At 67.6% G+C, this 57,671-nt stretch carries 44 protein-coding genes, 3 tRNA genes and 2 pseudogenes (2 of these 49 cut by a window edge); 15 read left to right on the top strand and 34 right to left on the bottom strand.

Annotated elements, in window-relative coordinates; all coding sequences use genetic code 11:
- From clpX to MUG78_RS12695, 5 genes are all read right to left on the bottom strand, one after another.
- Window positions 1–240: the 5' portion of an ATP-dependent Clp protease ATP-binding subunit ClpX gene (gene clpX / locus MUG78_RS12715; RefSeq protein ID WP_246995311.1), read on the bottom strand. 1,035 nt of this gene lie to the left of the window's left edge; only the first 240 of its 1,275 coding nucleotides appear in the window; its start codon is at window positions 238–240; its stop codon lies off the left edge, out of view.
- A gap of 186 nt (window positions 241–426) precedes the next feature.
- The gene (locus tag MUG78_RS12710) at window positions 427–1,107 is read right to left on the bottom strand and encodes an ATP-dependent Clp protease proteolytic subunit (RefSeq protein ID WP_246995310.1); all 681 of its coding nucleotides are present in this window, start codon (window positions 1,105–1,107) and stop codon (window positions 427–429) included.
- Between the two features lie 41 nt (window positions 1,108–1,148).
- Complete coding sequence (locus MUG78_RS12705) at window positions 1,149–1,727, bottom strand: ATP-dependent Clp protease proteolytic subunit (protein ID WP_246997017.1); 579 nt, start codon at window positions 1,725–1,727, stop codon at window positions 1,149–1,151.
- Between the two features lie 101 nt (window positions 1,728–1,828).
- Window positions 1,829–3,355, bottom strand: a complete 1,527-nt coding sequence (tig, locus tag MUG78_RS12700; RefSeq protein ID WP_246995308.1) for a trigger factor — start codon at window positions 3,353–3,355, stop codon at window positions 1,829–1,831.
- A 47-nt stretch (window positions 3,356–3,402) separates the two neighbouring features.
- Window positions 3,403–3,479 (bottom strand) — tRNA-Pro (locus MUG78_RS12695).
- A 154-nt stretch (window positions 3,480–3,633) separates the two neighbouring features.
- Between MUG78_RS12695 and MUG78_RS12690 the strand changes: the two genes are divergently transcribed.
- Both MUG78_RS12690 and MUG78_RS12685 read left to right on the top strand, forming a co-directional pair.
- A tRNA-Gly gene (locus MUG78_RS12690) sits at window positions 3,634–3,704 on the top strand.
- 292 nt (window positions 3,705–3,996) lie between these two features.
- Window positions 3,997–4,680: a L,D-transpeptidase gene (locus MUG78_RS12685; RefSeq protein ID WP_246995306.1), complete on the top strand. Its 684-nt coding sequence runs from the start codon at window positions 3,997–3,999 to the stop codon at window positions 4,678–4,680.
- Between the two features lie 89 nt (window positions 4,681–4,769).
- On the opposite strand, the gene MUG78_RS12680 is transcribed toward MUG78_RS12685, so the two are convergent.
- The 3 genes from MUG78_RS12680 to MUG78_RS12670 form a co-directional block, all read right to left on the bottom strand.
- Window positions 4,770–5,669 carry a PE-PPE domain-containing protein gene (locus tag MUG78_RS12680; protein ID WP_246995304.1) on the bottom strand — a complete coding sequence of 300 codons (900 nt, stop codon included), beginning with the start codon at window positions 5,667–5,669 and terminating at the stop codon, window positions 4,770–4,772.
- A gap of 78 nt (window positions 5,670–5,747) precedes the next feature.
- Window positions 5,748–6,563: an Fpg/Nei family DNA glycosylase gene (locus MUG78_RS12675; RefSeq protein ID WP_246995302.1), complete on the bottom strand. Its 816-nt coding sequence runs from the start codon at window positions 6,561–6,563 to the stop codon at window positions 5,748–5,750.
- Window positions 6,564–6,569: 6 nt separating this feature from the next.
- Window positions 6,570–7,040, bottom strand: a complete 471-nt coding sequence (locus MUG78_RS12670; RefSeq protein ID WP_246995300.1) for a ribose-5-phosphate isomerase — start codon at window positions 7,038–7,040, stop codon at window positions 6,570–6,572.
- A 20-nt stretch (window positions 7,041–7,060) separates the two neighbouring features.
- Here MUG78_RS12670 and MUG78_RS12665 point away from each other — a divergent pair, with 20 nt between their 5' ends.
- Window positions 7,061–8,074 carry a M48 family metallopeptidase gene (locus MUG78_RS12665; protein ID WP_246995298.1) on the top strand — a complete coding sequence of 338 codons (1,014 nt, stop codon included), beginning with the start codon at window positions 7,061–7,063 and terminating at the stop codon, window positions 8,072–8,074.
- Between the two features lie 17 nt (window positions 8,075–8,091).
- Here MUG78_RS12665 and MUG78_RS12660 read toward each other — a convergent pair whose 3' ends face one another.
- Entirely contained in the window at window positions 8,092–8,697 is a 606-nt protein-coding gene (locus tag MUG78_RS12660; RefSeq protein ID WP_246995297.1) for a DsbA family protein, read from the bottom strand.
- A 106-nt stretch (window positions 8,698–8,803) separates the two neighbouring features.
- Between MUG78_RS12660 and MUG78_RS12655 the strand changes: the two genes are divergently transcribed.
- Both MUG78_RS12655 and pepN read left to right on the top strand, forming a co-directional pair.
- Complete coding sequence (locus MUG78_RS12655; protein ID WP_246995296.1) at window positions 8,804–9,349, top strand: hypothetical protein; 546 nt, start codon at window positions 8,804–8,806, stop codon at window positions 9,347–9,349.
- A gap of 41 nt (window positions 9,350–9,390) precedes the next feature.
- Window positions 9,391–11,949, top strand: coding sequence for an aminopeptidase N (gene pepN / locus MUG78_RS12650; RefSeq protein ID WP_246995295.1), 2,559 nt, complete (start codon window positions 9,391–9,393; stop codon window positions 11,947–11,949).
- 68 nt (window positions 11,950–12,017) lie between these two features.
- Here the strand turns inward: pepN and MUG78_RS12645 are convergent, their stop codons facing one another.
- Together MUG78_RS12645 and ctaJ are read right to left on the bottom strand one after the other, a co-directional pair.
- Complete coding sequence (locus MUG78_RS12645; RefSeq protein WP_246995293.1) at window positions 12,018–12,518, bottom strand: DUF5130 family protein; 501 nt, start codon at window positions 12,516–12,518, stop codon at window positions 12,018–12,020.
- Entirely contained in the window at window positions 12,505–12,753 is a 249-nt protein-coding gene (gene ctaJ / locus MUG78_RS12640; protein ID WP_246995291.1) for an aa3-type cytochrome oxidase subunit CtaJ, read from the bottom strand. The genes MUG78_RS12645 and ctaJ overlap by 14 nt, the downstream gene beginning before the upstream one ends.
- A gap of 161 nt (window positions 12,754–12,914) precedes the next feature.
- Here ctaJ and MUG78_RS12635 point away from each other — a divergent pair, with 161 nt between their 5' ends.
- Together MUG78_RS12635 and MUG78_RS12630 are read left to right on the top strand one after the other, a co-directional pair.
- Window positions 12,915–13,307: a globin gene (locus MUG78_RS12635; protein WP_246995289.1), complete on the top strand. Its 393-nt coding sequence runs from the start codon at window positions 12,915–12,917 to the stop codon at window positions 13,305–13,307.
- A 40-nt stretch (window positions 13,308–13,347) separates the two neighbouring features.
- The gene (locus MUG78_RS12630) at window positions 13,348–14,991 is read left to right on the top strand and encodes a glycoside hydrolase family 13 protein (protein WP_246997015.1); all 1,644 of its coding nucleotides are present in this window, start codon (window positions 13,348–13,350) and stop codon (window positions 14,989–14,991) included.
- On the opposite strand, the gene MUG78_RS12625 is transcribed toward MUG78_RS12630, so the two are convergent.
- From MUG78_RS12625 to MUG78_RS12565, 13 genes and pseudogenes are all read right to left on the bottom strand, one after another.
- The gene (locus MUG78_RS12625; RefSeq protein WP_246995287.1) at window positions 14,992–15,693 is read right to left on the bottom strand and encodes a DUF8185 domain-containing protein; all 702 of its coding nucleotides are present in this window, start codon (window positions 15,691–15,693) and stop codon (window positions 14,992–14,994) included.
- Window positions 15,690–16,162, bottom strand: a pseudogene (locus MUG78_RS12620) (acyl-CoA thioesterase). Before MUG78_RS12620 ends, MUG78_RS12625 begins: the two are co-directional and overlap by 4 nt.
- Window positions 16,163–16,229: 67 nt before the next feature.
- Window positions 16,230–20,825, bottom strand: coding sequence for an NAD-glutamate dehydrogenase domain-containing protein (locus MUG78_RS12615; protein WP_246995285.1), 4,596 nt, complete (start codon window positions 20,823–20,825; stop codon window positions 16,230–16,232).
- 40 nt (window positions 20,826–20,865) lie between these two features.
- Window positions 20,866–21,870: an AraC family transcriptional regulator gene (locus tag MUG78_RS12610; protein WP_246995283.1), complete on the bottom strand. Its 1,005-nt coding sequence runs from the start codon at window positions 21,868–21,870 to the stop codon at window positions 20,866–20,868.
- Window positions 21,857–22,186, bottom strand: a complete 330-nt coding sequence (locus MUG78_RS12605; protein ID WP_246995281.1) for a helix-turn-helix domain-containing protein — start codon at window positions 22,184–22,186, stop codon at window positions 21,857–21,859. The genes MUG78_RS12610 and MUG78_RS12605 overlap by 14 nt, the downstream gene beginning before the upstream one ends.
- Window positions 22,183–22,611 carry a hypothetical protein gene (locus MUG78_RS12600; RefSeq protein ID WP_246995279.1) on the bottom strand — a complete coding sequence of 143 codons (429 nt, stop codon included), beginning with the start codon at window positions 22,609–22,611 and terminating at the stop codon, window positions 22,183–22,185. Before MUG78_RS12600 ends, MUG78_RS12605 begins: the two co-directional genes overlap by 4 nt.
- Complete coding sequence (locus MUG78_RS12595; RefSeq protein ID WP_246995277.1) at window positions 22,608–22,904, bottom strand: hypothetical protein; 297 nt, start codon at window positions 22,902–22,904, stop codon at window positions 22,608–22,610. The genes MUG78_RS12600 and MUG78_RS12595 overlap by 4 nt, the downstream gene beginning before the upstream one ends.
- A gap of 79 nt (window positions 22,905–22,983) precedes the next feature.
- Window positions 22,984–24,657: an energy-dependent translational throttle protein EttA gene (ettA, locus tag MUG78_RS12590; RefSeq protein WP_246995275.1), complete on the bottom strand. Its 1,674-nt coding sequence runs from the start codon at window positions 24,655–24,657 to the stop codon at window positions 22,984–22,986.
- A 171-nt stretch (window positions 24,658–24,828) separates the two neighbouring features.
- A protein-coding gene (locus tag MUG78_RS12585) for an IS3 family transposase (protein ID WP_110477080.1) occupies window positions 24,829–25,979 on the bottom strand; the annotation gives its coding sequence in 2 pieces (ribosomal slippage) (window positions 24,829–25,709 and window positions 25,709–25,979; 1,152 coding nt in all).
- Window positions 25,933–27,051: a hypothetical protein gene (locus MUG78_RS12580; protein WP_246995273.1), complete on the bottom strand. Its 1,119-nt coding sequence runs from the start codon at window positions 27,049–27,051 to the stop codon at window positions 25,933–25,935. Before MUG78_RS12580 ends, MUG78_RS12585 begins: the two co-directional genes overlap by 47 nt.
- A gap of 1,002 nt (window positions 27,052–28,053) precedes the next feature.
- Entirely contained in the window at window positions 28,054–30,567 is a 2,514-nt protein-coding gene (locus MUG78_RS12575; protein WP_246995271.1) for a DEAD/DEAH box helicase family protein, read from the bottom strand.
- The gene (locus MUG78_RS12570) at window positions 30,564–32,768 is read right to left on the bottom strand and encodes a site-specific DNA-methyltransferase (RefSeq protein WP_246995269.1); all 2,205 of its coding nucleotides are present in this window, start codon (window positions 32,766–32,768) and stop codon (window positions 30,564–30,566) included. Before MUG78_RS12570 ends, MUG78_RS12575 begins: the two co-directional genes overlap by 4 nt.
- Before the next feature lie 1,719 nt (window positions 32,769–34,487).
- The gene (locus MUG78_RS12565; RefSeq protein ID WP_246995267.1) at window positions 34,488–35,804 is read right to left on the bottom strand and encodes a tyrosine-type recombinase/integrase; all 1,317 of its coding nucleotides are present in this window, start codon (window positions 35,802–35,804) and stop codon (window positions 34,488–34,490) included.
- A gap of 380 nt (window positions 35,805–36,184) precedes the next feature.
- Between MUG78_RS12565 and MUG78_RS12560 the strand changes: the two genes are divergently transcribed.
- The gene (locus tag MUG78_RS12560; RefSeq protein ID WP_246995265.1) at window positions 36,185–36,574 is read left to right on the top strand and encodes a TIGR02611 family protein; all 390 of its coding nucleotides are present in this window, start codon (window positions 36,185–36,187) and stop codon (window positions 36,572–36,574) included.
- On the opposite strand, the gene MUG78_RS12555 is transcribed toward MUG78_RS12560, so the two are convergent.
- Both MUG78_RS12555 and MUG78_RS12550 read right to left on the bottom strand, forming a co-directional pair.
- Complete coding sequence (locus MUG78_RS12555) at window positions 36,571–36,987, bottom strand: single-stranded DNA-binding protein (RefSeq protein WP_246995263.1); 417 nt, start codon at window positions 36,985–36,987, stop codon at window positions 36,571–36,573. The two genes, MUG78_RS12560 and MUG78_RS12555, sit on opposite strands and share 4 nt — an antisense overlap.
- A gap of 109 nt (window positions 36,988–37,096) precedes the next feature.
- Window positions 37,097–39,259 (bottom strand): bifunctional copper resistance protein CopD/cytochrome c oxidase assembly protein, encoded by a 2,163-nt coding sequence (locus tag MUG78_RS12550; RefSeq protein WP_246995261.1) that lies wholly within the window; start codon window positions 39,257–39,259, stop codon window positions 37,097–37,099.
- A gap of 48 nt (window positions 39,260–39,307) precedes the next feature.
- Between MUG78_RS12550 and MUG78_RS12545 the strand changes: the two genes are divergently transcribed.
- Window positions 39,308–39,381 (top strand) — tRNA-Arg (locus MUG78_RS12545).
- Window positions 39,382–39,442: 61 nt separating this feature from the next.
- On the opposite strand, the gene MUG78_RS12540 is transcribed toward MUG78_RS12545, so the two are convergent.
- Both MUG78_RS12540 and MUG78_RS12535 read right to left on the bottom strand, forming a co-directional pair.
- Entirely contained in the window at window positions 39,443–40,276 is an 834-nt protein-coding gene (locus MUG78_RS12540) for a crotonase/enoyl-CoA hydratase family protein (protein ID WP_246995259.1), read from the bottom strand.
- Window positions 40,276–41,405 (bottom strand): annotated as a pseudogene (locus MUG78_RS12535) (thiolase family protein). The gene MUG78_RS12540 and the pseudogene MUG78_RS12535 overlap by 1 nt, the downstream one beginning before the upstream one ends.
- 146 nt (window positions 41,406–41,551) lie before the next feature.
- On the opposite strand from MUG78_RS12535, the gene MUG78_RS12530 reads away from it, so the two are divergent.
- The 5 genes from MUG78_RS12530 (at window position 41,552) to MUG78_RS12510 (ending at window position 50,997) form a co-directional block, all read left to right on the top strand.
- The gene (locus MUG78_RS12530) at window positions 41,552–45,352 is read left to right on the top strand and encodes a bifunctional nitrate reductase/sulfite reductase flavoprotein subunit alpha (RefSeq protein ID WP_246995257.1); all 3,801 of its coding nucleotides are present in this window, start codon (window positions 41,552–41,554) and stop codon (window positions 45,350–45,352) included.
- Window positions 45,353–45,537: 185 nt separating this feature from the next.
- Window positions 45,538–46,923, top strand: a complete 1,386-nt coding sequence (locus MUG78_RS12525; protein ID WP_246995255.1) for a molybdopterin-binding protein — start codon at window positions 45,538–45,540, stop codon at window positions 46,921–46,923.
- A 356-nt stretch (window positions 46,924–47,279) separates the two neighbouring features.
- Entirely contained in the window at window positions 47,280–49,820 is a 2,541-nt protein-coding gene (nirB, locus tag MUG78_RS12520) for a nitrite reductase large subunit NirB (protein WP_246995253.1), read from the top strand.
- Window positions 49,821–49,822: 2 nt separating this feature from the next.
- Window positions 49,823–50,278, top strand: coding sequence for a nitrite reductase small subunit NirD (nirD, locus tag MUG78_RS12515; protein WP_246995251.1), 456 nt, complete (start codon window positions 49,823–49,825; stop codon window positions 50,276–50,278).
- The gene (locus MUG78_RS12510) at window positions 50,275–50,997 is read left to right on the top strand and encodes a sirohydrochlorin chelatase (protein ID WP_246995249.1); all 723 of its coding nucleotides are present in this window, start codon (window positions 50,275–50,277) and stop codon (window positions 50,995–50,997) included. Before nirD ends, MUG78_RS12510 begins: the two co-directional genes overlap by 4 nt.
- Here MUG78_RS12510 and MUG78_RS12505 read toward each other — a convergent pair.
- The 6 genes from MUG78_RS12505 to moaA all read right to left on the bottom strand — a co-directional run bounded on the left by MUG78_RS12505 (window position 50,969) and on the right by moaA (window position 56,575).
- Complete coding sequence (locus tag MUG78_RS12505) at window positions 50,969–52,087, bottom strand: uroporphyrinogen-III synthase (protein ID WP_246995248.1); 1,119 nt, start codon at window positions 52,085–52,087, stop codon at window positions 50,969–50,971. The genes MUG78_RS12510 and MUG78_RS12505 overlap by 29 nt on opposite strands.
- On the bottom strand, window positions 52,084–53,454 hold the full coding sequence (locus MUG78_RS12500) for an MFS transporter (protein ID WP_246995246.1): 1,371 nt from the start codon (window positions 53,452–53,454) through the stop codon (window positions 52,084–52,086). The genes MUG78_RS12505 and MUG78_RS12500 overlap by 4 nt, the downstream gene beginning before the upstream one ends.
- A 156-nt stretch (window positions 53,455–53,610) precedes the next feature.
- Entirely contained in the window at window positions 53,611–54,441 is an 831-nt protein-coding gene (modB, locus tag MUG78_RS12495; protein WP_246995244.1) for a molybdate ABC transporter permease subunit, read from the bottom strand.
- Window positions 54,438–55,151, bottom strand: coding sequence for a molybdate ABC transporter substrate-binding protein (modA, locus tag MUG78_RS12490; RefSeq protein WP_246995242.1), 714 nt, complete (start codon window positions 55,149–55,151; stop codon window positions 54,438–54,440). Before modA ends, modB begins: the two co-directional genes overlap by 4 nt.
- A gap of 88 nt (window positions 55,152–55,239) precedes the next feature.
- Window positions 55,240–55,488, bottom strand: coding sequence for a MoaD/ThiS family protein (locus MUG78_RS12485; protein ID WP_246995240.1), 249 nt, complete (start codon window positions 55,486–55,488; stop codon window positions 55,240–55,242).
- Window positions 55,481–56,575: a GTP 3',8-cyclase MoaA gene (gene moaA / locus MUG78_RS12480; protein WP_372493215.1), complete on the bottom strand. Its 1,095-nt coding sequence runs from the start codon at window positions 56,573–56,575 to the stop codon at window positions 55,481–55,483. Before moaA ends, MUG78_RS12485 begins: the two co-directional genes overlap by 8 nt.
- Before the next feature lie 151 nt (window positions 56,576–56,726).
- Between moaA and MUG78_RS12475 the strand changes: the two genes are divergently transcribed.
- A protein-coding gene (locus MUG78_RS12475; RefSeq protein WP_246995237.1) for a molybdopterin molybdotransferase MoeA crosses the window boundary here: on the top strand, window positions 56,727–57,671 show its 5' portion. It continues 231 nt past the right edge of the window; the window shows 945 of its 1,176 coding nt (coding positions 1–945); it begins with the start codon at window positions 56,727–56,729; its stop codon lies off the right edge, out of view.

Below are 57,671 nucleotides of genomic sequence, written 5' to 3'. Positions count from 1 at the left end.
CGTGTCCTGCCCCACCACGTAGGTGTCGAGGAATTCGCGGATCTCGGCGGGCTTGGGCAGCTCGTCGAGCTTCACGTCGCTGGTCTCGGCGAGCTCCTCTTCGATGATCTCGTTGCAGAGATCGATGCACTCGTCGCAGATGTACACCCCGGGACCCGCGATGAGCTTCTTGACCTGCTTCTGACTCTTACCGCAGAACGAGCATTTCAGCAGGTCGCCGCCATCTCCGATACGTGCCATTGGGCCACCACCACTTCCTGATCGGCGCGTACCTCAACGGTACCTGCGCTGGTTACTCGTCTTACTGATTTGTGCGTGCCGCGCCCGCTCGATGACCTCCGAGCCTACGGGCTCGGGCACGCACTGCCGGGGCGAAATCGCCCGGCGTGTCGACACCCGAGCCCTTCGGCTCGCTGCGCCGCCGGACTAGGCCCGCGCGGACTTCTTGCGGTACTCGAAGACCTCGTCGACGATCCCGTATTCCTTGGCCTGCTCGGCGGTGAGGATGTTGTCGCGATCGGTGTCCCGACGGATCGTGGCCGGCTCCTGGCCGGTGTGCCGGGCCAGGATCTCGTCGAGCCGGTTGCGGATCCGCTCGATCTCGGCGGCCTGGATCTCGAGGTCAGAGACCTGGCCCTGGAACGCGCCGCCGGTGCGCGGCTGGTGGATCAGGATGGTGGCGTTGGGCAGCGCGGCGCGCTTGCCCGGGGTGCCGCCGGCCAGCAGGATCGCCGCGGCCGAGGCCGCCTCACCCAGGCACACGGTGACGATGTCGCAGTGCACGTACTGCATGGTGTCGTAGATCGCCAGCATGTCCGGCACGCTGCCGCCCGGCGAGTTGATGTACATGGTGATGTCGCGGTCGGGGTCCTGGCTCTCCAGGACCAGCAGCTGCGCCATCACGTCGTTGGCCACCGTCTGGTCGATCGGCGTGCCGACGAAGACGATGCGCTCTTCGAAGAGCTTGGCGTACGGGTCGTACTGGCGCTGGCCGTTCGGGGTGTTCTCGATGAACGACGGCAGGATGTAGCGCGCCTGGATCTGCTTGAGCGCGAGGGCCGAATCGGGAATGCCGGCGCGGACGTCGGCCGGAAGGTCGTTGTACATGGGTTCTCCGATGAGGTGGTGGGTCGGGCGGACGGCCGAGATCATGCGCCCGGGCGGGCGACGCTGGTGACCACGTGGTCGACGATGCCGTAGTCCTTGGCTTCGTCGGCGGTGAACCACTTGTCGCGATCGGCGTCGGCCTCGATCTTCTCCAGCGGCTGACCGGTGAACTGCGCGTTCAGCCGGTTCATCTCCTTCTTGGTGGCCGCGAACTGCTCGGCCTGAATGGCGATGTCAGCCGCCGTGCCGCCGATGCCCGCCGACGGCTGGTGCATCATGATGCGGGCGTGCGGCAGTGCGTGGCGCTTGCCCTTGGCGCCTGCGGCGAGCAGGAACTGGCCCATCGAAGCGGCCATGCCCATCGCGTAGGTGGCGACGTCACACGGCGCCAGCTGCATGGTGTCGAAGATCGCCATGCCCGCCGTGACGCTGCCGCCCGGCGAGTTGATGTACAGGCTGATGTCCCGTTCCGGGTCCTCCGCAGCGAGCAGCAGGATCTGCGCGCAGAGGCGGTTGGCGATGTCGTCGTCCACCTGGGTGCCCAGGAAGATGATGCGCTCACGCAGCAGGCGCTCGAAGACCGAGTCGGTCAGGTTCAGGCCGGCGACCCCCGAGCTCATAGCGGGCGGCGTGTACAGGTTGCTCACAGTAGAAAGTCCCATCTCCTCTTGGCGGCCATCACAGTCGAAGGCCCGAGCCCGGTTGAAAGCTGTCACCGAGATTAATCACTTCTGGGCCCCCAGTTGTTCCGCACACCCCGTCGATTCGCTGACAGCGGAACCGACCTGGGGCCGACGGACCCGCGACCTCCCGAGCGGGGACCCCGCGGATGCAGGCGGCCGGGACCGGAATGTCCGGTCCCGGCCGCGTGCGGCGTTCTTACGGGGTGTCGATCACGCCTCGGCGTCGTCGGCGTCCTCGTCGTCGCTCGCGTTACCGAAGAAGGTCTCGTGTCGATCACGTCGCCGTTGGTGTCGGTGACGGTCACGTCGCCGATCACACCGGCGAGCGCCTTGTTGCGGCGGACGTCGGCGTACAGCGCGCCGATCTGGTTGGCACCCTGCAGCTGCTGGATGAACTCCTGCGGCGGCATGCCGTAGCGCTGCGCCTGCAGCATGATCTGCTGGGTCAGCTCGTTCTGGTCCACCTCGGTCTCGGCGGCGTCGGCGATGGCGTCCAGCAGCAGCTGGGTGCGCACCGACTTCTCGGCCTCCACCTTCGACTCGGCGTCCCAGTCCTCGCGGGTCTTGCCCTGCGCCTCGAGGAAGCGGGCGACCTGCTCGTCGTCGTGACCGAGGGCGTGGATCAGCTGGTGCTGGGTGGCCTCGAGCTCGTCGTCGACGACCTTCTCCGGCAGCGGGAACTCGACCTCTTCGAGCAGCTGGTCGAGCACGGCGTCGCGGATGGCGCCGGCCTGCTCGTACTTCTTGGAGTCGGCCACCTGACGGCGGACGTCCTCGCGCAGCTCGTCGACGGTGTCGAACTCGCTGGCCATCTGGACGAAATCCTCGTCCAGCTCGGGCAGCTCGCGAACCTTGACCGACTGCACGGTCGCGGTGACCTCGGCCTCGGAGTCGGCGTGCTCGCCGGCGATCAGGGTGGTGGTGAAGGTGGCGGTCTCGCCGGCCTTCAGACCGGTGATGGCCTCGTCCAGGCCGTCGATCAGGTCGCCGTTGCCCAGCTCGTGTGAGAGGCCCTCGGTGCTGGCGTCGGGCACGTCTTCACCGTCGACGGTGGCCGACAGATCCAGCGTCAGGAAGTCGCCGGTCTCGGCGCCGCGCTCCACGGCGACCAGGGTGCCGAAGCGCGAACGCAGCGACTCGAGCTGCTCCTCGACGTCGGCGTCGCTGATCTCGATCGGATCCACCTGCACCGACAGTGCAGCGAACTCGGGGAGGGTGATCTCCGGACGCACGTCGACGACGGCGGTGAAGGTCAGGGGCTCGCCGTGGACCAGGTCGCCGAGTTCGATCTCGGGCTGGCTGATGGCGTTGGTCTCGGTCTCGGCCAGGGCCTGGCTGTACTTGGCCGGCAGGGCGTCGTTGACGACCTGCTCGAGGACGGCCTCGCGACCGACGCGGGCCTCGATGATCTTGGCCGGGGCCTTGCCCGGGCGGAAGCCGGGGATACGGATCTGCTGGGCCAGCGCCTGGTACGCCCGGTCGAAGTCGCCGGACAGCTCCTCGAACGGAACCTCGACATTCAGCTTGACTCGGGTCGGGCTCAGCTGCTCGACGGTGCTCTTCACGACGTTGGTGCTCCTTTTTGTTACCTGTGCTCGTCGGTGACTTCGATTGGTCGGGATGACAGGATTTGAACCTGCGACCCTCCGCTCCCAAAGCGGATGCGCTACCAAGCTGCGCCACATCCCGGCGGCCGCGACAGAGGTCGGCACGGCCAAACGCACATAGTACGTGGCGACCCGCCGCACCCCCACATGCGGGAGGTGTTTTGTCGATCCGGAACACCCTCGAGTAATGTTCCGGACGCAGGTCGCTTCGGATCGCTCCGAAACCGTCGTGCCACGCGGGTGTAGCTCAATGGTAGAGCCCTAGTCTTCCAAACTAGCTACGCGGGTTCGATTCCCGTCACCCGCTCGTTTCGGTCCGGCCGACCGGTGTTCGCACCGGTCGGCCCTTGCCTTTCCGGCTGGTTTCGGACCGTGCGCGGGCGGATCGTCGCCGTCTCGCACTAATCGTGACACAAGCCACCGCGACCGCCAATCGCCGCATCTGCGCTGCTCACCGGCCGGTTCGAACCGCGACGGCACCGCGAAACGGCACGCGGTCGGCCGGATCGACATGGCAGGATCGCAACGGTTGTGTAACGATGCTCTCTGTACGTCTCTCGGGGGGACGTCTTCCATGACATCGAACGAAAGTCTGACCATTGCTTAACGCCAAGACTTCGGGCCGACGTAACAGCCTGGCTGCCCGACTCGTCGCCGTCGCCGTGGGTGCGGCGGCCCTGTCGCTCGCAGTGCCCGCTGTCGCCGACGCGAATCCGGTCGACAAGGTCACCATCTTCCCGGGTGGCCCGACCGTCGAGATCCCGGAGATCCCGGGTCTGCCGACGCCGCCGGAGAAGACCACGCCGAAGCCGCAGTCCACCGAGCCCGCCGTTCCCGGCGTGCCCGCGATGCCGAACGTGAAGACCAAGACCGGTTACGTCGCACTCGCCGACGACGCCACCCACACCATCTACTGGTGGAAGGACGGCCGGTACATCAAGCAGATGCCGATCTCCATGGGCTCGGACCGCTTCCCCACCGACAACGGCGTGTACCACACGATGGAGAAGTACCGCGACATGTACATGGACAGCTCCACGTACGGTGTCCCGGTCGATTCCCCGGACGGCTACCGCACCTACGTCGAGTACGCCACCCGCATGTCCAACTCGGGCATCTTCATCCACGCCGCTCCGTGGTCGGTGAACCAGCAGGGCAACACCAACGTGAGCCACGGCTGCATCAACGTGAGCACCGAGAACGGTCGCTGGGTCTACGAGAACATCGAGACCGGCACCCCGATCGTGGTGCGCGGCACCGTCGGCGGCCAGTACAACGGCTGATCGACCCCGTGATCTAGACAACGCGGTGATCTGACAACGCGGCCCTCCCGGACTCGGGAAGGCCGCGTTGCGCATCGGGAGGCTCGTGGTTACGCCGCGGTGCCGGTGGGGTCGGGCGCGCCCAGCGTCACCTGCACCTGCAGCCAGTGCGCGAGGTTCTCGCAGCCGGTGGTGTCCGGGTCGGTCAGCGGGGCACGACGATACGGCTCGCTGTCGTAGCTGACGTGCCGGCCGCCGAGCGGATTGGCCCAGGCCAGCCCGCGCAACGACAGCTGCGACGGCAGGTAACCCCGCACCTCGCGGGCCGCCACGGCCAGCCGACCGATGTCCTTGCGCCACTGACTCGGCCGCACCGCGGTCGCCGCGGCGTTCTGCAGGTCCGCCGCACGGACACGGTTCCACGCCTGCCCGGCCCAGCGCCCGAGCGTGCGGACCGAGAAGCCCTCGGACAGATCGGCGACGTCGCGAATCAGCGAGTCCGGGCTCGCATTGCAGATCACGTCGTCGGACGTGCCCACCCAGTACGCAGGCACCGACGACGGCAGGTCGGGCCCCGGTCCGGCCACGCCCCATCCGGAGCAGCCGGCCACGACGCCCGGCGGCTGGTGCGGGTCGGCGACGAAACCGACCGCAGCCACCGCCGGAATGTGTTGTTGCGCAAGGAGGTGCCGAATCACGACGGCCCCCTGCGAATAGCCGATCAACATCACGGTGGCGGCCGGATCGGCGGCGAGCTCGGTGTCGATCGCGGCCGACAGCGCCGCCACGCCCGCGGCCACGCTCGTCTGGTAGTCGTCGCCGGCCAGCCGTGGACTCGGCCCGTAGCTGGCCGGGTACGGCACCCAGCGCGCGACGAACCGGTCGTCGAGGGCCTCGGTGACGGCGGCGAGCATGCCGGCCGGATCGGTGCGGTGGTCGTCGACCCAGGATTCCCCGGTGCCGCCCACGGCGAGCACCGTGACGGGCTGAGCGCGCGGACCGGTGAGCATGGCACCCACTGTGCCGGGTCCGGCTGAGCGGGCACCCGGCCGGCACCTGAGGAGTCGCTGATAGTCTGCGAACCGGGTTCAGCTCTGGCAGGACGGGCACCAGAAGAGGTTGCGACCCTCCAGCTCCTGCCAGGCGATCGGAGTGCCGCACAGCCGGCAGGGCTCCCCGGCCCGCCGGTAGACGTAGGTGCGGGGACGGTTCGCCGCGTAGGCGGGTGCGCCGTGGTCGTGGTCGGGCCGGACGACGTGGATGCGCCCGCGCTCGGCGCCCACCGCCATCAGGGCCACCAGGTCGGCCCAGATCTCGGCGAACTCCTCGGCCGTGAGGGACGTGCCCGGACGCAGCGGGTCGATACCGGCGCGGAAGAGCACCTCGGCGCGGTAGATGTTGCCGACCCCGGCGATGACCTTCTGATCCATCAGCAGCGAGCCGATGGCGCGCCGGGACCGCGCGATCGCGGCAGCCGCCTGCGCCGGATCGGCGTCGGCCCGCAACGGATCCGGACCCAGCCGCGCCAGCAGCGCGTCGAGGTCGGGCGGGGTGTAGAGCTCGCAGGCGTTGGGGCCGCGCAGGTCCACACCGAGGTCGGTGCCGATCATCCGCATCCGGACCTGGCCCACCGGGTCGGGCATCGGTAGGTCTTCCTCGGTGAACGCGCCGTAGATCCCGAGGTGGATGTGGACCATACGGGCGCTCGACGCGGCCTCCGGGCCGTCGTCGAAGGTGTAGACGAGGTGTTTTCCCCACGCCTCCGCCGTGGCGAACCGCATGCCGTCGAGCAGGGCCGCCTCCGGCCCGAACCGGCCCTGCGGGCTCTGGACCTGCACCCGCTGGCCACCGAACTGCCGCTGCTGCCGCCGGGCCAACCGGTGCAGCGCGTGACCTTCGGGCATGCGGGCTCAGGCCTGCGGGAGGTTCTTCTCGCCGGTGGTCTCGTACTCGCCGATCAGATCCAGGCGACGCTGGTGCCGTGGCTCGTCCGACCACGGGGTCGCCACGAACGCGTCGACGATGGCCAGCGCTTCCTCCTTCGAGTGCATGCGGCCGCCGAGGCCGATCAGCTGCGCGTTGTTGTGCTGGCGCGCGAGCTGCGCGGTCTCCACACTCCACGCGAGTGCGCAGCGGGCACCCTTGACCTTGTTGGCCGCGATCTGCTCGCCGTTGCCGCTGCCGCCGAGCACGATGCCCAGGCTGCCCGGATCGGCGACGACGCGCTCGGCGGCGTCGAGGCAGAACGGCGGGTAGTCGTCGACGGCGTCGTACTCGTGCGCACCGCAGTCGATCACTTCGTGACCGGCAGCGCGAAGATGGTCGGCGATCTCGTTCTTTCGTTCGAAACCGGCATGGTCAGCACCCAGGTAGATCCGCATGCTGCCACTATAGTTTGGTCGTGAACACGCACGCGCCCATCCCCTCGGTCCCCGGCATCGTCGACCGCGCCGTCGTGGTTCCGCCGCCCCACGTCCCCGGTCCGGACGCCCTCTGGCGACCGCCCGCGGTGTACTCGAGCAGGCCTCGCTTCCATCCGTGGGAGCTGCCGATGCTCGTTCTCGTGGTGCTGCTGAGCCTCGGCGGGTACGCGACCGTCCTGGCGCTGGTAGCGACCGGGGAGATCAGCGACTACTTCCTGTTGGTGCTGGCGCTGCCGGTCCTGGTGCTGTTCGCCCGCGGCGTGCTGTTCGCGCAGCAGCGAGTCGGGGCGGTGCAGATGACGCCGACGCAGTTCCCCGAGGGCTACCGGATGATGGTCGAGGCCGCCGCGCGCTACGGGTTGCGCTATGTGCCCGACGGCTACGTGGTGAACGGCAACGGCGCGATCAACGCCTTCGCCTCCGGCCACGGTTTTCGGCGCTACATCGTGATCTATTCGGACCTGTTCGAGGTGGGCGGCGCGGCCCGCAGCCCGGAGGCGCTGGAGTTCGTCATCGCCCACGAGGTGGGCCACATCGCCGCGGGCCACACTTCGTATTGGCGGCAGTTGCTCACCGGCACGGTGATGTCGATTCCGATCCTGGGCACCACGCTCTCCCGCGCCCAGGAGTACACGGCCGACAACTACGGCTACTACACCCGCCCGTCCGGTGCGCCCGGCGCGATCGGCCTGATGGCCGCGGGCAAGTACATGCTGGGCGCGGTGGATTTCGACCAGTTCGCCGACCGGGCCGTGCTGGAGAAGGGCTTCTTCGTCACGCTGGTCAATCTGCTGTCCACCCACCCGGTGCTGACCTGGCGAGCCGCCGCGCTGCGCGACCGCACCCGGGCCGGTGCGATCGTGCTGCGCCCGCGCCAGGCCACCCGCGGTATCGGCAGCGGACACACCCTGCCGATCGACGAACCGCTGTCGTCGGCCCGACCGGCGCCGGGCAGTCTGCCCAACGAGTTGGCGAACCCGCCCAAATTCTGAACCCGCCGGGGCGCTGACTAGTCGAACGCGGGATCTTCGGTGCGGGTGCGCTTGAGTTCGAAGAAGTGCGGGTAGCCGGCCAGCGCCACCACGCCGTCCCACACGCGTCCGGCCTCTTCGCCGCGCGGGATCCGGGACAGCACCGGGCCGAAGAAGGCGACGTCGTTCACGTGGATGGTCGGGGCCCCGACGTCGTCGCCCACCTTGTCGATGCCGGCGTGGTGGCTGGTGCGGATCGCGGCGTCGAACTCGGTGGAGTCGGCGGCCGCGGCGAGGTCGGCGTCCAGCCCGGCGGCGGCCAGGGCCGCGGGGATCATCGAGGCGTCGGTGTTACCGCGGTTGTGTCGTTCGGTGCCCATCGCCGCGTACAGGCGGCCGAGCACCGCGTCGCCGTGCCGGTCGGCCGCGGCGGCCAGCACGCGCACCGGCCCCATCCCGTCGGCCAGCAGTTCGCGGTGCGAGTCCGAGATGTCCTTGCCCTCGTTGAGGACCACCAGGCTCATCAGATGGAAGTGCACGTCGATGGGCCGCACCTGCGCGGCCTCCAGAATCCAGCGCGAGGTGATCCAGCACCACGGGCACAGCGGGTCGAACCAGAAATCCACACGATCGCGATCAGCCATAGGGCCATTCAAGCACTTCGGCTTCCGGTGCGGTTGCCAGGAGATCGTGATCACCGTTACGTTGGGTTACAGGTCGGGGGACCGCAACCGTCGAAGGACTCCCACGATGACTACATCGCGAGCAAGGACTAAGACCACAAGTACCAGGACCACCGCCACCCGCGCCGCGTTCGTCGTCGGCGCCGTCGTGGCCACCGCAGCGGCGGCGGGCCTCGCCGCCGCACCCGCCCAGGCGGCACCGCCCGGCGCCGTCACCATCGCCTCCGCGCCGATCTCCGTGGTGCAGTGGCCCGCCGTCGGCCTCCAGTTCAGCGGCCTCGTGGTGCCGATGCCGGCGCTCGGCAACGTCACCGCGGCCACCACCGGCCAGCGCGGAATCACCCGACTGGCGGCCCCGTTCCCCGCCACCACCTGCTCGGCCAGCGGCGGCGGTGCACTCGTGTCGATCAACTGGCTCAACGTGACCAACGGCCGCAGCGGCAACGCCACCGTGAAGCCGTGCCCCAACTTCCTGGACCCGACGCCGCACCACCGGGACGTGGCCACCGGATCCGGCCAGGTGGTGCTCAGCACCCACCTGATCGGCTCGCGGGCCTACCCCAATGCAGCCCAGCCGTCGCTCCCGGGCGCGGGCGGTTTCATCGCGCCCTGAGCTGCGCCCCACCACCCGCGCGCGGGACTACAGTCGGACAGGTGACTGCACCCAATTTGACTCGCGCTGCGGCCGCTGAGCGCGCGGCGACCATCGACGTCCAGAACTACCGGATCACCCTCGACCTGACCTCCGGTCCGGACACCTTCGTCTCCCACACGGTGGTGACCTTCACCGCCGAGGAAGGCGGCCGAACGTTCATCGATCTGGTTGCCCCGCAACTCGTTTCGGCCAATCTCAACGGAAACGACCTCGACGTCGCCGACTACGACGAGTCGGTGGGGCTCACCCTCCCGGACCTCGCGCAGGAGAACGTCCTGTCCGTGGTCGCGCACTGCGCCTACTCCAACACCGGTGAAGGCCTGCATCGTTTCGTCGATCCGGCCGACGACGCCGTGTACCTGTACTCGCAGTTCGAGACCGCCGATGCCAAGCGCATGTTCGCCTGCTTCGATCAGCCCGATCTGAAGGCGACGTACTCGGTGAAGGTGCTGGCGCCCGCCGACTGGCAGGTGATCTCCAACGGCGCGACCGTCGAGACCACCCCCGCCGCCGGCGGCGCCGTCGAGCACGTCTTCGCGACCACCGAGATCATGAGCACCTACCTGGTCGCGTTGATCGCCGGTCCGTACGCGGTGTGGTCCGACGAGTACGTCGACGAGCACGGCACCATTCCATTGCGCCTGTTCTGCCGCGCGTCGCTCGCCGAGTTCATGGACGCCGAGCGCCTGTTCACCGAGACCAAGCAGGGCTTCGGCTTCTACCACCGCACCTTCGGGATCCCGTACGCCTTCGGCAAGTACGACCAGCTGTTCGTCCCCGAGTTCAACGCCGGCGCGATGGAGAACGCCGGCGCGGTGACCTTCCTGGAGGACTACGTCTTCCGCTCCCGCGTGACCCGCTACCTGTACGAGCGCCGCGCCGAGACGATCCTGCACGAGATGGCGCACATGTGGTTCGGCGACCTGGTCACCATGACCTGGTGGGACGACCTGTGGCTCAACGAGTCCTTCGCGACCTTCGCCTCGGTGCTGTCGCAGGTGGAGGCCACCGAGTACACCAACGCGTGGACCACCTTCGCCAACGTCGAGAAGAGCTGGGCGTACCGCCAGGATCAGCTGCCGTCCACGCACCCGATCGCCGCGGACATCCCCGACATCGCGGCCGTGGAAGTGAACTTCGACGGCATCACCTACGCCAAGGGCGCCTCGGTCCTCAAGCAGCTGGTGGCCTACGTGGGTCTGGAGCCGTTCCTGGCCGGACTCCGCGAGTACTTCGACGACCACCGCTTCGCCAACGCCACCTTCGCCGATCTGGTCGGCGCACTGGAGCGCGCTTCCGGCCGCGACCTGTCCGGTTGGGGCGACCAGTGGCTCAAGACCACCGGCATCAACGTGCTGCGTCCGGACTTCACCCTCGACGACGACGGCCGGTTCACCGCCTTCGCCGTGCTGCAGGAGGGCGCGGCGCCCGGCGGCGGCGAGACCCGCGTGCACCGCATGCGCATCGGCATCTACGACGACGACGCCAACGGCCGACTCGCCCGGACCCACGTGGTGGAGATCGACGTGGACGGTCCGCGCACCGAGGTCCCCGAACTGGTCGGCGTGCACCGCGGCGCGCTGGTCCTGCTTAACGACGACGACCTGACCTACGCCGCGGTGCGCCTCGATCCGGGATCACTGGCCACTGCCACCTCGCGGGTCGCCGACATCGTCGAACCGATGCCGCGCACGCTGGTGTGGTCGGCGGCGTGGGAGATGACCCGCCAGGCCGAGATGCGGGCGCGCGACTTCGTCGCCCTGGTGAGCGCCGGCATCGGTGCCGAGACCGAGGTCGGCGTGGTCCAGCGCGTGCTGCTGCAGGCCGCCACCGCGTTGGAGGCCTACAGCGAACCGGGGTGGGCCGCCGCCACCGGTCGGCCCGCCTTCGCCGCCCGCCTGCTGGAGCTGGCGCGCGACGCCGAGGCCGGCTCGGATCATCAGCTCGCGTTCCTGTCTGCGCTCTGCGGCGCGGTGTCGCGCCCCGAAGAGCAGTCGGTCCTGCGCGCGCTGCTCGACGACGCCGACCCGGCGTCGGTGGGCCTGCCCGGCCTGACGGTGGACGCCGAACTGCGGTGGAAGCTGATCAAGTCGCTCGCCGCCGCCGGTGCGATCGACGCGGCCGCCATCGACGCCGAGGCCGCGCGCGACAACACCGCCGCCGGTGCCCGACATGCCGCCGCGGCCCGTTCGGCCCGTCCCCTGGCCGAGGCCAAGGAGCAGGCGTGGACCACCGCGTTCGACGACGATTCCGTCGCCAACGTCACGGTGCGTGCCATGGTCGAGGGCATCGTCGCCCCCGGTCAGTCCGAGCTGTTGACGCCGTACACGCAGCGCTACTTCGCCGAGGTCGCGCAGCTGTGGGTGCGTCGCTCCAGCGAGGTGGCCCAGACCGTCGTCGTGGGTCTGTACCCGACGTGGGACATCAGTGCGGAGGGGCTGGCGGCCGCCGACGCCTTCCTGACGCAGGAGCTGCCGCCGGCGCTGGCCCGATTGATCGTCGAGGGCCGCGCGGGCGTGGAGCGTTCGCTACGGGCCCGCACCGTCGACGCGGGCTGACCGACCGAACAAGAACCGCCCCGCACCTTGGCGAAAGGTGCGGGGCGGTTCGTGTGGTGGTGCGGGTATTACGGGCGAGCGACAGCGGTGGCCATCACGCGCAGCGCGGAGACCAGTCCGTCGATCAGCTGGTTCTCGCGGAACGCGGAGACCGCTGCGGTCACACCCAGTTCGGCGACGCGGTCGTTGACACGACCGGCCACCTCGGCGCCCGAGACCACGACGATGTCGCGGGTGTTCGGGGAGACGGCGATCAGGGTGCCGTAGGCCGGCTCCGGCGCCTGCGCGAGGACCGCGCGGGCATCCGCCAGGACGTCGGCGCCCAGGTCGCCGATGTACACCGAAAAGCGCACCTCGGCGAGGTTGCTGGCGTCGCGCAACGCCTCGTCGAGCGCGATCAGTTCGTCACGCGAGAACGGGGGCGTGTCGAAGGTGGCGCCGGGGAACAGCGCCGCCGAGATACGGCCGCTGGCCGTGGTCGCGGCACCGAGGGGCAGACCCTCGGCGTTGGAATGACCGGCCAGGTCGACGACTCCGGCGGTCTGCGAAACGATTTCACCACTTGCCACTTGCGTACCCTCCCTCGATGTCGGCAGGCTCGAAATGACGAGGCAGTGCCATGGGTTCGATTTCTGTTGCACTGAACAACGCCGGGGCGCGGTCCCACTTCTTGTCCAGCGTGTACTCGGGAATGCGCGGACGCGTGATCCCCGAGGAGAACAGCATCGACACCACACACAGGGCCACGGCGAGCAGAACCAGCACGATCACTGTCAACCCGATGGGTACGACAAAGTCTTCCACTGTCAGCCTTTCGACGAGCGTCCGCTGTCGGACGCGTCCAGTCCGCGGGCTGCGGACCGTCTTTCGCTGTCTAATTTAACCCACCCCGGCCCGTTGCGTGCGCGGAGGGCCTACAGCGCGTCGTAGACGGTTCCCGAGGCTCGCGCACAGAGTCATGGACAATGGGGGTCGTGACGACCTTTTACGAGCAAATCGGTGGCGAAGAGACGTTTCGAGCGATCACCGAACGGTTCTACGCCGAGGTGGCCCACGACGAGATTCTGCTGCCGATGTACCCGGAGGAGGACTTGAGCGGCGCCGAGCGGCGCCTGCGCCTGTTCCTCATGCAGTACTGGGGCGGACCGCACACGTACTCCGACGAACGCGGCCATCCGCGCCTGCGCATGCGGCACGTGCCGTACACCATCGGCCCAGCGCAGCGGGATGCCTGGCTGCGGTGCATGGACGTCGCCGTCGCCTCGATCGGGCCCGACGTGCTCGACGACGAGCACCGCGCCCGACTGCAGGAGTATCTGCGTGCGGCCGCGCAATCCCTGATGAACAGCCCCGTATGACAGGATTCACCGCGTGACTTCCGACTATCCCACCGAGGTTCTGCCCCTGCCGCCGCTCGCGGCCCAGCCCGGCGGCGGAGACTGGTGGACCGACGCAGTGGTCTACCAGATCTACCCGCGGTCGTTCTCCGACCTGGGCGGCGACGGCATCGGCGACCTGGCCGGCATCGTCGACAAGCTCGGCTACCTCGAGTTGCTCGGCGTCGACGCCATCTGGCTGTCCCCGGTGATGCGCTCCCCCATGGCCGACCACGGTTACGACGTCTCCGATCCCCGCGACATCGACCCGACCTTCGGCACGCTCGCCGACTTCGATGCGCTGATCGCCGAAGCCCACGACCGCGACATCCGCGTGACGATGGACCTGGTGCCCAACCACACCAGCGACCAGCACGCGTGGTTCGCGGCCGCCCTCGGGGCCGGCCCCGCCAGCCCCGAGCGCGCCCGCTACCACTTCCTGCCCGGACGCGGCGAGACCGGCGAACTGCCGCCCAACAACTGGACGAGCGTCTTCGGCGGCCCGGCGTGGAGCCGCGTGCGCGAGGCCGACGGCGAGCTCGGCGAGTGGTACCTGCACCTGTTCGCGCCCGAGCAGCCCGACCTCAACTGGGACAACCCCGAGGTGATGGCCGACCTGGAGACCACCATGCGGTTCTGGCTCGATCGCGGCGTCGACGGTTTCCGGATCGACGTGGCGCACGGTATGGCCAAGGCGCCGGGTCTGCCGGACATGATCGAGCCCGCGGTGGTGCTCAAGCACACCGACGACGACCCGCGGTTCAACAACGAGGCCGTGCACGAGATCCACCGCCGCATCCGCGCCGTGATGGATCAGTACCCGGGCACCGCGAACGTCGGCGAGGTGTGGGTCGACGCCAACGAACAGTTCGCCGCGTACGTGCGCCCCGACGAACTGCACCTCGGCTTCAACTTCCGGCTCGCCACCGTCGACTTCGAGTCGACCGCCATCCGCGAGGCCATCGAGGAGTCGCTGGCCGCGGTGTCCGCGGTCGGTGCGACGCCCACGTGGACGCTGTCCAATCACGACGTCGAGCGTGAGACGAGCCGCTACGCACCGCCCGTCCCGGCCACCGACAACGACGACGACGCGCTCCGCGCGGAGGAGAACGCGCTGGGCATCGGGATCGCCCGGGCCCGCGCGATGGCGATGGTCGAGCTGGCGTTGCCCGGCTCGGTCTTCCTCTACAACGGTGCCGAACTCGGCCTCCCGAACGTGGAGCTGCCCGACGAGGCGCTCGTCGACCCGGTCTGGGAGCGGTCCGGCCGCACCGAGCGCGGTCGCGACGGCTGCCGGGTGCCGCTCCCCTGGGAAGGCGAGGAGGCACCGTTCGGCTTCAGCACCAACCCGAACACGTGGCTGCCGATGCCCGCGGACTGGGACCGGTTCACCGTCGAGAAGCAACTGGAGGACGTCTACTCCACGCTGTCGCTGTACCGACAGGCCATCGAACTGCGCTACGACCGACCGGAGTTCAGCGGCCCCCGCGTGGACTGGTACGGCGCGCCCGACGGCTGTCTGGCCTTCCGGCGACCGGGCGGCGCGATCTGCGCGCTCAACGCCACGCAGACGCCCGTCCCCCTGCCACACGGCGAGATCCTTCTGGTCAGCCTCCCGCTGGTCGACGGCATGCTCGCACCCAACTCGGCCGCCTGGCTGGTCTGACTACAGGAGAGACAGACCCAGCCGGGCGCGGCGCTGGTACACCGAGCCGTAGCGTGCGTCCACGCGGATCCAGGCCGGGCTCATCCGGACCCGGACGGGTTCGCCCTCGGCGATGGCCGTCAGCGGCGAGTCCTCGGTGATCTCGCGACCGTCGCCGTCGCGCACGAAGCCCATCGAGGTCAACGCGAACACCGCGCGCATGGTGATCTCGGCGCGCTCGTCCGGCGCCTCGTCGCGACTCACCGTGAGGACCGTCTGATCCAGCAGCGACGAGGCAGGCCCCAATGCTCCGGACTCCTCCCGCGCTACCTGAGAACCCTTGCGCGCCAACGCGATCAGCTCGCGGGCCGGGATGTCGTCCACGTGCACGAAGCCGTCGCTCCCGGGCAGCGCACCGCGCCAGGCCGCAGGCAGAGCGAAACCCAGCGCCACCACGTCGTCGCCGGCGGCCAGCGAGGCGGACACCGCGCCGGCGTCGGCCACCACGTCGGTCGGTTCCAACGAGCCGAACACCGCGCGGGTGGCCAGGACGTCGAAGCCGGTGCGCACCCACAGGCCCACCAGTCCGTCGTCGCGGCGCCGCAGACGCAGCACCCCGGAGTCGTCGACGCGCACCGCGCGCGCGACGAAGGCCGCGGTGTCGCCGCGGTCTTCGGGCGAGGCGAGCGTCAAACCCCGTGGTACACCGGCAGATTCGGTCATGGCGCGGCCGGATCGCGCAGGAACGACTGCAGGTATTCCTTTTCCTCCGCGGGGATCCGGCGCGGACGCTGCGTGTCGATGTCGAAGGACACCAGCTGGGTGCTGGCGACGACGGCGGGTTTGCTGTCGGGTGCGGCACCGTGCGGGCGCACCTCGTAGCCGACGGTGAAGTCGACCGCGCGGACGCGTTCGACGAACATGGTCACCGCGATCGGCGACTCGTCGTGTCGGATCTGGCCCTGGTACTTGACGTGCAGATCGGCCACCAGGCAGCCCTTGCGCATCGGATGCGTGGGCTTGTCGTCGTAGAAGAGCCACGGAATCCGGGCTTCCTCCAGCAGGTCACCATCCGAGCGTGGTTGATGTGGGCGAAGACGTCCATGTCCGACCACCGCACCGGCACCTGGACGACGTAGCCGTCCGGCGTCCGGTGTCCGTTGTCCTCGAAAAGTCTTCTGCCCGGGTCGATCTCGGTTGCGTCGTGCGGCACGGTGCCACCTCCTCGTCACTCCACCCTACGGCGACGCCCCGCGCGGTCACACCACGCTGCGCAGGGCGCGCACGGCCACGGCCAGTCCGGCGACGCCCGGCTCGGACGCGTTCTTCACCTCGTCGACGGTGGCCAGCACGCGCGCCAGGGTGGCGCTGTGCGCCTGTTCCCAGTCTGCGATCTTGTCCTCGGCGCTCTCCCCCGGATCCGACAGCGCCAGAATCGCGGAGGTGATCGAGCGGACCAGGGCGTGCAGGTCGTCGCGCAGCGCGAGGCGGGCCAGCAGGTGCCAGTGGTCCCGGCGTTCCTGCTGCTCGACGGCCACCAGCAACTCGTCGATGGCGAAGTGCTCGAGGACTGCGAAGGCGAGGTCGCCGACCTCGGCCACGGCCCGGTCGGTGATCTCGGCCAGATCAGCGATGTCGAGCAGGTGCACGCGGTACGGTGCGCGGGCCACGGCCCGAGCCAGGTCGGGATCGGCGCCGCGGGCGACGAAGTCGACGCTGACCGCCTCCAGGTCCGCGGCGATCGTCGGCCGCGCCCACCCGTCGATCTGGTCGGTCAGGTGCGCGACGTCCCGGTAGCGACGCACCTCGGCGGCGATGGCCAGCGGCTGCGGCCGATGTTCGAGGAACCAGCGGCTGGCCCGGGAGAGCAGCATGCGGGCTCGTTGCGTCATGGCGTCGAGCACCGCGGCGTCGAGGCCGGCGGCGCGGAGCACGGCGATCTGCGCACTGAATCCGAAGACTTCGGTGACCGCCGTGAACGCGCGGGCGATCTCGGTGACCGTCGCGGTGGTGGCCTCCTCGATGCGGAACAGGTGCGTGATCCCGCCGTCGTCGACGATCTGATTGACCAGCATGGTGGCCGCCAGCTGGCGCCGGAGGCTGTGGCCGTCGATGCCCGCGGCGAAACGTTCCCGCAGGGGCACCGGGAAGTAGTCCCGCACCAGCGGACTGAACACGTCGCCGTCGAGCAGCGGTGACGCCACGAGTTGGGCCTTGGCCTGCAGTTTGACGTGCGCCATCACCGTGGCCAGTTCGGGGCTGGTGAGCCCCCGACCGAGGTCCCCGGCGCGGCGTGCCAGCAGCGCCTCCGGCGTCGGCAACGTCTCCAGGGCGAGGTCCACTCCGTGCTCGGCCAGCTCGGCGAGCAGCCGGGCGTAGAGGTCGGCCTCGTCGTCGGCGCGCCGCCGCGCGCAGCCCAGCTCCGCGTTCTGGCTGATGTTGTCGGCCAACACGAGCGTCGCCACCTCGTCGGTCATCGACTCCAGCAGGCCGTCGCGGTCACCCGGCGCCAGAGTGCCGGCGGTGATCTGCGCGTCGAGCAAGATCTTGATGTTGACTTCGTGATCGGAGCAGTCGACGCCCGCCGAATTGTCGAGGGCATCGGTGTTGATCCGCACCCCGCACAGGTCCGCCTCCACCCGCCCGCGTTCGGTGACGCCCAGGTTGCCGCCCTCGCCGACCACCTTGACGCGCAACTGATCCGCGCTGACGCGGACCGCGTCGTTGGCCTTGTCCCCCACCTGCGCATCGGACTCGTCGCTTGCCCGCAGGTAGGTGCCGATCCCGCCGTTGAAGAGCAGATCGACCGGTGACCGCAGGATCGCGCGGATCAGTTCCGGCGGCGACAGCGCGGTCACCGTCTCAGCCAGGCCCAGAGCGGCCCGCACCTGGCCGCTGACCGGAATCGACTTGACCTCGCGGGCGTAGACGCCACCGCCCGCGCTGATCAGGTCGGTGCGATAGTCGCCCCACGACGAGCGCGGCAGCGCGAACAGCCGCGCGCGTTCGGCGTAGGACGCGGCCGCCTCCGGGTTCGGGTCGAGGAAGATCTGCCGGTGGTCGAAGGCCGCCACCAGCCGGGTGTGGCGGGAGGCGAGCATGCCGTTGCCGAAGACGTCGCCGCTCATGTCGCCGATCCCGACCGCAGTGAACTCCTCGGACCCGACGTCGACGTCCATTTCCCGGAAGTGCCGCTTCACCGCCTCCCAGGCTCCGCGGGCGGTGATGCCCATGGCCTTGTGGTCGTAGCCCACCGACCCCCCGGAGGCGAACGCATCGCCGAGCCAGAAACCGTAGTCGGCGGCCACCGCGTTGGCGATGTCGGAGAAACTCGCGGTGCCCTTGTCGGCGGCCATCACCAGGTACGGATCATCGCCGTCGCGGCGCGCCACCGCGCGCGGCGGGACGATCGCGCCGTCGACCCGATTGTCGGTGAGCGTGATCAGCGCGGCGACGAAGGCGCGATAGCACGCGATGCCTTCCTCGCGGAGCGCGGCTCGATCGGCGGCGACGTCCCCGGTGGCCAGCGGGGCCCGCCGCACCACGAAGCCGCCCTTGGCGCCGGCCGGCACGATCACGGCGTTCTTCACCGCCTGCGCCTTCACCAGCCCGAGTACCTCGGTGCGGAAGTCCTCGCGCCGCTCGGACCACCGGCAGCCGCCGCGCGCGACGGCGCCGAACCGCAGGTGCACGCCCTCCACGCGCGGCGAGTGCACGAAGATCTCGAACTCCGGGCGGGGCGCCGGCGCCGGCGCCAGCTGTGCGGTCGCCAGCTTGATCGCCAGCGTGGGCGCGTATCCGTCGTCGATCCGGCGGCATTCCGGGTCGTCGGCGCGGAAGTAGTTGGTGCGCAACGTGACGGCGATCGCGGCCGCGATCGCGCTGAGCACCCGGTCGGCCTCCAGACTGAGAATGGCGGCCAGCTCCGCGTCGAGGGCCTGCTCGGCGACGGCGATGCGGTCGGCGCGCTCCGCGTCGCCGATCGACGGATCGAACCGGGCACCGAACAGATCGATGAGTCCGCGCGCCGCGGCCCGGTAGTCGCCGAGGACCCCGGCGCAGTGGGCGACGCTGTTGCCGAGCCCGCACTGCTGGAGGTACCGGACGTAGGTGCGCAGCACCGCGATCTCCGCGCTGCTCATGCCCGCGCGCAAGACAAGCTCGTTGAGCGCGTCGATGTCGGTGTGTCCCAACCACATTCGACGGAAGGCCTCGGCCGAGCGCACGGCCGCGCCCGCCGGATCGGCCACCTGCACGTGACTCGCGGGCCGCACCGTGAACTCGTAGATTCGGACGCCGACACCGTCGGCCCGGTCCACGCGATACGGGTGTTCGTCGAGCACGGTGAGCCCCAGACTGGCCAGCATGGGGAGCAGTTCGGTGAGGGCGGCATCCCGGTCCGCGAGGTACAGCGCGAAGGTCCACGGCCCGTCGTGGGCGGTGCGCAGATCCACGTGCACGTCGCCCGGGACCAGGCCGACGACGAGGGGCAGGTCGCGGGCGGCGGCGGCCGGCGCGCGCTCCTCCCGGTAGCGGGTGGACACCGCGGTCAGCAGATCCGTCGCCGCACCGCCCGGCACGAGCAGCGCCCGGACCTCGTCCTCCCAGCTCGCCGCCGCCTGCGTCACCAACTGTTCCAGGCGCTGCCGCGCGGGCGACCCGATGCGCACGTCCTCGGAGCCGACACCGGCGTCCACGCGCATCATCACCTGCAACTGCGCGAGCGGTCCGTCGCCCAGTCGGGTGGCGAACTCCGACCGCGATCCGCCGAGTTCCCGCTCCAGGCCGCCGATGATCGCCGCCCGCACCTCCGACGAGTACCGATCCCGCGGCAGGAACGCGAGCACGCTGAGCGCCCGGTCGTCATGGCAGCGACGCGCGAACAGCCGCACCGATCGATCCACATTGGCCGCGAGCAGCTCGTCGAGGCGGTGCGCGATCTCGTCGACGCCGCCGGAGAACAATGCGAACAGCGGGTAGGTCTGCAGCAGTTCGACCGCCGCGAGGCCGTTGAAGGAGTCCTCGTCGTAGCCGCGTGCCCGCAGCACCTCGGCCACCTTCCGACGCACCACCGGAATGTCCCGAACGGACTGGTAGATGCCGATCGAGCTGAACGCGCCGACGAACTGGTGCTCCACGGCACCGTCGAAGAACCGCAGGATCACCGGGTAGCGCGTCCGCAGCACCCCGGTGGCGAGGTAGCCGCGATCGATCACCGGGCGCCTGCGTACCGACGCGGCGTGCTCGCCCTCGAGCGGCGCGACCCGCGCCGTCGCCGGATCGGACCAGACGCCCAGACCGGCGCCGCCCTCTCCGCGCGCATACCCGACGATGTGGAAGTTCACGCCGTCGGCGATCCACTCGATCAGCGCGCGATACTCGTCACGTTCGTCATCGGGCGCCACGAGCACATCACCGAGCGCCGTCAGCCGGGCGGCGATCGCGTCGGCATCCCGGGCCAGCGCACCCACCAGCTCCACCGCACGTGACACGGCGGCGTGCAGTCGGTCCGCGTCGAGGTCGGCGGAGCGGAAGACGCGGACGCTGATCCAGGATTCGTCGACGGCCGCCGCCGCATCATGTCCCCCGAGGTCATCCCCGAACGCCAGCAGCCGCCCGTCGTCGGCGCGCAGGACCGGCAGGATCGGGTGTTCGATCCCGGCTACCGACAGTCCGAAGGCCTCCACCGCGGTGAGCACCGATTCCACCAGCAGAGGTGTGTCGGCGACGACCACCGCGATCTCCACCGTCGCGTCGTCGGAGTCGATGATCGCGACCACCGAAGTGCCGGGCGACCGGACCTTCGCAGCGGGCGGAACGTCGGGGAACTGATCGTCGGTCATGGAACCTCCCATGTTCAGGAGGCTAGCCGCGCCCTCGTGTCATCGCGGCCGGTCACACATAGTCGTAGGCGGCCGTCACCGGCCGGCCCGGGCGGCGCGGTCCGTGCACCGGCGGTTCGACGAGTACCCGTCCGAAATCCGGATCCAGCCGCCGCCGCGCGAGCGCCTCCTCGCGATAGGCGCTGGGGGTCTGTCCGACCACCGCCTCGAAACGACGACGGAAGGTGCCGACGGACCGGAAACCGCACGCTGCGGCGATCTCGGCCACCCGGACCGTCTCCGGCGCCTGCAGCAGAGTCCGCGCGCAGTCGAGACGCCGCTCGGTGATCAGACCGGCGACGGTGATCCCCGTATCGGTGAAGTACCGGTACAGCTGGCGGAGACTCATGCTCAGCCCCTTGGCGATCGTCGACGCCGACAGATCCGGACAGGCGAAATCCCGGTCGATCCGCTCGCGCACCGCGTCGAGGACGTAATCGTCCGCCGGCCGCTGTTGGGCGAGGGCACCGCCGATGACGTCGACCACGGCCCGCTGTTCCGCGACGCCGATCCGGCGACTGCCGCCGGTGGTGTCCAGCACGAATTGCGTGACGAACTCGGCGGCCGCCGCACTGAACGGCGTGTCCAGCACCGTGGCGCCGGTTCGTCGAAGGCCCTCGCCGCGCTGGTCCACCAGCCGCGCGGGTGCCGACAGCACAGCCAAACGGGTCGGCTCAGTGAAGGTCCACTCGAGTTCCCGGTGCGGCGAGAACAGCACGAGGTGCCCGGCGGCGCACTCGATCTGCACCGCGCCGCCGCAGAGACGCAGGGTCGACGCGGTGTCGGCCACCGCCGCGTGCAGCTTCTCGTCCGCGGGGCCCGGATCGACGGGGTCCCCGATCTGCTCCAGCCGACAGGGCGTCAGCCGCGTCAGCTCGGTGGCCACCAGGCGACCTTCGGCCCGCCGAACCGTCGCGCGGAAGGCATCCGGCGCGGCGGCCGTGATCGACCCGAAGGCGGGATGTCCGGTGAGCCCGACGGCACCGGACAGCCGCACCGGTGCGTCAGTCGCCCGCATCGGCGCCGCCCTCCCGCACAGCCTGTCGGAACTGGCTCGGGGTGAGTCCGAACTCGGCACTGAAGCGTTTGGACAGCGTGCCCGCGGAGGTGAAGCCGGACGCCGCTGCCACTTCTCGCAGACTCATCCGCGGTTGCCGGACGAGCAGCTCGCGCGCGTGCGCCAGTCGTCGACGCGCGATCAGCACGGCGGGCGTGTCCTCGGTGTCGGCGAAGAAGCGGTACATGTGTCGTCTGCTCAGATACAGCATGCGGGCGACGGCGTCCCCGTCGAAGCCGGGATCGCGGTAGTGCTGCTCGATGAGCTGCGCGGTCACTTCCCGGACGTACAACTCGCTGTCTGCGGCCCGGAAACTGTCCGCCCGGTGTGGGGCGAGGGCCGCCGGATCAGTTCGGCGACGGCGAGTTCGGCGCCCGGATCGATCGGCGACTGCCGCACGGCCACATCGTTGGCGAAACGCGTGACGAAGGCTGCGGTCGCGCGCGCCAGCGGCGAGTCGTCGACCAGGGGCGCCATCGACCAGCCGCCGACCGGCCGCGGCCCGAGGAGTTCGGTGGGCACCCAGATGCCCGCGAGATCGGCGACCGCGCGCGACGAGTGCACGAACGGCGCGCCGTTGTCGACGGCCACCAGTTGCCGCGGATGGCTGTAGGTACGCGTGTGCTCACCGGCCGACACCGTGCCGCCGCCGACCAGCTGCTGGGTGCCGATGAGCACGAAGTCGGACCGGTACTGCTTCACCCTTCCGGGGTGCGGGCCGTGGTGCACGGGGTCCGCAGCAGCGAGAAGGCCATCAGGTGCGTCAGCGGACGCCAGTACAGGTATTCCTCGAACCCCGCGGGATCGTCGGCCGTGACCGCGAAGGTCTCCATCTGACTGTCGAGGCCCTGCTGCCCCACGCGATGCAGGTAGCGCGTGGGATCGGCACCGAGCGGATGCTCGGCGCCGATCGTCGTCTGCCACGTCTGAATCGCGGTCGGCGCCAGGCCGGTGGTGGCTGCCGGCCGCGTTTCCGACGTCGAACCAGTGTGCACTCTATCTCCGCTGCTTTCCGGTCACGCCCCTCATTCGGGGAGAATGTCTCATTTGCACACGAAAAATGCAACTACCGCCTCAGTCACGGGTGAGTTTGCGGTGCGTCACCCGGTGCGGGCGCGCCGCCTCGGCGCCGAGACGCTCCACCTTGTTCTCCTCGTAGGCTTCGAAGTTTCCTTCGAACCAGAACCACGTGCCTTCCTCGACGTTGCCCTCCCACGCCAGGATGTGGGTACAGGTCCGGTCCAGGAACCAGCGGTCGTGCGAGATCACCACGGCGCAGCCGGGGAACTGCTCAAGCGCGTTCTCCAGCGAGCTCAGGGTCTCCACGTCCAGGTCGTTGGTCGGCTCGTCGAGCAGGATCAGGTTGCCGCCCTCTTTCAGGGTCAGCGCCAGGTTCAGTCGGTTGCGCTCACCACCGGAGAGCACCTCCGACGGCTTCTGCTGATCGCCACCCTTGAAGCCGAACGCACTCAGGTACGCGCGCGAGGGCATCTCGTTCTGGCCCACCTCGATGTAGTCGAGGCCGTCGGACACCACTTCCCACACCGTCTTCTTCGGATCGATGTTGGCGCGGGTCTGGTCCACGTAGCTGAGCTTGACCGTCTCGCCCACCTTGACGGTGCCCGAGTCCGGCTCCTCGAGCCCGACGATGGTCTTGAACAGGGTGGTCTTGCCGACGCCGTTCGGGCCGATCACGCCGACGATGCCGTTGCGCGGCAGGGTGAACGACAGGTCCTTGATCAGCACGCGTCCGTCGAAGCCCTTGTCCAGGTTCTTCACCTCGACCACCACGCTGCCCAGGCGGGGCGGCGTGGGGATCTGGATCTCTTCGAAGTCGAGCTTCCGCTGCTTCTCGGCCTCGGTCACCATCTCGTCGTAGCGGGCCAGACGCGCCTTGTTCTTGGTCTGGCGGGCCTTGGAGCCCGAACGCACCCAGGCGAGCTCTTCCTTCAGTCGCTTCTGCAGCTTCTGGTCCTTCTTGCCCTGAACCTCCAGACGCTCGGCCTTCTTCTCCAGGTAGGTGGAGTAGTTGCCCTCGTACGGGTGCAGCTTGCCGCGGTCCACCTCGCAGATCCACTGCGCGACGTGATCGAGGAAGTACCGGTCGTGCGTCACGGCCAGAACGGCGCCCGGGTAATTGGCCAGGAACTGCTCCAGCCACAGCACCGACTCGGCGTCGAGGTGGTTGGTGGGCTCATCGAGGAGCAGCAGGTCGGGGCTGCTCAGCAGCAGCTTGCACAGGGCCACGCGGCGTCGTTCACCACCGGAGAGGTGGGTAACCGGAGAATCCCCCGGCGGGCAGCGCAGCGCGTCCATCGCCTGCTCGATCTGGCTGTCGAGATCCCACGCATCGGCGTTGTCCAGGTCTTCCTGGAGCTTACCCATCTCCTCCATCAGTTCGTCGGAGTAGTCGGTGGCCATGAGTTCGGCGATCTCGTTGAAGCGCGCGAGCTTGACGCCGATCTCGCCCATGCCCTCTTCGACGTTCTCCTTGACCGTCTTCTCCTCGTTGAGAGGGGGCTCCTGCAGCAGGATGCCGACGGTCGCCTCCGGATCGAGGAAGGCCTCGCCGTTGCTCGGCTGATCCAGGCCCGCCATGATCTTCAGGATCGACGACTTGCCGGCGCCGTTCGGGCCCACGACGCCGATCTTGGCGCCCGGGTAGAAGGACATCGTGACGTCATCGAGGATGACCTTGTCACCGTGCGCCTTACGGACCTTCTTCATGGTGTAAATGAACTCAGCCAAAGCTAAAACCTTTCTACCTCGGGAAACATTCCACCGAGCGGGTCATGTGTACAAGTCGAGTACATGCGCGTGTACAAGTCGGCAACCGGCAGGCTGCTAGGACTCGTCGCAGATCGCATGACACCAGCGTAGCCACAGTCACTTCTCCCCATCACTCGTGAGCCGCCCCCTTCATTCGGTCCGGACGTTCTGTGAGTCGTCGGTTTCCATTTGATGGGTGCACTGCCGAGCGTACTCGGCTGGGGTTAGGTAGCCGAGCGAGGAGTGCCGGCGGTGGTGGTTGTACTCGTCCTTCCAGTCGCCGATGATGACCTGTGCGTGCAGCAGCGAGTAGAAGCTGTTGATGTTGAGGCACTCGTCGCGGATCCGGCTGTTGAACGACTCGACGTACCCGTTGCGCCACGGCGAGCCCGGAGGGATGTAGGACAGGCCGGTGCGGGTGCCGGCCCAGTCGGCCATCGCCTCGCTGATGAACTCCGGCCCGTTGTCCGACCTGAGCACCGCCGGGGCGCCCCGGGCGGCGACGAGGTCCTCGAGGTGGGCGGTGAGTCGGTCGGCGGTAATCGAGCGCTCCACGAGGCCGCCGATGCACTCCCGGGTGTGTTCGTCGACGATCGAGCAGATCTTGATCAATCGTCCGTGCTCGTCGGCGTCGAACTGGAAGTCCACGGCCCACACCACGTTCGGCGCGTCCGCCGTCGGCGCGTCGACGGTCGAGGACCCGACGCGCTTGCGTCGACGCCGCTGCGGGACCCGGAGCCCTTCGTCACGCCACAGGCGTTGGATCTTCTTGTGGTTCACCACCCACCCCTCGGCGCGGGCGTCGTGATACGCCCGCCGATACCCGTAGCGGGGATGGTCCTTCGCCCAGGCGCGCAGCCACTCCCTGAGCGCCCGATCCGGGTCCGTGACCGTGTCGCCCTTGAGCGGTCGCCGGTACGCGGAGCGGCTCAGCCCGACCAGACGGCACGCCATCCGTTCGCTCACCCGCAACTTGCGCTTGAGGTGATCGACGGCGGCGCGGCGCCTGTCCGGGCTTAGAAGTTTCCCTCAGCCAGCTCCTTGAGCGCGGCCTTCTCCAGCTCCGCTTCCGCGAGCAGACGCTTCAGGGTCGCGTTCTGCTTCTCCAACTCCTTCAGGCGCTTTGCGTCGTCGGCCTTGAGGCCGCCGTACTGGTTCCGCCACCGGTAGTACGTCTGCTCGGACACCCCCAGCTCCCGGCACACCGCCGCGACGTCCTGACCATCGGTGAGCATCCTGTCGGCCTGCCCGAGCTTACGGACGACCTGCTCCGGGGTGTGACGCTTCCTGCTGTTCGTCATGATCTGACCAGTCTCCCTGCCCGCGACCGCGGGCAACAGGACGACTCTCATAACGACTGGACCTACGAAACGGGGTCAGCCCACTCGCACCGGGCGCATACCTCGGGTACATGAGGCGTGCCGCGTCCCGCAGCGTGGCCGGACACTTCGAGCCAATGTTCCCCGTCGCGGTAGCCTGCGCCTCGTAGAGCACCACAGCAGCACCGAGCAACGTCACAGCAACATAGAGTGAATCCGCGATCACAGAGAACAGCGAGTTGGGATCAGTCAGGTAGCGAGTCGGCCAGGTGTGACCGTGCGCGACTCCCGACGTGATCGAGTACATCGCAAGAACATGCTCCCCCATCGGACGGTTATCCCGGTTCGGCGCGTTCTCATCTACCCACCCCGCCGCGAGCACGATCATCTGCTCCATTGTCTGCGCGCCACGAACACTCGCATTGTCCAACTCATCGAGAACCTTCTTGCACCTCGCCAGGCCGTCGTCACACCCCTCGGTGCCCTCACCCACAGACAACGCCTCAGCAAACTTCTTCTGCCGGAGAACCTCGTCCTTGGTGATCCGCAAGGCACGATCACGCCTCTCGTCTCGATCCTCGCTAGACAGAACCCAGATGGTGCGAGAGGCCGCTTCCATCACCGCACGACACAGCGCGATCACCGAGATACTCCGCGTGACACCAGTCCCATCCCACTCATCAACCGCAGCAACCACCGTGGTCAGGTTGTCAGCCGCAGCCATCGCCGGGAACAGCGCGTGGTCGAACACCAGGGAGTCAGACACCAACTCACGTAGTTCGCCCTGCCACTCACCCGAGTCATCGAGCGCGATGGACGAACCATCCTCGGGAGGCGAAGGATCAACCCTCCAACGCTCAAACGCCCGCGCCTCTTCAATGCGTACGTCTATGCGCTCACGAGACGGAACCAACGCGCGAGTCAGAACGGCACGAGCTTCTGCGAGACCATCAACCTTGCGCGCACCATCACGCCGAGTCTCACGTCTCGTCTTCTCACGAGCCTTGTGCTCTCGAATCCGCTTGGCCTTGCGCGCCTTTGCACTCTTCGCCATTGGTCGTCATCCCCTCGGTTCTCATTACTACGAGCGACCACGAGCCTAGCCACAACCACCGACAACGAGTGACAGAGTTCTGACCAACCACCCCGGTTCGCCTCTCCCCGCGCGCTGCCCTCCCCACACCCCTCCCATATAGAACTACTCTTTCTCGATACTATTACAACACTAAGGAGACCCTGTACCTTAGTGTTGTAATAGTATCGAGAAAGAGTAGTAGAAAATCTAAGAGAGAAGCTAAAAGTGGAGGCGAAGCGGTGCTCGGAGTCGAGAAAGATATCCTTCTCGAAGAGAGAATCGAATCGAGAAGGATATCTTTCTCGACGGAGAGCGTAGCGAAGCCGGAACTTTTAGCTTCTCGATTCCCTACCCCTCGGGAGAGCGACACCTAGGGGATCGGTACCGGAGGTATCCAATTATGCAGGAGTGGCTTAGACTATACTATAAGAGGAATCATAGAGAGGAACGAACGGAGAATCATCGTTAGTATAATCTAAGATACTCTAATTGGAAGATTAGGTGTCGCTAAGGTTTTTTCGCGTTGAAAGGTCAAACCTAGGTTTTACCGAGGTGATTTCTGGGCCGATTTTCCCACTATTTGAGACTCGGTTAGCGTTTGTGCAGGTCAGGGCTTTAATGCTTTTTGGATTTAATTTATTCCACAAGGTATCCACAGAAAATTACGAAAACAGTGATTAAGTGAAACCTAGGTTTGACTAGAGAGCGTTGACTAGAGGCTTGTGAGGATTAGTTTTCTTCTATGTTATTCTTCTAGTTTCTCTCCTTGTTAATAACCTTGTGCATAATTTGTGTATAGCGATTACTATTTGGTTGGCCCTTGATCATAAGTATCCCCTCCCAATTGTAATGTTATCGGGAGGGGACACTATTAGTTTGCGTGGGATTATGTGAGAGTATTGAGAATAGCGAGTGTTAATCCTATGCTTTGATTATAGTTACCTTGCCTGTAAGACTTGATGATACTCGCATAGTTGAGGACTACGATCCGAGCGACTTCATCCGTTCCCACGACTCATGCGCCGCCTCAATGTCAGACTCGGTGAGCAACAAGTAGGACCACTCAACATCGGTAGCCTCCGCGTTGTTGACGATGTTGGCCCAGGTCTTCGCAGCCTTCTTCTTCGCCAGCACCTCATCCGATTGTGAGTCCTTGTCAGACTTAACCTCAACAATCCATCCACGATCCTGATCATCGCCCCTCTCGATGACAGCGAAATCAGGATTGTACCTACGCCCCGAGATTGTCCAGGTGATCGGCAAGTCATTGATAGCCAAGCGGGACCACACCAGCACGTCATCAGTGTTATCGACGGTCTTCGCCACTCTGAACTCCGGTCGTGAATCGAACGTCGAAGCCGGATACAAGCACTTCTTCCATCCCTCGTACGCACATGACCTGTCGAAGGACTCCACTGAGGATGGCACATGCTTCTTCTTGAACACTCGCGGTTTCGTGAGGGGGGTGAGACGTACCTCGTCGGAGTAGCTCACACCCGTTGCACTACTCGTCAACAACTCTTGAACAAGCCGAGACGTTCTACGCATGGTGCTATCAGTGAACGCACTCAGAATTACCGGAGCTTGGTCCCCCATACCTCTAATAACCGAATCAGCAATCTTCTTTGCGGCGTTCAACTCGTTGGGTCGCCGGGGCACACCAGGTGTATTCAAGATCGCGTTTATGAGACCGTCGCGTGTGACTTCTATCGGAAGGTCCAGCCGTCCCGCTCGAACTTGATACGAGTCGTCCACGACACCATCAACCTTGCCGTCCACGCTGGTCAGTCGCACTCGTTTCAAGTCCTCATCAGCATTCACACCAATTGCACGCCCAAGCGCAGTGAATCTATCCAAGTCAGTGATCTGATTCAGACTCACATCGGCTCTAGTCGGCACCTGGTCAACGTAAGGAAGAACAATCGCAACCCGGTTAGGAATCACCTCGTGAGTGCGCGCTCTCTTCTCCGCTGCCTCGTTCGCTTGCCGCCTCGCAGCCTCGGTTACGTCCTCCAACGAGCCGATACCAATTCCCGATCCCGTTGTCTGACCACCAAAGCAACTGATTGTTCCCGTCCCTTCGGGAGTACTCCCCGATCCCGTGGAGCCTTCCTCTCCACCAGTGGGGAACACAGCAGGGGTGGAACTTTCGGTCTCTTCTTTGACTATCACCTCGTTACCGTCAGCGTCGGTACGAGCCTCCATCCACACCGCGTAGTCAACGAACTTCTCATTCAGAGACTCACGCTTTTTCAGAATGTCCTCGTACCTCTCGTGCGCCAGCACCTCTAAAGAGTTGAGGAAAGGAACGTCAGTGTACGAGCCGAACGGCAGCCGCATACCTCTTCCCAATGTCTGCTCAGTCAGCACTTCAGAGATACTTGGTCGCATAGAGGCGATGACCCATACGTTCTTCACGTCCCAGCCCTCTTTGAGCATTCCCACTGAGATGATGATTCGCACAGGGGAATCAGGAGACTCAACATCATCCAGGTCCGCTAGAGCCTTCTCCTTGTCATCACCTGTCAGTTGCGAGTGGACTAACAGAGTCTTACCGATCCAGGCTCCATTATCGAAACTCTCGCTATCAAGAATGTCTCGGAACTCATCGGCAGCTTTCGTGTCTTCAGCGATCACCAGCATGACAGGATTCACACGAGCGAGACCATGCTCTTCGCAATACGATCCCGCAACTTCGGCCTTACACTTCAACAGAGTCACACCATCAAGCAACTTGGTGTGAGTATCCTTTCGCTCATCCTTGCGCGCCACAAGAACAGGTGTCTTCACATACTCGTCAGCGATAGCTCGCGCCAAAGGGTAGCGGTACACGATCTGATCGACCTCAGAAGGAAGTGGTGTAGCAGTCATCCCGATTACCACTTCAGGCACAAGTTCTTTGATCGTCTTGGAGAAGGCAGGTGACCGATAGCAATGGGACTCATCAGCCAGAATCACCAAGTCTTCCAAGTCCTTCAGCCACCCGTAGAGCGACCCTCCGAGAGTCTCTTGGAACTCATGGGTTGAGCGACCATCCCCCGTTTTCGAGGTGAGCGCCTGAACGGTGAAGATGAACAATTTGGTGAGACTCGTGTCACGAAGAGCAGCCACCGTTGCCGGAGTCTTGAAATTCTCACTTGTCACTACATACGGGCGCGACACCATACTTCCAGTCAAGGATTTGCGGTGACCAGGTGTGAAGTTCGCAATCGACTTGTCACGAATCGTTCGCCCAGGTGCAAGAAGAAGGAAGTTCCGGGCCGGGGTTTCAATCTGCGAGAAGTACTCGATCAGCGCAGCCATGACGTAGGTTTTTCCAACACCAGTGGCACTATCCACCACACACTCGAAAGGTGGAGGTTCATGGTCCACGTCGAAATGTTGGGACGTTGCCAGAGCCACAGAAGTCAGCGCCTCGCGGTTCGGCTCTCGAAGATCGAGCCTCGCACTGATCGTTTCAATCAGGTCTAAGTCAGCCAGTGTTGGGTAAGTCATTGATCGTCTCCTTCAGTATCAGGAAGTGTGGCGATCACAGAGTCACGCCGGAAAGGTGAAGTAGTGGCCTGATCACGTCGGTAGCGGTCCAGAACCGAAGCCGGGATCGTGCCCAAGGTCGAACCCTTCCGAGCAACTCTGAGAGCCTCGTGGGCTTCAGGGTCAACCTGCGTAGCCCACACACTGACAATCGCGTTCTCGGGTAGCAGGTCAATGATCGAGCCGATAGTGCTAGCACGAACGAGACCATCCACGACCACATATTGAGTACGACCTTGACGGCCAGCGAAGATTCCATCGGGTTGATACCGGACTCCCAACTGAGCACACATAGCCTCAGTGAGAGCACCATTGCACGCCCAGTCAGCGAGGAAGACTCGACCCTCGCACTCGGTGAACATGGATTCTCGAACCACGAGGTGCTTGAATCCACCTCCCCCATGCCAGTTGACGGTCACCTCATCCTTCGTCTTGGCAGCAGCGCGTAGGACTTTCATCGCCTCGGGCATGAGGTCAATGGTTGTCTCTTCATCAGGGTTCTCTGCCGCAGCCTTGCCGACCTTGTTGAGCAATCGCAGCAGCGTCTTTTGCTCTTCAGGATCGAGCGCAGGAGTCTCACTCTTTCCCTGTGAGCGAACTACCTGTGCAGTCTTCTTGAAAAGGTCGATGGGAAGTTCCGACTGGTCACCAAACTTCTTGACTAGAGACGCAAACTCCCGAGCCGGCTCGGGCGTCACCCCTTTAGGTAGTGTTACGCCATCAGCTACGACTCGGACAGAGGTAGTTGTAACTCCACCGGGATCATCACCATCAACGACCTTTTGCAGGCGCGGGAGAGTACAGCGTTCGACAGTTTCGGGTAACAACTCACTGGTAACCCATCGCCTGCCCATTTTGTGAGCGACAGCAGCAGTCGTTCCCGAACCACCATAACAATCGAGAACTATATCGCCAGGATTAGTAGAAATGTGGATGATTCGTTCCAAGAGCCGCTCAGGCTTCGGCGTAGGAAATGGTTCTTGCCCGGGAAAGAGCGCGGTCATCTCAGACTTCGCGCCTCTATTATGACTGACTTGATCGTTAGACCACCACGTTCTCGGAACATTACCCCTTGTAGGAATGTACGACTTGAACCCCAGCCCACCTGAGCAGTTCTCGCCACGCAGAATATATTGGGGCCAATTTCCAGACTCGTACTTTTTACGCACCTCTTCGCGCGCAACCTCCAATGGTACGTCGAGAACGAGATCAGGAATGTCCTCTCGGAACTGGTCATCCGATAGCCGTAGTCGTTTCAATCGCTCGCGGCGTGCTGCCCCGTCAGCGGTAATCAATCGATACGGTGCCCAACCCGACATAGCTTCAAACACCACGTCTTGGGCGGTAGCCCAGCAGCGACCAGGCGCGGGGTAGATCATCTCTCCTGTTACCGGGTGCTGTATCCCAAACACACTCGGGTGTTGACGCTTCCCCGGCTTCGTACCCGGAGCAGTGGGATTGTCGTCCCACCACGGTCCCCTCGGATCATCATCCGGGTTTGAAAACCGGATATTGTCTTTTGCCGTGCGCGGTAAGCGATTTGTCTCGAAACTATCCGCCTTGCGGTACACAAGGATTGTGTCGTGATCATCAGATATGCCAGCGTCAGAGCGGGGAGAATCGGCCTTCTGCCAGACTACCTCTCCGACGAAGTTGTCTTCACCAAGAACCTCATCCATCACTACACGACAACGATGAACTTCACTGTCATCAAGATGAACCCAGACCGAACCATCTTCACTCAAAAGCACCTTGATCTGATTGAGGCGATCCCTCAACATAGTGAGCCAGATCGAATGTGCGAGATTGTCCTCATAGAACGAGAATGTCTTCTTCGTATTAAATGGTGGATCGATATAGACAAGCTTCACTTGACCAAGGTATTTGTCCGCGTACTCGGGAATCTTCGCCAGCGAATCAAGAACGTGCATAGCGTCGCCCGTCACCAAGAGGTTGTCTGTGGTGGGGGTAGGCAGGTCGTCAGGACGTTCCTCGGGAGTGTCAGCCTCGTACGAGCCAACCTCGTCCAGCAACCGAACCTCGGCCACCCGGTAGTCCCCAGGGTCAATGAACGTGTAGTCGTACTTCCCATCCCCGACGCTCAGCAGCGCCTTGTCCTTGTCTGTCCAGGTCAGCTCTAGTGCTCCACTGTGCTTGCTCACCAGGTGCCCCGCCTCTCTCGATCCACGGTCAAACAGTAGTCCACGACCCACGCTCCCCTCGGTAGCGACTCGACCAGGACGGGCAGACCACCCTCCTTCAGGACACACCACTCGGTTCTAGTCATGGGATCACTCCAACTGAAAGAAGTGCCATTGGTGCTTTTGAATAATTCACGATCATCTTCTCTCCAAGCGTTCGTATATCTACCGGAAAGCCACAGTCACCGAGACAAACCCAGAGGGACGGAGAGCATTTCCACACCGTTAAGAATAGTCGTACGATCCAGGCATATCCACCGAAGAATGGTTCACAGCAGGAGATGAAGAGATATTCTGAGGGGCGATTGATATTGAGGTGCACAGTTAATACTTAATACTTAAACCTCTACCCAGACAAAGAACAGGCCACGCGGGGAAATGCTCATAACTCCGCGTGGCCTGTTGTGATGACGTGGAGGTTTCGCGCTCCACCGTCCGTCTGTTCGCACCTAACAGTATAGCCAACATGATCGATAACTCGCCACCAACGGCTTCAATTTCTTCGATCACACTGAAGAATCAATGCTCGATTTTGACGTGCCTATATTCCCTTGTGACCAATGAGTCAGGTTTGTCTGTTCGCAATTCATTCAAGCATGACTCTCACCCCACAAAGGAAATGCTCAGTCATGCAACAGTCATATCCTGCGATACCATCAGGACCGTCAAGCACCCGTGTACGCGAACGTGGTGCAAGTATCATCGCTCACCACCTCTACGGTCATCACTTCGAGACGTTCAACGACCTATGGAGCGAACGCGATATAGCCCGTGGTGCGGGACACAGGCTCAAAGAGAACAATCTTAGCGCGCTACTCAACATCATCTCTTGTAAAGCGGAGTCTCCCGTGATGGTTGATATTGGCCCAGGTCCACTTATCCATAAGAGCGCCGCACTTACGAAGTTTCACTCATGCCGCCAAGTGACGTGTCCAGTAAACGCCTACGAGATAGGTCAGCGTTTGGCCGATGGAGTTCGCTCCCTGGTGGATTCGCTAGGCGAAGGTCGAGTAATTCTCGTCACCATCGCCCCCATTGAGCAGACAGATTTGCGATCCATGATAAATCTCACCTACACAGGTTTGCACGAGGTTCTCGATTGTTATGGTGGTTCACGCTATCTCGGGCACTGTTTAGAAACACCAGTGAAGTTCATCCACAGTGAGACCACAGCACGTTGGTGGCCGAATTTGCACGCGATCATTTGGTCACCATCGAGCAGTGAGGTTCCCGCTCCCTGGTCAAACACTCACGTCGATGTTGACTATCAGGAATTGGTGACCGTAGAGGATCGAGAACGTGGGATCAACTACCTCGTCAAGTCGCTTACAGGTTGTCGCACCTCATTACAGCAGGTACTCGACCCCGCTACCAGCGTCTATCCGAAAGAACTTCTTGTGCTTGCCTCACACTTTCATGACGATCCTTCGAGGGCGTACCTCGGGGAGTTGTTGACCGAGTGGTTTGAGACGATCCATTCTCCACTCGCCAAGATCAGCACGTTGAAACGAAACGGTATTACTGTGATGGCGGGGGTAGCGCGACAACCTCGGTCCCTGCCAGAATGCTCAGACCAGCGCGCCAAGAAGTTCCTGGGGTGGGATGAGTACTCGAAGGTGAAGGACGCAAGACGCGCAGCAAACTCAGGCGATTTGCTCTCAGCCCTGACCTTCGAGAGTTCTATCCCGAGTCAGACTCCCCCTCGGGAGAGTTCTTGCTCTCTCCGTCAGATACTTCCTCACCGAAGGCCGAAGCAATCGCACTGTGAACACGGTCCTCGGCACCGGGGAGCAGGTGTACGTACACGTCGAGCGTTACCGATGTGGAGGCGTGCCCGAGCGCCTTGCTCACCGATGGAAGATCAGCACCAGCGGCAATCAACTGTGAGGCGTAGAAGTGACGGAAGTCATGCCAAGTGTGCCCCACGTTCAAGTCCCGGAGCTTCTTTCCCGCATGACTGGCGTTGTACTGCGATCCACCTTCGGTCACAAACAAGGGAGCAGTGAGCGGCTCACCACCCCGGTACTGAGCGATGTACCCGGTCAAAGCCTTGAACGCCGAATCGATCACCTTCAGCCGCCGTTTGCTGGTTGAGGACTTCAAGGGCTTCCACGCCGCAGTTCTTCCACCAGCAGCCTGTTCAGTGATCGAGAGTTCCTGCGTCACGGTGTTGAGCGAACCGATCCTTAGACCAGCGAGTTCCCCGATACGCAATCCCGTCTTACTCGCCACCTCAGCCATGACACCGAGAGCGGCACTCGAAGACCGCAGTCGTGCGATGAGGTCGTGCACCTGGTTGACACTCATCACGTCGGTGGGCATGGGTTTCGACACACCAGTTCCCTTGCGCCCCTTCTCGATCTGCGAGCATGGATTGACCTCGATCAGATCGCGCTTGACCGCAACCTCGAACGCACTGTTGAGCATTCTCGTCATCATCCGAACCGATCCTGTCGAGAGCGGCTCACCAGAGATGAACGAAGACTTCCTCAACTGCCGCTGCCATTCAGCGATAGCCGAACCAGTCACCTCGTTCAGCATGAGGTCGGCCAGCGGCACCGTCTGACGCACCAGGTTCTCCCGTAGTCGCTTCGTGCCCTCCGTTTCTGCGTCATCCTTCCAGTCAGTGAGGAAGTCGCGCACGATCAACTGCCGTCTGGTCCCAGCATGGGTTCGCAGTTGAACGACTTTGAGTGCTTCCTGGTCAGGCGCTCCCTCTGGTCCCTTGGCAAGCATTTCGTCACGAAGGGTGGACAGGATCGCGTCGTTCTTCGCACTTGACTCTGCGAGTGCCTCGTCCTTGATCGCCTCGCGTACCTCGGGCGTGTAGATGATCCCCAACTCACCATCGAGCGCCACGCGCTGTTGCCGTTCCCACAGGAGAGCTTGCGCTTTGGTGTCGAACGAGCGCGTGGTCTGATCGCCAGTTCGCTTGTCGTAGACACGAGCGCGCCACCTTACCCGGCCACTCGGCAACTTCAACCGCTGAACGCTCATAGGCTAACAGTACAAGACCTGTACAAGTTATTCCAGGCTCCGAGTACAAGTCAGATACTCGGTTCTCTGCTATTACCTGCTCTGATCTGGCCGTTTGACTTTTCGCTTCAAATTGTGCCTACAAGTTTATTTACATGGTGTAAATGAACTCGCCAGCCACGCCTTACCTCTTCTCAACCGCACATGGTCACAACAGCCCTCCAGTGTAGTGCTCTGCCCGAGATGCGCACATCGGCACCGGTGGCCGGGAGCCGGAACCACCACCGAACAGTTCCTGAGAATCGGCTGCCAATCCGGCTCGCCCCCTGGCTTTTCGTGGATTTCCCCGTAGTTTGGTTCAGGGAAAGTCCCCACCCCATCGACACTCGGGAGGCCCTCGCATGCGACTGCGGCTGAAGATCTGGCACCGGAAACAGCGCTTCGTCATTCGACAGCGGCCGGTCCTCAATCAGATCTATCGGTTGGTGGTCGGCGTCGTGGGCACCGTCATGATGCTCGCGGGCCTGGTGATGATTCCGCTGCCCATCCCCGGCCCCGGCTGGGTGACCCTGTTCCTCGGTCTGGCCGTGCTGTCCACCGAGTTCGCCTGGGCCCACCGCGCGACGTCGTTCATCCGCCGTCAGCTGCACCGCGCCGGTGCCCTGTCGAACGCGGTCGTCGAGCGCACTCGCACCGTGGTCGGCACCAACCTGGCGTACCACCGCCGGACCATGCTGACCCACGCGCGGACCGCGTACACCCGCATCTCGCCGCGCCCGGTGCACGCCTAATTCGGCAGCCCGACCCACTCTCCCTCGATCGGGGCCCCGCCACTGCGCGGGGCCTCGATCGTTTTCTCACGCGCCCCCGGCTGGGCGAGGTCGAGTCCCAGCGACACCGCCTTCATCTCCAGCGAGGACCGCTTGATGCCGTCGTTGCCGACGTATTCGTCGGTGTAGAGCGCCCCGTGCGCGATGATCAGCGCACCCCGCTGCACGGCGTCGGGCACCGTCGTGGCGAGTCGGTTCCAGCACTTCACCGACAGGAACAGCGACGGCCCGTCGCTCCACTGACCGGACTCGCGGTCCAGGCGCCGGGAATTGCAGGCCATCCGGAAGGTCACCACGTCGCCGTGTCCGTTGGTCTGTGCCCGCCGCGGTTCGGTGATCACCCGGCCGGTGACCGTCGCATAGGTCTCGAACATCTCGCCCACTCCTCGTCTCGTGTCGCGATGAGTCCGTGGCGGACTCCCCGATTCGAGGATGACGAACGACGACCCGCCGCGGAACACCGCGGATCGACGCTGTGGGCAGCTAGGTGACCGGCGGCGACTTCTCCACAGGCTCGTCGGCCGAGACATCCGCGGTGTCGTCGGCGGCAGTATCCTGCACCGTCTCCGAGCCCTCCGATCCGCGCGGCGAGCCGGCGTCCGGCGTGTGCATCTGGGCGAGCATGGCGTTGTAGCTGTCCAGTTCCGCGTCGTGGTCGCGCGCCGCCTTGCGGTCGAAGTTCCGCGCCTGCCGTCGATCCTGCCGCTGCCACTGCACCAGCAGCGCGATCATCACCAGCATGAGCGGGAATTCGCCGGTGGCCCAGGCGATGCCGCCACCGGTCTGCTGATCCCCGCCCAGGTCGTTCTGCCAGGGCAGCACCAGCGATTTGTACCAGTCCTCGGCGATCACCGCGGTGGTCAACATGAGGGCGACGCCGAAGAACGCGTGGAAGGGCAGCGAGCCCCACACGATGCCGAGCTTGGCGACCGGGGTGACCTGGCGCGGCGCCGGATCGATGCCGATCACCACCCAGTAGAAGATGTACCCGGAGATCAGGAAGTGCAGGTTCATCGCGAGGTGCGCGGAATGGTTGTCCACGATGTTCTCGAACAGCCCACCCAGATACAGAACGTAGAAGCTGCCGACGAAGACCGCGATGGCGATCAGCGGGTGCGTGATGAAGCGCGAGTACTTGCTGTGAATCCCGGTCAGAATCCACTCGCGTGGACCCGGCGGCTGGCCGCGACCGGCCGGCGCGATGGCCCGCAATGCCAGCGTCATCGGCGCACCGAGTACCAGCAGCACCGGCACCAGCATCGACATGATCATGTGGCTCATCATGTGGACGCTGAAGACGGCCGGTGAGTAGCGGCCCAGGCCCGACGACGTAGCTACCAGCAGCGCGAGGCAGCCCAGCAGCCAGGCGACGGTCCGCCCGATCGGCCAGGTGTCGCCGCGCCGGCGCATCCGCTGCACGCCGATGAGGTACACGATGGCGAGGACGATGGCCGCGGTGCCGAAGATCAGGTCGAAGCGCCAGTCCAGGGCCAGGGTCTTGAAGCTCGGCGGGCTGTCGAGGCGATAGCCGATCTTCAGTTCCACCGGCGACACGTCGGCGGTCTCCAAGACCGGCGGCGGCGTCCGGGACAGGCCCGAGCCGAGGCCGAAGGCGACCGCGAAGACCATCGTCTCGACCGCGGCCAGCCGCACGAACAGCGACGTCTGCGGGGCGTCGGTCTTCTCCAGTGCGGCGATGGTGAACCAGCGGTGCACGGCGCCGAAGGCGCCCGCCACCAGCAGGGCGGCGAATTTCGCCAGCACCACCAATCCGTAGGTGGTGGTGAAGAGTTCAGCGAACGTCATCCGCACCAGTGCATTGATCACGCCGCTGGCGGCCACCACGATCAGGCACCAGAACGCCATCCGCGAGTAGCGGCGCACCGCCAGGGTGCGCCAGCGTCCGTTGCCGAAACCGTAGGCCAGCACCACCACGAGTCCGCCGGTCCAGGCCGCGGCGGCGACGATGTGCAGGATCAGGCTGTTGGTACCGAGGTCGTGGTTGCCGCCTGCGGACGAGTGCCCGGCCAGCGCCGACGGCATCAGCGACAGGAAGCCCAGGCCGATCACCAGGATGGTCCAACCCCACCGCATCGCGGCCTTGGCCAGCACCGCCGCGAAGATCGCGAAGATCGCCGTCCACAGCCAGTAGCGCGTCTCGGCGACCTGCCCGCACGCGCCCAGGATGCCGCCCTGCCCGATGCTCCCGAAGCACTCGGAGAGGGTGGTTCCCAGTGGGCTGCCGCTGGCGTTGGCCACCGACAGCGGGATCAGCGCCAACGCCGCCAGGCTCCAGCCGAAGAAGGCCGCCGACGACCAGCGCAGCGCGCGATAGCCGCCGATGTCGAGTTCGCCGCCGGCCTGCGGCGGTACGAAGAAGGCGGCGAAGATCGCGCTGCCGAAACCGATGGCGGCCAGCAACTGGCCGATCACGGTGACCACCGGCAGCCCATAGGTGGGCACCCAGCCCGGATCCGGCACACCGGTCAGCTTCAACGCGGTGGCCGCACTGACCGCCGTCACGATCACCGCGGCGACGGCACCGACGACGAGCAGGCCGGCGATCAGCAGTCGACGCATGCTCGACGGGTCTCGCAAACTGTCCCGATCATGGGTCGCGTCCGGCCGCGCGGTCGTCGTACTCATGAGATCCACTGTAGGTCGCGATATAGTGACCCTCGCTGTCGGCTACCCGCCTCCGTAGCTCAGGTGGATAGAGCAAGGGCCTTCTAATCCCGAGGTCGCAGGTTCGAGTCCTGCCGGGGGCACCGTCCCGGTCGGCCGCGTGCAGGTGAGTGAACTCATACCCGTACGCGGCCGACCGGTGTGCTATTCGCCGGTGAACCGACCGGGCCGCTTCTCCAGGAACGCCGCGACCGCCTCATGGTGATCGGCGGTCTGGTGCACGACGGCCTGCATCGCGGCCGACAGTTCCAGCAGCTGATCCAGGCTCTGCCGCGACGACTCGCGCAACAGCTTCTTCGTCATCCGCACCGTCACCGGCGGATTCGCCGCGATACGCGCGGCCAGCGCATGCGCCTGCGGCAGCAGATCCTCGGGCTCGGTGACCCGCGAGACCAGAGCCCACTCCAGCGCGGTGGCCGCATCCACCCGATCGCCGGTCAGCGCCATCTCGGCGGCCCGCGCCTGCCCCACCGCGCGCGGCAGGAACCAGGCCCCGCCGTCGCCCGGAATCAGGCCGAGCTTCACGAAGCTCTCCGCGAAGAAGGCGTTCGACGACGCGATCCGCAGATCGCACATCAGCGACAGGTCGCAGCCCGCCCCCACCGCGGGGCCGTTGACGGCGGCGATGATCGGCACCTCGAGGGTGTCCATGGCGCGCGGAATGCGCTGGATGCCGAGCTGGTAGCCCACCCGCTGCTCGTGCGGACCGCCGCCGAACAGCCCGGTGCGGGCCGCCATGTCCTTCACATTGCCGCCCGCGGAGAACGCGCTGCCGGCACCGGTGAGGATCACCACCCGCACGCTCGGGTCGCGGTTGACGGCGTCGACCGCGCCGACCAGCGCGTCGATGACGGCTTCGTCGGAGATCGCGTTGCGGGTCTCCGGCTGGTTCAGCGTCCAGACCACCACGTCGCCGTCGCGCTCGATCAGCAGCGGATCGGCCCCCGCGCTGTCGGTTTCCACGCTGTGGGTACCCATCAGAGCAGTTCCAGGATGGTGGCGTTGGCCATGCCGCCGGCTTCGCACATGGTCTGCAGGCCGTAGCGGATGCCGTTGTCGCGCATGTGATGCACCATGCGAGTCATCAGGATCGCGCCGGACCCGCCGAGCGGGTGACCCACGGCGATGGCGCCGCCCAGCGGGTTCAGCACGTCGTCGGAGGCGCCGATCTCGGCCTGCCAGGCCAGCGGCACCGGCGCGAAGGCCTCGTTCACCTCGAAGACGCCGATGTCGGACACCGACAGGCCGGAGCGGCTGAGCGCCTTGGCGGTCGCCGCGATCGGGGCGGTCAGCATGATCACCGGGTCGTCGCCGGCGAGGACGGCGGTGTGCACGCGGGCGATCGGCTGCCAGCCGTTGGCCAGCGCGATCTCGGTGGTGGTCACCAGCAGTGCGGCCGCACCGTCGGAGATCTGCGAAGCGTTGCCCGCGGTGACCACGCCGTCGGCGTCGAACGGCGTCTTGAGCGTGGCCAACGATTCGACGGTGGTGCCGCGGCGCAGGCCCTCGTCGTTCTCCAGTCCGGCGATCGGCGCCAGCTGCCCGGCGAACGCACCGGCGTCGATGGCGGCGGCGGTGCGCTCGTGCGACCGCGCCGAGTACTCGTCGAGCTGCGTCCGGGTCAGGCCCCACTTGGCGGCCATCATCTCCGCGCCCAGCCCCTGGTTGAAGCCGTCCACGCCGTAGCGGTCGAGCACCGACGGCGGGTAGGGCCGACCGTCGCCGCGTGCCGAACCCATCGGCACCCGCGACATCGACTCGACGCCGCCGGCGATCGCGATGTCGTACTGGCCGGCGATGACGCCCGCCGCGGCGAAGTGCACGGCCTGCTGCGCCGAACCGCACCGGCGGTCCACCACGGTGGCCGGCACCGACTCGGGCCACCCGGCCGCGAGGACGCCGACGCGCCCGACGCTGCCTGCCTGATCACCGACCTGGCTGACGCAGCCCCAGATCACGTCGTCGACCAGGGCCGGATCCAGCCCGGTGCGCTCGGCGACCTGTGTGAGGACGTGCGCCGTGAGGTCGCCGGGTGGACGCCGGACAGCGCGCCGTTGCGCTTGCCGATCGGGGTGCGGACGGCTTCTACGATGACTGCATCTCTCATGATCGCCATTGTGGCACCCGTCACCGGCCCGCCGACCGTCGAGGTCGCGTCCGCACACACCGCCGCGAGCGACGGTGAGGTCGCCGTGATCGGCGGGTAACGGCCGGGCCCGCCGATGCGTAACACCGCCGCGACAGCCTGGTGCCATGACGAGCACCGAGGAGCGCACCGTGGCGACGGTCTGCGGGTACTGCGGCGTCGGCTGCGGTCTCACGCTGACCGTCGTCGACGACGCCGTGACCGCGTCGACGGGCACCCCGACCCATCCGGCCAACCGCGGTCGGCTGTGCACCAAGGGCGCGACCACCGTGGACCTGCTGCGGGCCCCCGGCCGACTGAGGACCGCATGGTCCCGGTCGAACCGGGCCGATCCGCTGACGCCGGTCGACGTGGACGACGAGATCGTCCGCGTGGCCCGTCGGTTCACCGAGCTCCGCGCCGCCCACGGCCCCGACGCGGTGGCGCTGTACGTGTCCGGGCAGATGTCGATCGAAGCGCAGTACCTGGCGAACAAGCTGGCCAAGGGCTATCTGCGGACGCCGTTGATCGAGTCGAACTCCCGGCTGTGCATGGCCAGTGCGGCGACCGGATACAAGCAGTCGCTGGGCGCCGACGGGCCGCCGGGCAGCTACGACGACCTCGACCACGCCGACCTGTTCCTGGTGATCGGCGCCAACATGGCCGACTGCCACCCGATCCTGTTCCTGCGGATGATGGACCGGGTCAAGGCCGGGGCGACGCTCATCGTGGTGGATCCGCGACGGACCGCGACGGCCGCCAAGGCCGACCTGCACCTGGCGGTCCGGCCGGGCACCGATCTGGCGCTACTGAACGGTCTGCTGCGGCTGCTGGTGGAGGCCGGTGCCGTCGACGACGACTTCATCGCCGCGCACACCGAGGGCTGGCCGGAACTACTCGCGCTGCTGGGCGACTATCCGGTCGAGAGGGTGGCCGCCCGCACCGGTCTGTCGGTGGCCGACCTGGAGCGGGCCGCGACGATGATCGCCGAAGCCGGCGACTGGACGAGCCTGTGGACCATGGGCCTGAACCAGTCGGTGCGCGGCACCTGGCACACCAACGCCCTCTGCAATCTGCATCTGGCGACGGGGGCGATCTGCCGCACCGGCAGCGGCCCGTTCTCGCTGACCGGTCAGCCGAACGCGATGGGCGGACGCGAGATGGGCTATTTGGGACCGGGCCTGCCGGGCCAGCGTTCCGCGCTCGATGCCCGCGACCGCGCCGACGTCGAGGCACTTTGGGGGCTGCCCGCCGACACGATTCCGGACGTCGCCGGCGGCGGCACCGTCGACCTGTTCGAGCAGTTGGCCGCGGGTGTCGTGAAGGCGGTGTGGATCATCTGCACCAACCCGGTGGTGTCGGTGGCCAACCGGGACACGGTGATCCGCGCCCTGGAGCAGGCCGAATTCGTGGTGGTGCAAGACGTCTACACCGATGTGGAGACGGCGGCCTACGCCGACGCGGTGCTCCCGGCCGCGCTGTGGACCGAGGCGGCCGGCGTGATGGTGAACTCCGAGCGCTCGCTCAGCCTCTGCGCGCCCGCGGTGCCCGCCCCGGGTCAGGCGCGGCCGGACTGGCAGCTCATCGCCGGGGTGGCCACCGCGATGGGCTTCGGCGATGCCTTCGCCTTCGACGACGCCGCCGCGGTCTTCGACGAACTCGCCGGCTTCGTCAACCCGCGCACCGGGTGGGATGTGCGCGGGGCCGACCACGCGCGGTTGGCCGACGGACCCGTGCAGTGGCCGGTCGCGCCCGGCGGCGCGGACCGCAACCCGATCCGCTATCTGCACCCGGGCGACGACGGCACGGTGCGCCCGGTCTTCCCCACCTCGTCCGGGCGGGCGCGGTTCCTCGCGCGCCCCGATCTGCCTGCGACGCAGGCGCCCGACGACGACTACCCGCTGCTGCTGACCACCGGACGGCTCGCACACCAGTGGCACACGCGCACCAAAACCGCGCGTGTGCCGAAGCTGGAGAAGCTGAATCCGCACCCGTTCGTGCAGCTGCACCCCGACGACGCCGCGGCACTGGGCATCGGGCCCGGCGCACCAGTCGACGTCGCCTCCCGCCGCGGCGCCGTGCGCCTGCCCGCCCAGCTCACCGACGCGATCTCCCCCGGACTGTGCTTCGTCCCGATGCACTGGAGCGGCGAGCTGCAGGCGATCAACGCCGTCACCAGCGATGCCGTCGACGCCGACTCCCTGCAGCCCGAGTTCAAGCTCTGCGCGGTCTCGGTCAGCGCGGCCCCGATCGACGCGGCCCCGGTCGCCGTGCCGGCGGAGACCGCGACATCGGCACCGGACGACGCATCACCGCCCGCCGATCGGGTGCTCGTGGTGTGGTCGTCGACCACCGGCACCGCCCAGGCCTACGCCGAGCACTGCGCGCAGACGCTGCGCGCCGACCCTCGCCCGGTGGTACTGGCCTGCGCCGACCGCATCGGTCTCGACGACCTGTGGGGCGACGTGCTGTTCGTGGTGGCCACCACCGGCGACGGCGATGCGCCCGACGACGCGCTCGCGCTCTGGGATGCGTTGGGCGCGGCCACCGCCGAGCAGGTGATCGACCTGCGGTACGCGGTGCTCGGCTTCGGCGACTCGTCGTACGCCGACTTCTGCGGCTTCGCCCGCAAGCTCGACGGACGTCTCGCCCACCTGCAGGCGCAGCGTCTCACCCGGCGGCTCTCGTGCGAACCCGACTCCACCGCGCCCGCCGACACGTGGCTGGCCGCCGTGCGCGCGGCGTTCGGGGTCAGCACCGAGCGACTCACCGCGACGCCCGCGCCGCCGGCCGCCGCCGGGACCTACTCGCGGGCCGCTCCCCTGCGCGCCCGCCTCGTCGCCAACGACCTGCTGTCGGCGCCCGGATCGGCGAAACAGGTGCGCCGCTTCGCTTTCGAGCTACCGCCCCACACCCTGACCTACGAGCCGGGGGACGCGCTGGGCGTGTGGCCGCGCAACAGCGCCGACACCGTGGCGCAGTGGCTGGCAGCAACCGGGCTCGACAGGGTCACGCAAGACGGGACGACGCTCGTCGAGATCGACGGCGCCGAGGTCTCGTTGACGCAGGCGCTCATCGAGCACTACGACATCACCCGGATCACCGTCGACCTCGTGCGCATGATCAACGCCCGCCACCCCGACGCCGCGCTGGCCGACCTGGTCGAGCACCCGGCTCGCCTCGCCGACTGGTCGTGGAACCGGCAGGCCGTCGACCTGCTCGCCGACTACCCGATCACCGCGTCGGTCGCCGACTGGCTGGCCGTGCTGCGTCGGCTGGCGCCGCGCCTGTACTCGATCTCGTCGAGTCCGGCGGTGGATCCGGGGCGGGTGGAGACGACCGTCTCGGTGGTCGGGTTCGACGGCGTACACGGGCGGCGCGCGGGTGTCTGTTCGTCGTACCTCGCCGCAGGCGTCCCGGGTGCGGCCGAGTACTCGATCTTCGTGGCCCCCAACCGCAGCTTCGCGCCGCCGACGGAGACCGCGGCGCCGATGCTGATGATCGGCCCGGGTACCGGCGTCGCACCGTTCCGCGGGTTCCTGCAGCATCGGGCGGCGACCGGCGCGTCCGGGGACAACTGGCTGCTCTTCGGCGAACAGCACCGCGCCACCGACTTCTACTACCGCGACGAGCTCACCGGCTTCCTCGAGTCGGACCTGCTGACCCGGCTGGACACCGCGTTCTCCCGCGACCAGGCCGAGAAGATCTACGTGCAGGACATACTTCTCGCGAACGCCGGGCACGTCTGGTCGTGGCTGCAGCGCGGCGCGTACGTCTACGTGTGCGGCGACGCGACCCGCATGGCCCGCGACGTGGACGTGGCCCTGCGCCGCATCGTCGCCGAGCAGGGCCGACTGGCCCCGGCCGCCGCCGATGCCTTCGTCACCGCGCTCGGCGCCGAGAAGCGCTACGTGCGCGATGTCTACTGACCGAGCCCACCGGCGTCGTATGGTCGGGCGGTGACCGTGACGCAGCCCGTGTTCGACGCCATCGTCCTGGCCGGCGGCCGGGCCCGCCGCCTGGCCGGTGCCGACAACCCGCCGCATCGGTCGGCGGCCGCCGCCTGATCGACATCGCGCTCGACGCCGTCACCGGCGCCCGCAACATCGTGGTGGTGGGACCGGACCGGCGGCTGCCCCCGCAGGTGCTCACCGCGCGCGAAGAGCCGCCGTACGCCGGACCGGTCGCGGCGATCGCGGCCGGCCTCGCCGCCCTCGACGCCGCGGGCCGCACCGACGTGCCCGTCGTGGTGCTGGCGAGCGACCTGCCGGAGGCCACGGCCGGTCAGGTCGGCGAGTTGCTGGGCGCCCTCGATGCGGACGAGGCCCCGGCCGTGTTCGCCACCGACGAAGGCGGGCATGCGCAATATCTGTTGGGCGCGTGGACTTCTCGCGCCCTGGCGGCCGTCCGCGCGGCGGCGCCCGGCGCCTCGGTGCGCAGTCTCCTCCCGGCCGGGGCCGTCTTCCGGGCGATCGCCGGCACCGCGGACATCGACACGCCCGCCGAGCTGGATCACGCGCGTCGCCGCGCGGCCGTCGGCCCCGACCCGATCGCCGCGCGCGCCATCGTCCGCAGCGCGCTGCCGCCGCTACCGGCCGTGGTCAAGGCCGCCGAGGACACCGCGGGCACGGTGCTCGCGGCGCCGCTGCTCGCCGCCGAACCCTTCCCGCCGTTCGACGCCTCCGCCATGGACGGCTTCGCGGTGGCCGGGCCCGGCCCCTGGCGACTGATCGATGCTCCGCGCGCGGCCGGCCACATCGACACCGCGGCGTTGGCCGACGGACAGGCCGCGCGGATCGCCACCGGCGCCGCCCTGCCTGCCGGGGCCGCCCGCGCACTCCGCCACGAGGAGACCGTCCTCGACGGCGACCGGCTCACCGAGACCTCGGCGGGCCGGGACGACACCCGGCGCGCGGGCAGCGCGTGGCCTGCCGGCGCCGCTCTGGCCCCGGCCGGGTACGACGCCGACGCCGCCGTCCGGTCGGTGGCCCGCGCGGCCCGCGTGCTGGAGCTGACGGTCCGGGGGCCGGTGTGCGCCCGCCTGCACACCTCCGGCGACGAGATCGTCGCCGACTGCTCGGGCGCGCAGCCGCTGCCCTACGGCACCATCGCCGACGCCGCATCCGGTCCGGTCACCGCACTGCTGCACGACGCCGGGGTCGAGACCACCGCGGGCGGCCACCTCGCCGACACCGTCGGCGCCTTCCGCGCCGCGCTCACCGCGCCCGCCGACCTGATCGTGGTGATCGGTGCGACCGGGCACGGGGTGGCCGATCACCTCCGCGCGGCACTGGCCGCCGAGGACGCCGAACTGCTGGTCGACGGCATCCGCCTGCGGCCGGGCGGTTCCCTCCTCGTGGCTCGAATGCCCAGCGGCACAGTGCTTCTGGGCCTGGGCGGCAATCCGCTCGCCGCGGTGGCCGGGACCGCCGTGCTGGTGCCCGCGATCACCGACGCCCTGCTGGCCCGCGCGCCCGCCCGCCCGAGGTCCTGGACCTGACCGCGTCCGACGAGTTGCGCGTGCGCGACCCGGTGGCGGGTGCTCCCGGTGGAGCCGGACGGCGCCGGCCGCTGGGTGGCCACCGCCGGTCGCGGCACCGGTCACCTCGCGTCGGCCATCGGTCACCGCGGCCTCGCGCTGATCCGCCCACCAGTCCGCCGCGGGCGTGCAGCGCCTGTCCTGACCGGGCGCACCGCCTGCGCACACCCCCTGCGCACACCCCCGCGCACACCCCCTGCGCACACCGCCGTAGCCCCGGTTGTGCGTTCGATGTGATCGGGCGGCCACATCGCAGCAGAATCCGGGCAACACGCCGTTCCTACCGTGATTCCACACGGCCAGGAAAGGCAGATCTCATGCAACGAACAGTCCTCGTGGTGGGCCACGGAATGGTCGGTCACCGCTTCGTTCAGGCGCTGCGCACCCGCGACCCGGAGCAGCGGTTCCGGGTGGTGATCGCCGGTGAGGAGAGCGATCCCGCGTACGACCGCGTGGCGCTCTCGAGCTATGTCGGCACCTGGGACCGCGCCGCACTCGCCTTGCCGGACAACCGATTCGGCGACGACCCCGGCGTGGCACTGCACGTCGGGACCCGCGTGGCCGCCATCGACCGGCAGGCCCGCCGCGTCGTCACCGAGGACGGCGAGCAGCTGGCCTACGACACCCTGGTGCTCGCCACCGGATCATCGGCCTTCGTACCGCCGGTCCCCGGCCACTCCGGGCCGCACCGCCACGTGTACCGCACCCTCGACGACCTCGACGACCTCGCCGCCGACGCCGCTGCGGCGCTGGCCCGCGACAGCGCGGCGGTCGGCGTGGTGATCGGCGGCGGCCTCCTCGGCCTCGAGGCGGCCGACGCTCTGCGCCGGCTCGGCCTCACCCCGCACGTCGTCGAATACAACCCGCGTCTCATGCCGAACCAGGTGGACGCCGGCGGCGGCGAGCACCTGGCGCGGATGATCGGCGAGCTCGGCATCACGCTGAGCCTGGGCGTGGCCACCGAGAGCATCGAGACCCGCGACGACGGCGGGGTGCGCGTCGCACTGTCCGACGGCACCGCGGTGGACGCCGGACTGGTGGTCTTCGCCGCCGGCGTCCGCCCCCGCGACGAGCTGGCTCGCGCGGCGGGGCTGGTCGTGGCCGAACGCGGCGGCGTCCGCACCGACGGCACCGGCGTCACCAGCGACCCGTCGATCTACGCGATCGGCGAGGTCGCCGCGATCGACGGCCGCTGCTACGGACTCGTCGGCCCCGGCTACGCCACCGCCGAGGTGGTGGCCGATCGTCTCGTCGGCGGCGACGCGACCTTCCCCGGCGCGGACCTGTCGACCAAGCTCAAGCTGCTCGGCGTCGAAGTCGCGAGCTTCGGCGACGCCCTCGGCACCTCACCGGGCGCCCTCAGCGTGGTGGTCTCCGACCCGGTGGGCGGCACCTACGCCAAGCTGGTGCTGTCGGACGACGCCGGCATCCTGCTCGGCGGCGTGCTGGTCGGCGACGCGAGCGCCTACGGCATGCTGCGCCCGCTGGTCGGCTCCACCGTGCCCGGCGATCCGGTGAGCCTCATCTCGCCCACCTCGGATTCGGCGGGGGCGCTGGGTCTTTCGGCGCTCGGCGACGACGCCCAGATCTGCTCCTGCAACGACGTCAGCAAGGGCGCCCTGTGCGCGGCCGTCGCCGACGGCGCGTGCACGGTGGCCGATCTGAAGAAGTGCACGGGCGCCGGAACGTCGTGCGGTTCGTGCGTGCCGCTGCTGTCGAAGATCCTCGACGAGTCGGGCGTGGTGCAGTCGCGGTCGCTGTGCGAGCACTTCACCGCGTCCCGCGCCGAACTGTTCGAGCTGGTCCTGGCCAGCGACGTGCGGACCTTCTCCGGGCTCATCGGCCGGTTCGGCACCGGCACCGGCTGCGACATCTGCAAGCCGACGGTCGCGTCGATCCTGGCGTCGACCGGCTCCGACCACATCCTCGGCGGCGAGCAGGCCACCCTGCAGGACACCAACGACGCCTTCCTGGCGAACATCCAGCGCAACGGCACCTACTCGGTGGTGCCGCGGGTGCCCGGCGGCGACATCACCGCCGAACAGCTGATCCTGATCGGCGAGATCGCCCGCGACTTCGACCTGTACACCAAGATCACCGGCGGCCAGCGCATCGACCTGTTCGGCGCCCGCGTGGAGCAGCTGCCGCTGATCTGGCGGCGACTGGTCGACGGCGGCATGGAATCCGGACAGGCCTACGGCAAGTCGCTGCGCACCGTGAAGAGCTGCGTCGGCTCGGACTGGTGCCGCTACGGTCAGCAGGACTCGGTGCAGCTGGCCGTCGACCTGGAACTGCGTTACCGCGGGCTGCGGTCGCCGCACAAGTTGAAGATGGGCGTCTCCGGGTGCGCGCGCGAATGCGCCGAGGCCCGCGGCAAGGACGTCGGGGTCATCGCCACCGAGGCCGGCTGGAACCTGTACGTCTGCGGCAACGGCGGCATGACCCCCAAGCACGCGCAGCTGCTGGCCGGCGACCTGGACACCGCCACCCTGATCCGGTACATCGACCGCTTCCTCATGTACTACATCCGCACCGCGGACCGACTGCAGCGCACCGCGCCGTGGCTCGACGAGCTCGACGGCGGGCTCGATCGCCTGCGCGAGGTAGTGGTCGACGACGCCCTCGGGCTGGCCGCCGACTTCGAGGCGGCGATGGCCCGGCACGTCGACAGCTACTCGTGCGAGTGGAAGGGCGTGCTCGACGATCCGGCGAAGCTGGCCCGCTTCGTGTCCTTCGTGAACGCCCCCGAGGCGCCCGACCCGACGGTGAGCTTCGGTGAGAACCACGGCCGTAAGGTGCCGGTGCTGCTCGGCCAGCCGACCGTTCGCCCCCTGCCTGCTTCTGAGAAGGGAGTCTGATCATGTCGCTCGCCTTCGATCTGCACCGGTGGAGTCGTGACTGGACGGCGGCCTGCCCGCTGGAGGCCCTCGAGCCGCTGCGCGGCGTGGCCGTGCTGCTGCCCGACGGCGCCCAGGTGGCGCTGTTCCGGCTGGCCGACGACCGACTCAAAGCCGTCGGGAACATCGATCCGCTGGGTCGGGCGGCGGTGCTGTCGCGCGGCATCGTCGGCGACCGCAACGGTTTCCCGGTGGTGCACTCCCCGCTCAAGAAGCAGGCCTTCAGCCTGATCGACGGCCGGTGTCTGGACGCCGAGGGCGTCTCGGTGCCGGTGTACGGCACGCGCATCGGGCTCGACGGCACGGTCTTCGTCGCGAACTCCCCCGAGGTGCGCTTCGCCTATCGGCCGGTGCCCGTCGTGGCCGACGCCGACGACGAACGACCGGAGCAGGCGCTGCGCGATCGGACGCTCCGATGACCACCGTCCTGGTGGCCCACGGCACCCGCAATCCGCGCGGGGTCGCCCTCATCGGCGACCTCGCGGCGGCGATGTCCGCGCGCCTGCACGAGCCGGTGCACGCGGCCTTCGTCGACGTGCTCGGTCCGTCGCCGACGGAGGTGCTCCGACGGCTCGACGACGAGCACGCGGAGTCCGGCGCGGCACCGGTGACGGTGGTGCCGGCCTTCCTGGCGCGCGGCTATCACGTCCGCGTCGACCTGCCCGCGCACGTGGACGCCGCAGGCCATCCGGCGGCCGCGCTCACGCCGGCGCTGGGGCCGTCGCCCGATCTCGCGGCCGTGCTCGCCCTGCGTCTGCGAGCGGCCGGCGCGCGAGAAGACGACGCGATCGTGCTCGCCGCGGCCGGCTCCTCGGACCCGCTGGCCGTCGCCGACGTGGACCGCACCGCGGGGCACCTGGGCGAGATCCTGGGCGCCGACGTGACGGTGGGTTTCGCCGCGCCGCCCGCCGACGGGGCGGCGCACCCCGGCGTGGCCGAAGCCGTTCGGGCCGCGCGGGGCCGCGGCCGACGGGTGGCGGTGGCGTCGTATCTGTTGGCGCCGGGGCTGTTTCAGCAGCGCCTGGCGCAGACCGACGCGGAGGTGGTCGCGGCCCCGTTGGGCCTGCATCCCCGCGTCGTCGGTCTCGCCTGCGATCGCGTGCGCGCGGTCAGAGCGCGAGTCGATATCCCCGCTTGACGACGGTCGCGATCAGTTCGCGGACGCCCAACGCGGAGCGCAGGCGGCCGATGGCCACCTCCACCGCGTGGGCGTCATCGCCCGCTGCCGGCAGCAGAGCCAGCAGCTCCTCGCGCGAGCGCACCTGACCGGGCTGCGCCGCCAACGCCTTGAGCAGCGCCAGGCCGGTGGCCGAGACCTCGCACGCCTCGCCGTCGACCACCGCACTCGCGGCCCGGACGCCGAGCGTGTGTCCGGCGACCTGCAGTTCCGGACGACGGACGGGCAGATCGTCGGCCACCAGACGGGCCAGGGCGCCCAGTCGCATGCGCTCGGGAGCCACCGACGGCACCCCGATGCGGACGAGCGGCGCCGCCGTCACCGGACCGACGCAGTAGACCTCGACGCGCGTGAGCAGCGCCTGCCGCAGCGATGGCGTGAGTCCCAGCTCGTCGGCGCGCCCGAGCATCGAGGCCACGGCCGGGGCCGAGGTGAAGGTCACCGCGTCCACCGCGCCGGTGGCGATGTCGGAGATCAGCGCGTCGAGTGCGGTCGGATCGTCGGGCGTCTTCCAGCGGTACACCGGAACCCCCACCACGTCGGCGCCGAGCGCGGCCAGGCCGGGCAGGAACTCGGGATTCGGGTCCCAGTCGTCGGAGGCGCCGTGCAGTTGCACCGCGACCCGCAGTCCGGTCAGGTCCTCGCCGCGCAGGTGGTCGAGGACTTCGGCGGAGGATTCCGACTCCGGTGACCACTCCTCGCGGAGCCCGGCCGCCCGCAGCGCGCCGGTGGGTTTGGGGCCGCGGGAGATCACCCGGGCGCGCGCGAGGACGGCCAGCAGGTCCTCGGCCAGTCCCCACCCGTCGGCCGCCTCGATCCAGCCGCGGAAACCGATGCCGGTGGTGGCGATCAGCATGTCCGGCGGCTGCGCCAGCAGTTCTTCGGTCGACGCGCGCAGCGCCGCGTCGTCGGGCAGCGGGACCATCGTGATCGCGGCGGCGCCGACCACACGCGCGCCGCGCCGCGCCAGAAGAGCGGTGAACTCTTCGGCGCGGCGCGCTGCGGTGACGGCCACCGTGAAGCCGGTCAACGGCTGCTCTGAGTTGGTCATGAAGCAAGTGTCGCAGACGTCGGGGCGGCCTCCGGTGCGCCGCCGCGCTCACGCGGGACGGCCAGGTACACCCGCCAGGTGATCACCGCGGCCACCGCGTAGAACACGGCGAAGATCACAAAGGCCCAGGTCGCCGCGCCGGTGGCCGCGTAGGACTGGCGCAGCACCAGGTTGATCCCGACGCCGCCGAGGCCGCCGACGGCGCCGGCGATACCGATCACCGCACCGGACATCGAACGCGAGTAGGCGGCCTTGCCCGCTTCGTCGAGCGGCAGCGCGCGGGCTGCGGCGTCGAACACCGACGGGATGATCTTGTACACCGATCCGTTGCCCATCCCGGAGAGCACGAACAGCACCACGAAGCCGACCGCGCAGGCGGCGATGGAGGTGCCGCCGGCGATCAGCACAGCGGCGCCAGCGATCATCCCGACGAAGACCACGAGGGTCACGGCGCTGCCGCCGAAGCGGTCGGCGAGGCGGCCGCCCCAGACTCGGCTGAGCGAACCGAGCAGCGGTCCGACGAAGGCGATCTGAGCGGCGTGCAGCGACGCCTCCGCGACCGACTGGCCGTCGGCGGCGAAGTTGAGCGCCAACATCTGGCCGAAGGCGAACGAGAAGCCGATGAACGAACCGAAGGTGCCGATGTACAGCAGCGAGATGGTCCAGGTGTGCCGGTTGCGCACGGCCGCGCGCATGGCGGCCAGGTCCACGCCGGGGCCGTCGAGATTGTCCATGAACAGCGCCGCCCCGATACCGGCGATCACCAGCGCCACCAGATAGAACGCACACACCCAGTACGGCTGGCGGTCGCCGGCCCAGGCGATCACCAGCAGCCCGAGCAGCTGCACCGCGGGCACCCCGAGGTTGCCGCCGCCGGCGTTGAGGCCGAGCGCCCACCCCTTGAGTCGCTGCGGGTAGAAGGCGTTGATGTTGGTCATCGACGATGCGAAGTTGCCGCCGCCCAGGCCGGTCAGCGCCGCGCACAGCAGGTACATCCACAGCGGCTGGCCCGGATTCGCCAGCAGCACGATGGTGGCCGCGACCGGGATCAGCAGCACGAAGGCGGAGAAGACCGTCCAGTTGCGGCCGCCGAATCGGGTGGTGGCCATGGTGTACGGGAGCCGCAGCAGGGCGCCGCTGAGCGTCGCGACGGCGCCGATCAGGAACTTGTCGCCGAGGGTGATGCCGTAGACGTCGGTCGGCATGAACAGCACCATCACCGACCACAGCGACCAGACGGAGAAGCCGACGTGCTCGGCCACCACGGACCAGATCAGGTTCCGGCGGGCCACCCGCGCTCCCCCGGCCTCCCACGCCTCGAGGTCCTCCGGATCCCAGTCGGTGATCGTGTGAGATCTCTTGTGCACCAACGTATTCTCCTCGCCCTACCGCGCTGACCCCTGTCAGGCTCCTGCGAGCGTACGAACCGAACTTTCCCGGGGCGTGCCGGGTGGGTCTCCGCCCGGTAATCAGGTTCTCTCGCCGGGCGGCGGGCGCCTGTGAGAACGGCTCAGCAGTACGGTTCAGTTCAGGGCGGGCAGCCAGCGCCCGCGCATGCCGATCAGCACCAGCAGGCTGAGCACCACCAGGCCGACGGCCATGGCGATGGCCGACTCGTCGTCGCGCTGCAGCGACAGATAGATGGCCAGCGGCATCGTCTGCGTGACCCCTTCGACGTTCCCCGCGAAGGTCACGGTGGCGCCGAATTCACCGAGCGCGCGGGCGAAGCACATGATGGCGCCCGCGCCGATCCCGGCCCGGATCTCCGGCACCGTGATCCACCAGAAGGTGGTCATCCGGCTCGCACCGAGGGTGTACGCCGCTTCCTCGGCGTCGAGGTTGCGGCTGCGCAGCGCCGCCTCCACGCTCACCACCAGAAACGGCATCGCGACGACGAGCTGGGCGATCACCACCGCCGCGAAGGTGTAGGTGGGCGTCCAGTCGAACCAGTCGTCGAGGTACTGCCCCACCAGCCCGCGCCGGCCCAGCAGCGTCAGCAGCGCCACGCCGATCACCACCGGCGGCATCACCATCGGGACCACCACCAGCAGTCGTACCAGCCGGACCGGGCGGATCACGCCGGAGGCCAGGACCGCGGCCAACGGCACCCCCAGGGCCAGCGCCAACAGGGTCGCCAACGACGCACCGGCCACCGAGAGACCGAGGGCTTGCAGCGCCGCGGGTTCGGTGAGCAGCGTCCACATACGGCTCCACGGCGCGGCCCAGGCCAGCGCGATCAGCGGTCCTACCAGGACCACCAGTCCCAGCACCCCGACTCCGGAGATCGCGCGCGGCAGCGTGCCGCCCGACGCCGGGCGACCCGGCGTCGATCCCTCGGAGCGTGGCGCACTCACGGCAGGCCGAAGCCCGCGTCCGCGAGGATCTCCCGGCCGCGAGGCGAGACCAGGAGGTCGACGAACTCCTGCCCCTCGTCGGTCACCGCGGCGGCCGGGTACTGATTGACCGGGGCATTCGGGAACTCCACCACGTCGACCTTGTCGCCGGCCGAGCGCGCGTCGGTCTCGTAGACCAGCGCGGCGTTCGCCTCCCCGCTGGTCACTGCCCCCAGGGCGGCGCGGACGTCCACGGCGCGGGTCATCGGCTGCGGGGTGCCGCCGATCGCGCCGAGGGCCTTCTCCGCGGCCCGGCCGCAGGGCACCTCGGCGGCGCAGATCACCGTGCGCGTGCCGGCCTGCGTGAAGGCCTCCAGACCGGTCACCTCACCGGGATTGCCGGCGGGCACCACGATCACGAGTTTGTTGGTGGCGACCACCACCGGGTCGGTGGCGAGGCCGTCGTCCACGGCGCGATCCATGGTGGCGGTGTCGGCGGTGATCAGCACGTCGGCGTCGGCGCCCGAGCGGAGTCGTTGCACCAGTGCCGACGAGGCGGCCGCGTCCACCTGCACCTGCGCGCCGTCGTGCTCGTCGCTGTAGGCGGCCGACAGCGGTTCCATCACGTCCACCAGCGAGGCCGCGGCCACCACCCGGATCTGTCCGGGGTCGTCGCTCGAGCAGCCGGCGAGCGCCGTCAACCCCAGCACCGCCGCCGCCAGCACCACCATCCCCCGCCGAAATCTCCGGGGTCGAACGCTGGTGGCTCGAAAGCGGTTGGACAGCTGCATCTTTCGTTCCTCCCGAGAGGTCGAGCGGTTAGCCACCGGCGAACGGCGGAAGCAGATCCACCTCGGTGCCGATCGCCGCGGCATCGTCGCGCAGGAGGTCGTCGCCGTCGAGCACCGAGCAGTGGTCGACGAGTTCCCCGGTCGCGCTGCCGTGACGCTCGGCGACCGCCGCGCGCAGCGCGCCGACGGTCAGCGTGTCGAGTGCGAACTGCTCGCGCGCACAGCCGGTGCGGTCCACGAGACCGGCGAAGTAGTTGACGGTGATGGTCTCAGCCACCGATAGCTCCCATCGGGCGACGCGGGTGGGTCAGGACGTCGGCGGGCAGGTGCCCGGGCGACTTGCGCCAGGTGACCTCCCGCCAGGCTGCGGCCAGGTCGGCGTCGTCGCCCCCGCCGCGCAGAATGGCACGCAAGTCGATCTCGTCGTCGGAGAACAGGCACGGGCGCACGCGTCCCTCGGCGGTGATGCGGGTGCGGTCGCAGGCGCCGCAGAACGAGCGGGTCATCGAGGCGATCACCCCGACCGTGCCCGGACCGTCGCCGACGCGCCATCGTTCGGCCGGCGCCCCGACGTCTTCGCGGTCGATGGCGGTCAGGTCGAAGCGTTCGCCGAGCACCGCCAGCATCTCGGCCGCGGTCACGTACTCGTCGCGGCGCCAGGTGCCTTCGGCGTCGAGCGGCATGGATTCGATGAAGCGCAGTTGCAGCCCGCGGTCCAGGCACCACTGCAGCAGATCGGCGGCGTGCGGCAGGTTCTCGCGGAGGGCCACGGCGTTGATCTTGACCGGCGCCAGCCCCGCGGCGACGGCCGCGTCGATCCCGGCGATCACGTCGGGCAGACGGTCGCGGCGGGTGATGGTCGCGAACAGTTCCCGGTCGACGGTGTCCAGGGAGACGTTGATCCGCGACAGTCCCGCTGCCGCAAGCGCGTGCGCGCGATGCTCCAGGCCGAGCCCGTTGGTGGTCAGGGCGACCGGGAGCTCCGGATGGCGGGTGCGAATCCCCTCGATGAGGTGCTCCAGGTCCCGGCGGATGAGCGGTTCGCCACCGGTCAGCCGGACTTCACCGATGCCCAGGTCGTCGACGGCCACGCCGACCAGCCGGATCACTTCGTCGGCCGAGAGCAGTTCCTCGCGCGGCATGATCGGCAGCCCCTGCTCGGGCATGCAGTACCGGCACCGCAGATTGCAGGCCTGGGTCAGCGAAATCCGCAGATCGCGTGCCCGCCTGCCCAGCCCGTCCACCAGGACGGCTGAGGTCTGCGGCTGCAACCCGGTCATAGTTGCGAGGCTAGCAGTCGTCGGGTCGCCGGTTCCTGCGCTCGTCGAAGGGGTCCCGACGCCGAGCACGACGAGCCCACTCATGGAGGCGGCACCGGCCCACACAGGCGGCAGTCCGCCCCGAAGGCGGCCGCCGGGAATGCCGCCTTCGGTGGGGAGGGCCGCCGATGGGTGGGGGTGCCGCCTTCCGTGTCTACCGCCTCGACGATTGGGGGTTGACACTAGGGTTAGGCCTGTGAAGCGCAGACCTATCGCCGACCACCGCACCGAGGTGGCGGCCCACGTGGCCGGACTGGCCCGCACCGAGACCATCCCGGTGACCTCCGGGCTCGATCGAGTGACCAGCCGCATCGTCCGCGCCCCGTACACGCTGCCGCTGTTCGACAATTCCGCGATGGACGGGTTCGCCGTCCGCGCCGCCGACGTGACCGTCGGCCAGCCGCTGCCCGTCCGGGGACGGATCTTCGCCGGCGACGCCAAATCCCGCACGCTGCAGGGCGGCACCGCGATGGCCATCATGACCGGCGCGCCGCTGCCGCGCCGCGCCGACGCGGTGATCCCGGTGGAGCAGTCCGACGAGGCCGACGGCGCAGTCCGCTTTCAGCACCGTCCCGAGCCCGGCGCCTTCGTCCGCCGAGCGGGCGACGATGTGGCCGTCGGCGACCTGGTGGTCGCCGCCGGCACCCGCCTCGGACCGCGCCACCTCGGTGCGCTGGCCGCCAGCGGCGTGCCGACGATCGAGGTGCATCGTCGACCGACGGTCGCGGTGATCTCCACCGGCAGTGAACTGATCCGCCCCGGCCAGAAGCCCGAGCCCGGACAGATCTTCGAGTCCAATTCCCTTGTGCTGCAGTCGTTGTCGGCGAAGCACGGCGCGCAGGTGACCTTCGTGGCCGCAGCGCGCGACGACGGCGACTTCGAAACCATCCTCACCGCCGCGTGCATCGACGCCGACCTCGTCCTGACCTCCGGGGGCGTCTCGATGGGCGAGCGGGAGCCGGTCCGGCAGTTGCTCGGCGACCACGGCTGGTTCGGGCCGATCGCGATGCAGCCGGGCGGCCCGCAGGGTCTGGCCACCTGGAAGGACACGCCGGTCTGCTGCTTCCCCGGCAACCCGGTCAGCATCCTGGTGTCCTTCGAAGTGCTGCTCCGCGACGCGCTCCGCGCGGTCACCGGGCTC

Origin of the sequence: Gordonia alkaliphila, assembly GCF_023017165.1 — a bacterium.
GTDB classification, from domain to species: domain Bacteria; phylum Actinomycetota; class Actinomycetes; order Mycobacteriales; family Mycobacteriaceae; genus Gordonia; species Gordonia alkaliphila.
Note: the sequence above shows the minus strand (reverse complement) of the source record. Positions and strands in the feature narration are given on the sequence as shown.

What these genes read in the sequence shown, in the direction of transcription:
- MUG78_RS12560 (WP_246995265.1), top strand. Translation starts at nt 36,185, where the DNA reads ATGCGACTGCGGCTGAAGATCTGGCACCGGAAACAGCGCTTCGTCATT.
- MUG78_RS12540 (WP_246995259.1), bottom strand. Translation starts at nt 40,276, where the DNA reads ATGGGTACCCACAGCGTGGAAACCGACAGCGCGGGGGCCGATCCGCTG.
- MUG78_RS12635 (WP_246995289.1), top strand. Translation starts at nt 12,915, where the DNA reads ATGGGGGTCGTGACGACCTTTTACGAGCAAATCGGTGGCGAAGAGACG.
- MUG78_RS12565 (WP_246995267.1), bottom strand. Translation starts at nt 35,804, where the DNA reads ATGAGCGTTCAGCGGTTGAAGTTGCCGAGTGGCCGGGTAAGGTGGCGC.
- MUG78_RS12680 (WP_246995304.1), bottom strand. Translation starts at nt 5,669, where the DNA reads ATGCTCACCGGTCCGCGCGCTCAGCCCGTCACGGTGCTCGCCGTGGGC.
- MUG78_RS12655 (WP_246995296.1), top strand. Translation starts at nt 8,804, where the DNA reads ATGACTACATCGCGAGCAAGGACTAAGACCACAAGTACCAGGACCACC.
- MUG78_RS12580 (WP_246995273.1), bottom strand. Translation starts at nt 27,051, where the DNA reads ATGGCGAAGAGTGCAAAGGCGCGCAAGGCCAAGCGGATTCGAGAGCAC.
- MUG78_RS12505 (WP_246995248.1), bottom strand. Translation starts at nt 52,087, where the DNA reads ATGACCAACTCAGAGCAGCCGTTGACCGGCTTCACGGTGGCCGTCACC.
- MUG78_RS12615 (WP_246995285.1), bottom strand. Translation starts at nt 20,825, where the DNA reads ATGGGAGGTTCCATGACCGACGATCAGTTCCCCGACGTTCCGCCCGCT.
- MUG78_RS12550 (WP_246995261.1), bottom strand. Translation starts at nt 39,259, where the DNA reads ATGAGTACGACGACCGCGCGGCCGGACGCGACCCATGATCGGGACAGT.
- MUG78_RS12625 (WP_246995287.1), bottom strand. Translation starts at nt 15,693, where the DNA reads ATGACCGAATCTGCCGGTGTACCACGGGGTTTGACGCTCGCCTCGCCC.
- MUG78_RS12610 (WP_246995283.1), bottom strand. Translation starts at nt 21,870, where the DNA reads ATGCGGGCGACTGACGCACCGGTGCGGCTGTCCGGTGCCGTCGGGCTC.
- MUG78_RS12575 (WP_246995271.1), bottom strand. Translation starts at nt 30,567, where the DNA reads ATGACTTACCCAACACTGGCTGACTTAGACCTGATTGAAACGATCAGT.
- MUG78_RS12670 (WP_246995300.1), bottom strand. Translation starts at nt 7,040, where the DNA reads ATGCGGATCTACCTGGGTGCTGACCATGCCGGTTTCGAACGAAAGAAC.
- MUG78_RS12675 (WP_246995302.1), bottom strand. Translation starts at nt 6,563, where the DNA reads ATGCCCGAAGGTCACGCGCTGCACCGGTTGGCCCGGCGGCAGCAGCGG.
- MUG78_RS12510 (WP_246995249.1), top strand. Translation starts at nt 50,275, where the DNA reads ATGACCACCGTCCTGGTGGCCCACGGCACCCGCAATCCGCGCGGGGTC.
- MUG78_RS12555 (WP_246995263.1), bottom strand. Translation starts at nt 36,987, where the DNA reads ATGTTCGAGACCTATGCGACGGTCACCGGCCGGGTGATCACCGAACCG.
- MUG78_RS12705 (WP_246997017.1), bottom strand. Translation starts at nt 1,727, where the DNA reads ATGAGCTCGGGGGTCGCCGGCCTGAACCTGACCGACTCGGTCTTCGAG.
- MUG78_RS12530 (WP_246995257.1), top strand. Translation starts at nt 41,552, where the DNA reads ATGACGAGCACCGAGGAGCGCACCGTGGCGACGGTCTGCGGGTACTGC.
- nirD (WP_246995251.1), top strand. Translation starts at nt 49,823, where the DNA reads ATGTCGCTCGCCTTCGATCTGCACCGGTGGAGTCGTGACTGGACGGCG.
- modA (WP_246995242.1), bottom strand. Translation starts at nt 55,151, where the DNA reads ATGGTGGTGCTGGCGGCGGCGGTGCTGGGGTTGACGGCGCTCGCCGGC.
- nirB (WP_246995253.1), top strand. Translation starts at nt 47,280, where the DNA reads ATGCAACGAACAGTCCTCGTGGTGGGCCACGGAATGGTCGGTCACCGC.
- MUG78_RS12660 (WP_246995297.1), bottom strand. Translation starts at nt 8,697, where the DNA reads ATGGCTGATCGCGATCGTGTGGATTTCTGGTTCGACCCGCTGTGCCCG.
- MUG78_RS12710 (WP_246995310.1), bottom strand. Translation starts at nt 1,107, where the DNA reads ATGTACAACGACCTTCCGGCCGACGTCCGCGCCGGCATTCCCGATTCG.
- moaA (WP_372493215.1), bottom strand. Translation starts at nt 56,575, where the DNA reads ATGAGTGGGCTCGTCGTGCTCGGCGTCGGGACCCCTTCGACGAGCGCA.